We start from the raw sequence: 57,671 nt of genomic DNA on the forward strand, positions 1-57,671 counted from the left end.
ATGTAGGCCAGGCGGTCCGCCGGGTAGGCGGGATCCAGGGGCACGTAGGCGCAGCCCGCCTGCAGGATGCCCATGAGGCCCACCACCAAGCGCTCGGAACGCTGGACGCACAGCCCCACCAGGGTGCCGGGAGTGGCGCCGGCGGCGACGATCTTGCGGGCGAGGGCCGCCGAAGCCGCCGCCAGCTCGCCATGAGAAAGCGTGACCTCGCCGCAGAGCACCGCCGGGGCCTGGGGATCTTTTTCGCCGGCTCCGAAGACCAAGCTGTGGACCGTGTCCTGATCCGGATAGGAGCCGAGCTCGCCGCTCCACTCCTCCAGCAGCTGCCTGCGCTCCGCCGCGGTGAGCAGGGAGAGCTCGCTCAGCCGGCGCTCCGGCTCCCGGGCCATCTCCAGCAGGAGGGTCTCCAGATGTCCCAGCAGGCGGTGGATGGTGGCGTCGTCGAAGCGGCTGCGCTGGTATTCGACGATGAGGGGCAGCTGCGGCCCGGGCATGGAGCCCAGGAGCAGCGGGAAGCTCGCTTCCTCGCCGATGTGGAAGCCGGAGACCGAGAGGCCCTCGGCGCCGTCCGCCAGGGATTCGTCCAGGGGATAGTTCTGGAAGGAGACGGAGCTCTCGAAGAGGGGCTGGCCGCCGCCGATACCGCTCCACTGCTGGATCTTGGCCAGCGGCGTGTACTCGTATTGGCGAGCGGTGAGGCGCTGGCCCTGGAGCCGGCGCAGCCAGGGCACCAGCTCTTCGTCCTCCTCCAGCCAGGCGCGCACCGGCAGGGTGTTGAGGAAGAGCCCGATCATGCCCTCGACGCCGGCCAGATCCGCCGGACGGCCGGAGCCGATGGCGCCGAAGACCACGCTGTCCTCGCCGCTGTAGCGAGCCAGAAGCAGCGCCCAGGCGCCCTCCACCAGGGTGTTGACGGTGAGGCGATGGCGCACCGCCACCGCCGACAAGGACTCCGTGTCGGCGGTGGAGAGCAGGCGCCTCTCCTCGTGGCTGCCGGTGGCGTCACCGCGCCGGCGATCGACCCCCAGGGGCGTCGGGCCGGTGACGTCGGAGAGCAGACGGCGCCAGAAGCCTTCCGCCTCGTCCAGATCCTGCTGGGCCAGCCAGCGGATGTAATCCCGGAAGAGAGGATGGTGAATCTCCACCAAGGGGGAATCGTCCACCAGCGCCTGGTAGCGCTGGAGCACATCCTGGAGTACCAGCGGATAGGACCAGCCGTCGAGGATGATGTGGCTGAGGGTCCACAGGAAGAAGATCTCGTCGTCGCCCCTGCGCACCAGGGTCAGGCGCATCAGCGGCGCGGCGTCGAGCTCCACGGGCCGACGGCGATCTTCCCGCCGAAGCTCTTCGAGCCGGCGATCCTGCTCGTCCCGATCCAGCTCGGTCCAATCCTCCACCGCCACCGGTAGCTCCGCGGCGCTGTGTACCACCTGCAGCGGCTCGGCGGTGTCGCGCCAGCGGAAGGAGGTGCGCAGCATGGGAATGCCCGCCACCACATCGGCCCAGGACCGACGGAAGGCATCGACGTCGAGGGCGCCGTGGAGGGTGCAGGTGATCTGCACCAGGTAGGCCCCGGGCTCGTCCACCTCGTGAAAGAGCATCCCCTGCTGCAGCGGCGACAGGGCGTAGATGTCGTCGACCCCGGCGCCGCCCGGCGCCAGGCGGTCGAGCTCCTCCTGGGTGACCTGGGCCCAGGGGAAGTCGGAGGGCGTGAAGGCCCCCGCCGCCGGATCCAGGCAATGCTCGACAATGCGCTCCAGATGCCCTTCGAAAGAGGATTCCAGGGCCTCCAGCTCTGCCGCCTCGAGGAAGCCTTCGCGGACGATCCAATGCACCTCCAGCACCCCGTCCACCGTCGCCGCCTCCACCAGCAGACCGACGCCGCGGTCCAGAGGCGGATCGGAATCCAGGGCCTGATCGAAGCTCAGGGCGGCGCTGGAGACCAGGGGATCGAGGACCTTCCACTGCAGGCAAACCTGGGGCGGAGTCCCGGCGGCGTCCTCGAGCCCGTGATGGCGCAGCAGGCCGTAGAACAGGCCGTCCCGGGGCGCTCCGCGATGGGCTTCTTTGGCTTCCTTGAGCAGCTCGCCCAAAGCTTCCACCGGGGACTGGCCCGAGGCATCCTCCGGCGGTACCTCCAAAGTCAGCGGGAAGAAGATGTCGAAATGGCCCACGGAGCGGGTGAAGTCGGTCTCCAGGCTGAGGGCTTTGCGGCCGTCCACGTCCAGCCCCAGGCGCAGCCGGCGCTCCTCGCCGTGCTCCGCCAGCGCCGCCGCCAGAGCCGCCACCAGTAGTTCCACCGGTTGCAGACGGTAGGGCTCCAGAGCCGGACCGAGAAGGCGCTCGGTGAGCTCCCGGCTGAGGCTCTGAGCTCCCGCCCGCCGCACCGCGCCGGTCACCGGCCGCTGCGGGAAGAGGGGCACTACGTCCGCCCGGGCGCGCCACCACGGCGCCTCCTGGCGAAGCTCGTCGGAGCCGCCGCGGGCCATCAACACCTCGCTCCACTGTTTGAAGGAGCCGCTCTTGGCCGGCAGCTGCACCGCGGTGGTGTCGCGGTAGTGGCGGTAGAGAGTGTCCAGATCGGCGATGAGGAAGCGCCACGACGTGACGTCCATCCCCAGGCGGTGGGCCAGTAGCAAGAGCCGCCCGCCGCCGCTGCCATCGAGGAAAAGCAGGGCGCGGAAACCGTAGGGCCAGGCGGCGGCGACCCGCGAACGGGCGTCCTCCGCCACCTCTCCTTCGCGCTCGGAGCGCTCGGCGTCGGAGAAATCCCCAAGGTCCAGCACCTCCAGCGGGGTCACCACATCCTCGCCGCCGAAGACCAGCTCGCCCTCGGGATTGCGGCGCAGGCGCAGGGCGTCGTGGTGCAGCTGCAGCCGCGCTACCGCCGAGGTCAGGGCCTGGGTGTCCACCGGTGCTTCCAGCCGCAACCAGCGGCCCACCACCAAGGCCTCCGGCGGGTGCTCCCCCTCCAGCAGCTCTCGCTGCACAGGCACCGGCGCCATGGTGCCGGTGACCAGCCCCTGATCCGGACCGAGGCTGGGGCTGGGCGCGTCCAGCCCCGCCAGCTCCGCCACCGTCGGATGCTCGAAGATCTGCCGCGGGCTCAGCGTGACGCCCTGGGCCTTGGCTCGGGAGACGATCTGGATCGACAGAATGGAGTCGCCACCGAGATCGAAGAAGCTGTCGTGGACGCCCACCCGCTGGGTCTTGAGTACCGCGGCGAAGATCTCCGCCAGCAGGGTCTCGCGGCGGTTGCGGGGAGCCACGTAATCAACCCCCAGGTCACCGCGGGCGATCTCCGGCGCCGGCAGCGCCCGCCGATCCACCTTGCCGGTGGGCGACAGGGGCAGCTCCTCCAAAGGAATGAAGAGGGCCGGCACCATGTAATCCGGCAGCCGCTCCTCGGCGTAGGCCCGCAGCTCGGCGGTGGAGGGTGCCTCCTCGCCGCGCTCGGCCACGGTGTAGGCCACCAGTCGGCGGTCGCCGGGGCTGTCCTCCCGCGCCATGACCACCGCTACGCCGACCTGGGGATGGCCACCGAGGACTGCTTCGATCTCCCCCACCTCGATACGGAAACCGCGGATCTTCACCTGCTGATCGATGCGGCCGCGGAATTCCAGCACCCCGGACGGCAGCCAGCGGGCCAGGTCGCCGGTGCGGTACCAGCGCACGCCGTCCACCTCGACGAATTTCTCCTCCGTCAGCTGGGTGCGGTTGCGGTAGCCGCGGGTGACCCCGGGGCCACTGATCCACACTTCGCCGGGGACCCCCACCGGCACCGGCACACCGAAGGCTCCCACCAGCCGCAGACCCACCCCCGGCAACGGCCGGCCGATGAGGGCCTGGTCGCCGAGATAGGGCCGGGGCACGGCGTAGCTGGCGCACACGATGGTGGCCTCGGTAGGACCGTAGAGGATCACCACCCGGGCGGCGGGGAAGACCTCCTGGGTGTCGCGGATGAGCTCCGCCGGCACCCGGTCGCCGCCGAGGAAGATGCGCCGCACGCCGGCGGTGCGGCGCTCGAAGCCGCCGGCGGCGCGCAGATCGTCCACCAGCTGGCGCATCAGCGTCGGCACGGCGTGGATCAGCGTCGCCCGCTCCAGCCGCTGCTCCAGCTGCGCCAGGTCGAGAACGTCCTGGCGGGTCTGGATCAGCACCGTACCGCCGTTGAGCAACGGCGCGAAGCATTCGAAGAGGGAGATGTCGAAGGCGAAGGAAGCCATGTAGAGCATGGCGTCGCCGGCGTGGAAGCCGAACTCCCGCCCCACCTGGGTGAGGGTGTGGGCCAGGTTGCCGTGCTCCACCTCCACCGCCTTGGGCCGGCCGGTGGTGCCGGAGGTGTAGATCAGGTAGGCCAGGTCCTCGAGACCCGGGCTATCCGGCCAGTCTTCCGACGGCAGGTCCTCCGACGGCAGGTCCCGCCACTGGGCCGCATCCGCCTCCAGATCCACCCGCACCACGCCCTCCGGCAGTGCCCGGGCGCGGTTGGGCCCGGCCAGGACCACCGGCGGCGCGCTGTCCTCGACGATGAAGTTGAGGCGGTCCTCCGGATAGGACGGATCCAGCGGCACGAAGACCCCTCCGGCCTTCCAGATCGCCAGGGTGCCCACCACCATGTCCAGAGAGCGGCGCACGCACAGGCCGACGGTGACCCCGGGAGCCACTCCCAGACTGCGCAGATGGCGGGCCAGGCGGTTGGCGGCGCGGTCGAGGTCGGCGTAGCTCAAGCGCTGGTTGCCCAGCTCCAACGCCAAGGCCGCCGGCCGCTGGGCCGCCTGCTGCTCGAAGAGGCGATGCACCGGCTGGGTAACGGGGCGGCCCATGGCGGTGTCGTTCCACTCCACCAGCAGCTGCTGGGCCTCCACCTCGCTCAGCGGCGAGAGATCCCGCAGCCGCGCCCAGGGATCCTCCGCCATGGCGGTGAGCCAGCGGTCCAGCAGACCGAGCAGGCGGCGAACGCTCACCGCCTCCAGCCGCCGGGCGTCGTAGGCCAACTCCAGCCGCAGCTGATCCAGGGGATGGACCACCAGGGTCAGGCCGTAGTGGGGGCGCTCCTCGGTCCGGTAATCCTCCACCTTGATCAGCGGCGAGGCTTCCAGGGCCTTGGCCACGGGGTAGTTCTGGAACACCAGGAAGCTGTCGAAGAGGCTCTCGCCGGCGGCGAGCTGGCTCCAGCGCTGGATATCCGCCAACGCCGTGTGCTGGAACTGACGCTGCTCCGCCTGCCGCTCCTGAATCTCCCGCAACCAGCCCAGGACCGGGCGGTTGGGGGCCACCTCCACCCGCACCGGCAGGGTGTTGATGAACAGGCCGACGATGGCTTCCACCCCCGGCAGATCCGCCGGACGGCCGGCGACGGTGCCGCCGAAGACGACGTCGTCCTCGCGACTGTAGAGGCTGAGGAGCAGCGCCCAAGCACCCTGCACCAGGGTGTTGATGGTGAGCTGGCTGCGCCGGGCCAAGGCTCCCAGAGCGGCGGTGGCCTCGGCAGAGAGCTCCGCCGTCTGCTCGCCGTGGACCGGCGGTCCCGGCGGTGCCGGGCGGTCCTCCGGCAGCGGCGTCGGATCGGTGAAATCCGCCAGCTGGCGGGTCCAATAATCCCGCGCCGCGGCGGGGTCCTGCTGCTGGAGCCAGGCGATGTAGTCGCGGTAGGGCTTGGCGGCGGGCAGCTCGACGGTCTCGCCGGTGACCCGCGCGCCGTAGCTGGCGAAGAGATCCTGGAAGAGCAGCGGCAAGCTCCAGCCGTCGAAGATGCTCTGGTGGAAGCTCCACACCAGCTGCCAGCGGTCATCGTCCAGCCGCGCCAGCAGCAGCCGCTGGAGCGGCGCCCGGTCGAGCTCGAAGCTGCTCTGACGGTCCTCCTGGAGGTATTCCTGCACCTTTTGCTCCACCGCCGGCGCCGATTCCTCGCGCCAATCCTCGATGGCGGCGGGCAGCTCGGCGCGGCGCTGTACCAGTTGTAGCGCAGCCTCCAGGCCGTCCCAGCGGAAGCTGGTGCGCAGCACCGCACGGCGCTCCATGACGTCCTGCCAGGCGCCCAGGAAGGCGTCGAGGTCCAGGTCGCCTTGGAGGCGGCAGAGCACCTGCGCCATGTAGAGGCCCGCCTGGGGAGAGTAGAGGGCGTGGAAGAGCATCCCCTTCTGCAGCGGCGAGAGGGGATAGAGATCCTCCACCTCGAAGCCCTCTTCGTCCCCTGCCCCCTCCGCCAGCAGCGCCTCCAGCTGCGGCTGGGTGAGATCGGCGCCGCCGCGAGAGATGGGGGCCTTGGCCAGGGGGAAGTCGGACGGGGTCCAGGCGCCAGCCTCGGGGCTCTTGCAGTGGTCCACCAGCTCCGCCAGGGCGTCCAGCAGCTGCTGCGCCAGCCCCTCCACGGTGCCGCGGTCATAGACCTGGGAACCGAAGGTCCAGGCCACCTCGAGCTCGTCGTCCCGGACTCCGGCATTGATCACCAGGCGATGGCTGCGCCGCTCGCCGGGGGCCACCGGAGCGCCGATGGGAGTCTCCACCAGGCGCAGCGGCGGCTCGCCGCCCTCACCAGTCCCTGCCGCAACACGGCCGACGTAGTTGAAAAGCACCTCCGGGTGCGGCAGCTCGGCGAGGCTGCGGGCGAGGTCGGAACCTTCGTTCTCGGCGGCGGGCGGCAGAGAGCTCAACAAGCCGTGCCCCAGGCCGGCCCCGGGGATGGAGCGCAGCTGCTCCTTCACCGCCATCAGCCGCTGCCCCGGCCCCTCTGCACCGCGCAGATCCAGCAGCACCGGTACCAGAGCAGTAAACCAGCCGACGGTGCGGGAGAGGTCCAGCCCCTCCCCCATCTGCTCCTCGCGGCCGTGGGCCTCCAGCTCCACCAGCTGCAGCTCCTCGCCGGTCCAGCGGGCGAGGACTGCGCCCAGGGCGCTGAGGAGGGCGTCGTTGATGCGGGTGCGGTAGGGCTTGGGAACCTCCTGGAGCAGCGCCGTGGTGGTCTCGGCATCGAGGCGCACGGTGACGGTCTCGGCATCACCCTCCAGATCCTCGGCGTCGTCATGATCCACCGGCAGCGTCTGCACCGCGGCGCGCTCCGGCGCCAGCCAGTAGTCCGCCTCCAGAGCCAGCGCCGGCGACGCCGCGCCCTCCGCCAGGACCTCCGCCCAGGTTTGCCAGGAGGTGGTTTTGGGCGGCAGGGCGGGTTCCTCCCCCGCCGCCAGCTTGCCGCCCGCCTCCACCAGATCCTCCAACAGGATGCGCCAGGAGACGGCGTCCACCGCCAGGTGATGGCAGGCCAGCACCAGCAGCTCGCCCGCCATCGGGTCACCGGCGCTCCGGCGGAACAGCACCGCCGAAAGCAGGCGCCCGGCGGCGATGTCCAGCCCGGCCTGCAGGCCCTGGCCCTGGCGCTCCAGGGCTGCGGCCTGATCCGCCTCCGAGAGGGCCGTCAAATCCACCACCACCGGCCCCGGCGAGGGCACCTGTCCCGGTGCCGCCAGCTCCATCTGCCAGCGGCCTTCGGCGCTGCGAAGATAGCGGCCGCGGAGGGCGTCATGGTGCTCCAGCAGCCGCTCCAGGGCACCATCCAGCACCGCCGGCGACAGCGCCTCGGCGAGCTCCACCGCCACCGGCAGGGTGAAATGGTCGTAGCCATTGCGCTCGCCGTCCAAGAACCAGCGCTGGATCGGCGTCAGCGGCGTCGCTCCGGTCACCGGTCCCTGCTCGGCGCGGGCTCCTTCGCCCCCGGCCACCGCCGCCAGACCGGCGATGGTGGGATGCTCGAAGAGCTGGCGGGCGGTGATGCCCAAGCCCTCGCGGTTGGCCCGGGCGGTGATCTGAATGCTCAGGATGGAGTCACCACCGAGCTCGAAAAAGTCGTCGTGGACGCCGACCTCCTCGAGCCCCAGCACCTGGCGCCAGATCTCCGCCAGCTGGCCTTCCAGCTCGCTGCGCGGCGCCACCCGCTCCCCGGCCACCAGCTGCGGCACCACGTCCACCTCCGGCAGCGCCCGGCGGTCGACCTTGCCGTTGGGGGAGAGGGGCAGTGCCTTGAGGGCCACGAAGCGGCTCGGCACCATGTAGTCCGGCAGCTGCCCCGCCAGGTCCTGGCGCAGCGACGGGAAGCCGGCGTCGGCGTCCTCCTCGCCCTCGTCGCTGAGGGTGAGGAAGGCCACCAGGCGGGCATCGCCGGCGGGGCCGGGACGGGCCACCACCACCGACGAGCGCACCGCCGGATGCTCCTCCAACGCCGCCTCCACCTCTCCCGGCTCGACCCGGTAGCCGCGGATCTTGAGCTGGAAGTCGGCGCGGCCGAGGAAGTCCAGCTCGCCGCCGGCGCGGTAGCGGGCGCGGTCGCCGGTGCGGTACATGCGGGCGCCGGGCTCGGCGGCGAAGGGATCCGGCACGAAGCGCTCGGCGGTGAGGTCCGGCCGCCCCAAATAGCCCCGACCGACGCCGTCGCCGGCGATGTAGAGCTGCCCCACCACCCGCGCCGCCACCGGCTGCAGATCGCTGTCGAGAACATAAAGACGGGTGTTGGCCACCGGCCGGCCGATGGGCAGCTCGTAGGCCGGAGCGTCGGCGGAGCTCAGGCGGTGCAAGCTGGAGGTGACGGTGGTCTCGGTGAGGCCGAAGACGTAGAGCAGGTCGATGCCCCAGCGCTGCCAGGCCGCCAGCCGCTCCGCCTTCGGCCGCTCGCAGCCCAGGAGCAGGAAACGCAGAGACTCCGGCGGCGTCTCGCCCCGGGCCTCGAGGTCGTGGACCCATTGATGCCAGAAGGCCGCCGGCAGCTCCAGGCCGGTGATGCGGTTGTCCGCCACCACCCGCTCCAGCTCCTGCAGCGAGAGCAGCAGATCCTCCCGGTGGAGCACCACCGCGGCCCCCGCCAGCAGGGTCGGGAAGACCTCCTCCACCACCACGTTGAAGCCCAGGGAGGCGAATTGCAGCACCCGGTCCTCGGGCTCGAGGCGGAAACGGTGCACCATGTCCAGGCTGTAGTTGACCACCGCGCGGTGGGGGATCAACACGCCCTTGGGAGCTCCGGTGGAGCCGGAGGTGTAGATGGCATAAGCGAGGTTGTCGGGCCCCGCCAAGGGCTCCGGATCCTCCTCCGAGAGCTCTGCGCCGGACTCCTCGGCAACCTGGGGGGAGATCTGCGGCAGCTGCGCCGCGGCGAGGGCCGGCAGGCGCTCCAGGACCTCGTCCCGGGCCACCAGGAGCGCCGCACCGGAAGCCTGCACCAGCCCCGCCAGACGGTCGTCGGGGTGCTCCGAGTCCAGCGGCAGGTAGGCGCCGCCGGCCTTGAGGATGCCCAACATGCCCACCAGCAGGTCCGGCGAGCGCTCGACGCACAGCCCCACCACCACCTCCGGTCCGACACCGGCGCGGCGCAGGGCGTGGGCCAGGCGGTTGGCCCGGCGGTTGAGCTCGGCGTAGGTGAGCTCGTCGGCACCGTCCACCGCCGCCGTCGCCTGCGGCGTCGAGCGCACCTGCCGCTCCACCAGCTGGTGCAGGTTGAGGTCCCGGGGGTACTCGGTGACGCTGGCGTTCCACTCCACCTCCAGCTGGTGGCGCTCGCCGTCGGTGAGATGACTCCACTCCCGCACCGGCCGGTGGGGATCCACCACCGCCTGCTGCAGCAGATGTTCCAGGTGCCGGAGCAACCGGCGGGCGGCGTCGGCGGAGACCCGGCGCAGATCGTGCTCCACCTTCAGGGCCATGGCCGGACCGGGGATGGCCACCACCATGATGGGGAAGCCGGGATCCTCGTGAATCTGGAAGCCCTGGAAGCCGAGGCTGCCGGTGTGCTCCGCCAGGGCTTCGTCGAGGGGATAGTTCTGGAAGCTGAGGCAGGTCTCGAAGAGCGGCTGGCCGGCGGTGACGTCGCTCCAGCGCTGGATCTCCACCAGCGGTGTGTACTCGTATTGGCGCGCGTCCAGCTGCTCCCCCTGGAGCTTCTGCAGCCAGGTTACCAGCGGCGTGTCGGGCTCCACCGCCACCCGTACCGGCAGGGTGCTGACGAACATGCCGATCATCCCCTCGACCCCCGGAAGAGCGGCGGGGCGGCCGGATCCGATGCTGCCGAAGACCACCTCCCGGCGGCCGCTGTAGCGCGCCAGCAGCAGGCCCCAGACCCCCTCCACCACCGCCGCCGCGGTGAGGTTGTGGCTCGCCGCCAGTGCGTTGATGCGACTGGAGAGCTCGGTGCCGAGATCCAGGTGCACCTCGGCGTAGGGCTCATCATCCTCCGCCGGGGCCTCGGCGACGCCGTCGATGCCCAGGGGCGTGGGCTCTTCGATGCCCTGCAGGCGGCGGCGCCAATATTCTTTGGCGCGGTCCAGATCCTGGCGGCGCAGCCAGGCGATGTAGTCGCGGAACGGCCGGCGCTCTGGAAGCTGGGGTTGGGGAAGCTGGGGTTGGGGAAGCTGGGGTTGGGGAAGCTGGGGTTGGGGAAGCTGGGGTTGGGGAAGCTCCGGCTCGGGAGCGCCCGCCACCGCCGTCTCGTAGAGGGCGATGACCTCCTCCAGCACCAGCGGATAGGACCATCCGTCGAGCAGCAGATGATGCAGGCTCCACAGGAAGCGGTACTCCTCCTCCGCCACTCGCACCAGGGTCAGCCGCATCAGCGGCGGACGACTCAGGTCGACGCCCTGACGGCGATCCTCCTCGAGGAGGAAATGCCAGCGCAGCTCCCGGGTCTCGGCGTCGAGATCGCTCCAATCCTCCAGCCGAAAGGGCACCGCGACCCGACGCCCCACCACCTGCAGCGGCGTCGGGGTGTTCTTCCAGGCGAAGGCCGAGCGCAGCACCGGGTGACGATCCGCGACCCCCTGCCAGGCGGCCTCGAAGGCCGACGCATCCAGCGCCCCCAGGAGGGTGCAGGTGACCTGCACAAAATAGGCTCCCGGTTGCTGGATGTCGTGAAACAGCATCCCCTGCTGGATCGGCGACAGGGGATAGGCGTCTTCGATTTTTTTCTTGGCCACGGTATCGCTTCCTCACCGGCCCCGAGGCCGGTCTTTCCGTCGAGCGGTCTGCCGCCGGTGCGCTCCCTCGAGGAAGCCGCCGGGCAACGAAAGATGCGGGTCGCCGGCTACTCCGTGCGCAGGGCGACCAGGGGGTCGAGGCGTGCCGCGCGGCGGGCCGGCAACAGGCTGGCGATGGCCGCCGCGAGCAGGAAGAGCAGCGCCACGCCAAAGAAGGTCAGCGGGTCGGTGGCGTCGATGCCGTAGAGCACGCTGCTCATGAAGCGCGTCAGGAAGAACGCCGCCACCACACCGATGGCCACGCCCACGCCGGCAAGCTCCAGGCCCCGCTTGAGGATCAAGGTCAGCACGTCCTGCTGCTGCGCCCCCAGCGCCACCCGCAGACCGATCTCCCGGCGCCGCTGGGAAACGAAGTAAGCCAGCACGCCGTGGATGCCGAGCACCGCCAAGACCAGCGCCAGCCCGGCGGCCAGCGAGATCAGCAGAGTGTTGAAACGCCGCTGGGAGGTGGAGTCGGCGAAGCGCTCCGCCATGGTGGTGATGCCGGCGATGGCCTGAGTGCCGTCCACCGCCCACACCGCCTGGCGCAACTCGTCGGTGAGGCCCAGGGGGTCAGCCCCGGCCTCGGTGCGCAGGACGAAGCTCACCTGGCGGTCGAAGGAGTGCTGGGCGTAGGGTACGTAGACTTCTTCCCGCGCTTCCGCCTGCAGGCCATAACGCTTGATGTCCGCCACCACGCCGACGATCTCGCGATACTCCTCGGAGACTCCCGGCACCATCACCCGCTTGCCCAAGGCCTCGTCCCCGGGGAAGTAGTGACGGGCGAAGGCCTCGTTGACGATCAGCACCGGCAGACTGTCGGCGCGATCCTGGGGCCCGAAGGTACGGCCGGCCTTGAGGTCGATGCCCATGGCCTGGAAATAGCCCGGGCTCACCGAGTCCATGCCGGCACCGTCGGGCACTCCCGGCGTCGGCGGCCGGCCCTCGATGATCACCCCCTGCTGCTCCTCCCGCCCGCTCAGCGGCAGGGAGGTGATGTAGGCCACGTCCTGGACCTTGGGAATGCGTTCCATCTCCTGCTTTAGGCGATCGAAGAAGTTCAGCTGCTGAGGCCCCGAAGGGTAGGAGCCGTCGGGTAGGGCGATGTCGGCGGTGAGGGTACCGGCGGGGCGGAAGCCCGGATCCACCTTCTGCAGCTGTTGAAAGCTGCGCACCGTCAGGCCGGCGCCGATGAGTAGCACCAGCGCCAGGGCGATCTCGACGATGACGAAGGCGGAGCGCAGATTCTTCAACCCGCCGCCGCCGCTTCCCATCCCCTCCTTCATCACCTCGCTGAGCTTGGCGTTGGGGGTTTGGAGCGCCGGCAGCAGCCCGAAGATCAGGCCCGTAGCCACCGCCACAAGGAGGGTGAAAACGAGCACCACCGGATCCATCTGGATCTCGTCGATGCGCGGGATACCGGCGGGCCGCAGGCTCTTCAAGGCGGCGATGGAAGCCGCCGCCAGCAACAGACCGGAGACGCCGCCCACCAGCGCCAGCACGATGCTCTCGGTGAGGGTCTGACGGACCAGACGCCAGCGGCCGGCCCCCAGAGCCTGGCGCATGGCGAATTCCTTCTCCCGCTCCGCCGCCCGCGCCAGCAACAGGCTGGCGACGTTGGTGCAGGCCACCAGGAGCACGAAGGCGACGACTCCGAAGAGCACCCACAGGGAGCCCCCGACGTCACCGACCACATAGTCCCGCAGCGGAATCACCCGAATCCCCCACTGCCCTTGCATGCCGAAATCCGCCGCCATGCGCTGGGCGATGCCCTCCATGTTGGAGCGCGCCTGCTGGACGCTGACGCCGTCCCGCACCCGCGCCACCACCAGCTGCGACAGATCCATGCGCTCCAGGAGCTCCTGGGGCTGGAAGACCCGCGGCACCCAAAGGTCCGCATCGATGAGGAATTCGAAGCCCGGCGGCGCCACTCCTACGACTTCGTAGCTCTTGTCGTCGAGCTGGATGGTCTTGCCCACGAGCCCCGGATCGGAGCCGAAGCGGCTCTGCCACAGGGGATAGCTCACCACCACCTCGTTGGCCGCCCCGGCCTCCTCCGCCGAGGCCCGCAGCACCCGCCCCTGGGACGCCTGGATCCCCAGCACCTGGAAGAAACCCGGGGTCACCCAACCGGCGCGAACGGAGCGCGGGTCGCCGGTGCCCTGGAGCGTGAAGGAAGCGACGCTAAAGGCCGCCATCTCCTCGAAGACCTGATTCTGCTCGCGCCAGTCGGTGAAGTTCAGCGGCGACACCGGTGCCTCGTCCACCCCCGCCTCCGGCAGGCTCTGCCAGAGCATCACCAGCTGCTCGGATTGGGGATAGGGCAAGGGGCTCAGGAGCACCCCGTGGATCACCGAAAACACCGCGCTGTTGGCCCCGATACCCAGGGCCAGAGTGACCACCGCGGCGATGGTGAAGACAGGGCGCTTCCAAAGCACTTTGAGCGAGAATTTGAGATCTTGAATCAAGGATTCCATGACGCTACCTCAGGGCAAACAACGAACGATCAATCGACGGCGAATCCGAGCCTCACTCCGTGGGCATCTCGAAGATCTCGTCGGAGAGCTCCGGATTGACCGTGATCTCCTCCCAGACGATGGACTGGCGATAGCCCGCCTGGGCGATCTCGGTGGAGCGCTTGAACGGCCACAGGCGGCCGCCCACCTCGCGGTAGTCATCGAATTGGCGCCGCTGCTTGACCGTCTCCCCCATGATCAGGCGATCCTCGAGGGTCTGGGTGATGAGGAAGGTCTCGGGATCGAGGATGAAATCCTTCTCGTCACCGTTGTCGAAGGCGGCGTGGAGCTTGTATCCCTTGTCGGTCTTGCCCACCACCTCGACCTGATAGCCATCCTCCTCATAGCCCACCAGCACGCCGGAGATGTCGGCGTCACGGCGGAAGGACGGCAGCTCCGCCTCGTCCATGGGGGTCGGATCGGTCTTGCCCATGGCGGCGGCGATCTCCCACGCCATGGAGCCGTTGAAGCCGAAGACGGTGCGCGAGCCCTGCTTGTCGATCTCAAGCTTGTAACGCTCGCCGTCGCGAATGGAGACGGTGATGGGCACGCCGGAGTAATCCGGCGAGGTGATGGCGCCCTGCATCTGCACCGACTGAACCGCGTCCAGGGCCTCCTGGCCGCCGAGAGCTTCGACGTGCTTGGCGAGAATCTCTTCGAGGCTCAGATCCGACGGCTGGACCTGTTCCTGCACCGGCTCCGGCGCCGCTGCCTCCGGGCCGGGGGGCTGACAGGCGACAAGACCAATGGACAGGACGAGACACAGGGGTAGCAAGGACTTCATAGTACTCTCCGAAGAAATATCTACAGGTAGCCTGCCGACGGCGGAACACCGGCCGTCGGCGAGGAGTGTGTGCTGATCGAGACCGAGGCGGGCCTTGAGCGCCACCTCAAGATGTTTTACGGATTTTCGGCCTTCTGGACGCCACGCCCTCCAGCGGGATGACCACCGAGAACGCAGTTGATTCTATGAACGGGCCTCATCATCGCAGGTTCCAATTCCGCGAATTCGCTGTCACGTCCTCGCCAAAAACCCTAACGGCGCTCCGTATCGAAACGCTATACAACGGCTGGCCAGCCATGGGCCGAGCCACATCATGAGACTGGCTGAGCGGCGCCGGGGGAACCGGAAATCGGGACCGGGAGCTCGGCGGATGAGGATCGAATGAGCCTGGCCGGAATTCAAACCGCCCGGCCGGAACAGAGCGCGTTGAACGTGAACGCGCCCAGCAAAAGCGAGCCGAGCCCCTTCGAAGCGAGCCCGACCTAAGCTCAGGAGTATGGTACCGGCGGGCTGTACCGAGGAACGAGACGCCAAGCGGCCCCACCCCTCTCGGCCGCGCATGGTAACAGAACCCTGACCGGGAATCATCGCCGAAGAGCACCCTCAGCCTGCGGAAGGCGCAAAAACCTCCCCACGTTCCTGTAGGTGCGCCCCGCCGGGCAGGGCGGGACAGACAAATGGGGACCTCCGGCGGATCCGCTGGGGCGTTTCCGGCCCCAGGCCCTCGACGTTCCTATGGCGCCTCGGCCCCCGCACCATTCAGGGCCCCGTCCAGGGCCTCATCCAGAGCGTGTCCCCGGCGCTGGGGTGGCAGACAGCGCTGGTGGTCGCAGGGCTGGAAGACCAGCACCAGCCGCGGCTCGTCCCCGCCCCTCGCCCCCTCTCCGGCGGCCGGGCGCAACCGGCCGGTGATCTCAACCGAGCCGCGGTAGACCGTCACCGGTGTTTCGCTGAAGCCGGTCCTCGAGCTCTCCCCCGGCGGATAGCGCACCGCCCCCAGCTCGACCCCCTCGCCCTCGACGGTGGTGGCCACCAGGAACTCGGCGGAGGCGGGATGGGCATTGATATGCCAGCCATCGGCGGTCTCCACCCGCAGAGTGAAGGGACGCCAGCCGTCCTCCTCCTCCGCCACCGACAAGGTCGAGGACACCGCCCGCCGGGCCTCCGCCTCGATCTCGGTGCCGGCGCTCCAGCGTCCCGCCCGAGTGACCTCCTCCGAGGGCTCGCCCCCCACCCGCTTCGCCGCGATGGCCATCATCCCCAAGGCCTGGGGCGCCGCCTCCAGCAGACCGGAGAAGGCCCGGAGGGAAGCCTCCGCCTCCCGCCGCCAGCGCTCCTCGCCGGTGAGCTCGGCGAGATCCACCAGGTTGAGGGTGGCGACGGCGTTGGCGGAGGGCACCGCCCCGTCGGTGGCGTCCTTGGAGCGGAAGAGGAGTTGGGGATCCGCGGCGGCGACGAAGAAGCCGCCCCGGGGATCCCGCAGCCGGCGCACCTGCTCCTCCGTCAGCTCCATCGCCGCCGTCAGCCAGCGCTGCTCGCCGGCATCCCCGTCTCCAGTGACGCGGTGCAGCGCCAGCAGGCCCCGCACCAGGAAGGCGTAATCCGCCAGATACGCCTCGGGGCCGCTGCGCCCCGCCCGCCAGCTGTGCAGCAGCGTGCCGCCGGCGGGGCGCAAGGTATCGAGGACAAAGGCCGCCGCCCGTTCCGCCTGGGCGACGAGCTCGGGTTCCTCCAGGGCGTCCCCGGCCACCGCCAGGCCGGCGATGGCCATGCCGTTCCAGTCGGCGAGGATCTTGTCGTCGGTGAGGGGACGCCGGCGTTGCGAACGAGCCTCGAAGAGCTTCGTCTTCGCTGCCTCCAGGGTAGCTCGCTCCTCCTCCTTCAGCGCCGCCGCCAGCGGCTGGGGCAGGTGTAGCACGTAGCGCCCGCTCTCGGAGTGGGGCCCTGCTTCGAAGTTGGGCCTGCCGTCAGCACCGTAGATCCGCTGCACCAACTCCAGCTCTTTCGAGGTCAGCGCCGCCGCCAGCTCGTCGGCGGTCCAGACGTAGAAGGCGCCCTCGTCCCCTTCGGTTTCGGCATCGATGGCGCTCCACAGGCCGCCGCCGTCGCCGGTCATCTCCCGGGCCAAGAACGCCGCCGTCTCGCGCACCACCCGCGCCGCCGGGGCATCGCCGGTGCGCCGGTGGTGGCGGGCGTAGAGCTCGAGGAGGAAACCGTTGTCGTAGAGCATCTTCTCGAAATGGGGCACCAACCACTGGCGATCCGTGGAATAGCGGTGGAAGCCGCCCCCCAGCTGATCGTAGATGCCGCCCCGGGCCATGGCGTCGAGGGTGGCGGCGAACATGCTCTCCGCCTGCGGATGCTCCTCCGCCATCTCCAACAGCAAGAAGAGATTGGACGGGGTGGGGAATTTGGGCGCGCCGCCGAATCCGCCCCAGGTGGCGTCGAAGCGATCCTCCAGCTCCTCCAGCGCCCGCTGCGCGGGACGCTCCCCCGGCAAGCCCGCCGCCGGCTCTCCGTCCCCCCCGGAAGCCTGCGGGCCGAGGCTCTGCTCCAACGCCTGCTCCATGGCCTGGGCCACCTGCTGCGCCGACGCCCGCACCTGCTCCTCCCGCTGCTCCCAAGCCTCCGCCACCGAGCGCAGCACCGTGGGGAATCCGGGCCGGCCCATAGCGTCCGCCGGCGGGAAGTAGGTGCCGGCGTAGAACGGCTCCAGCTGCGGCGTCAGGAAGACCGAGTTGGGCCAGCCTCCCTGGCGGGTGAGCAGCTGGGTGGCGGTCATGTAGACCTCGTCCAGATCCGGGCGCTCCTCCCGATCCACCTTGATATTGATGAACAAGCGGTTCATCACCTCGGCGATGGCCGGGTCGGAGAACGACTCCCGCTCCATCACATGGCACCAATAACAGGTGGAGTAGCCGACGGAGAGAAAGATGGGCTTGTTCTCCTCCCGCGCCCGCTCCAGCGCCTCGTCCCCCCAGGGATACCAATCCACCGGGTTGTCCTGGTGCAACAGAAGGTAGGGGCTACTCTCCCCCGCCAGCCGATTCTTGCCGTTCTCGCGGGCTGAGCTCATGGTTTGGGAGTCCTCTCTCTTGGTGGAATCGTCGCAAGCGATGACCAGGCCGAGGCCAAGACTCATCGCTAGCCCCAGCCCTAGGAACGAAGTCCGTAGCGGTCGGAGCTTGCTGCGGGGATGGGAACGGAGTGAATGCATCGTGGCCGAGGGCCTTGCCGGCGGAGATTCACTCTAACAGGCCGAGGATCTTCCGGCGGAGAGGGCGTCTCGTAGGATGTTTTGCCGGTGGGGCCGGTGGCATTGGCAGACCCCTCACCCCCTCGGTCCCCCTCTCCCAGCCGCCCACCCAACCTGCCGGTAGAGGGGGAAGCTCGTTGATCACCACTGTGCTGTCAAACCATTAGGGCAGGGGGGGCGGCCCTCTCAGACCCCTGGGAGCGCCGGCTTCCTAGCCGGCTCTGGGGCGGTGGCGTCCCTCTACCGGGTGGGGGTGGGGAGGGCTGGGTGAGGGATCGAGGGTGAGGGCCAGTTCCCAAACAACAACGCTCATCTAAGGCAACCACCTCTCAACTCAGTCTCCCAACAGCCGCCGCAACCTCTCCACCAGCACCGGCAGGTTCTCCTCCGCCAGCAGCCCGAAGTGGTCGCCGGGGAGCTCCTCGACGCGAAGATCGAGCCCCGGCAAGCGCCGCCAGCTGTGCTCCGCCGGCGCATCCACTGGCTCCGAGGCCTGCAGCAGGTACACGGTTCCGCGGTGAGAGCCATCGAGGGATCCCGGGTCGTAGCTCGCCAGCGCATCGAGGCAGGCCCGATAGACGGCGAAGAGGCGCTCCAGGGTCGGTCGAGGGAACAGACCGCCCGCCTCGGCGTCCTGGAGAAGGGCCTCCAGCGGATCACCCACCCAAGACTTGGGCGCCGGCAGGCCCAGGTGGGCGGCGAAGGAGCTGACCATCAGAGCTTCGTCGGCCAGCTCCTCCCGGCTCACCGCGCCGAGCACCGAATCCAGTAGCACCAGCGGCTCCACCGTCTCCCCGGCAGCGCGGAGCTGGCGGGCCATCTCGAAGGCCACGACCCCGCCCAAGGACCAGCCCACAAGCCGGTAAGGCCCGATGGGCTGCGCCCGGCGGATCTCCTCCAGGTAGGCGGTGGCCATCTGCGGGATGCTGCGGGCCGGCTGCTCGCCGTCGAGGCCCCGGGCCTGGACGCCCCAATGGGCTCCGACATCTTCCAGCGCCCGCGCCACGGGACGATAGGCCTGGGCCAGGCCGGTGGCGGCGTGGATCCAGAACACCGGCGGCGCCTTGTCCTCAGGCCCCGTCTGCAGAGGCCCGGAGCTGAGCGCTACCAAGGAGGTGCCGGGAGGCTGGTCCTCGCCGGACAAGCGCCGCGCCAGAGCGGCGACGGTAGGCGTCTCGAAGAAGGCCTGGAGCGAGAGCTCGAGGCCCAACCGCCGGCGAACCTCGGCCGTGACCTGGGCCGCCAGCAGAGAGTGACCGCCGAGAGCGAAGAAATCGTCCTCGGCCCCCACCTCGTCGAGCCCCAAAAGCTCGCCCCAGATCTCCGCCAGAGCCTCCTCGACCGGTCCCTGGGGCGGGCGGGCGATGCTCCCCTGGCGCTGCGGCGCTGGCAGTGCCCGACGGTCCACCTTGCCGTTGGCAGTGAGGGGCAGCTCCGACAATCGCACCCACAGCGACGGCAGCATGTAGGCCGGCAGCCGCTCCTCGAGCCAGCGCTGGGGGCGTAGCTCTTCCCCCGTTTCCTCATCCACCGGAACCCAATAGGCCACCAGCTCCGGTCCGGCTCCCGCCACCATCCGGACCACCACCGCCGCCGCGGCCACCTCAGGACAGGCGGCAAGGACCGATTCGGTCTCCAAAGGCTCGATGCGGTGGCCGCGGATCTTCACCTGTTGGTCCCGCCGGCCGAAGAACTCCATCTCCCCGGAGACCGTCCACCGCGCCCGGTCGCCGGTTCGGTAGAGCCGCGCCCCCGCCGCTACCGGACCCTCACCGGCCCGCGGGTGAGGGACGAAGCGCTCGCCTGTGAGGGCCGGTCGGTGCCGATAGCTGCGGGCCAGACCGGCGCCGCCGACGAAGAGCTCTCCCACCACACCGGTGGGCACCGCAGCCCCACGGGCATCAAGCACCCAAGCCGAGCTGTGAGCAATGGGATGGCCGATGGGAACAGTAGCTGCCTTGGGAGCCAACTCATGAACGGAGAAGGCCGTGCTGCAAGTGGTGTTTTCCGTCGGGCCATAGGCGTTGACCAGCCGCTCCGGCGCTCCCGCCGCCAGGATCGACCGCAGGCGACGAAGATCCGCCGCCTCGCCGCCGAAAACGACCTGCTGGAGCCCCGCCAAGGAACCCGGTGCCAGCTGCGCCACCTGGTGCAAGAGAGCGGTGGTGAGAAAGGCGGAGGTAACCCCGCGGTGGCGGAGATGGTCCCCCAACCCCTCCACGTCGAGCACCGACGATCGCGGGATCACCGCCAGGCTGCCGCCGTGAAGCAGCGCCCCCCAAAGCTCGAAGGTGGAGGCGTCGAAGGCGAGGTTGGACATCAGCGACCAACGCTGCTCCGACCCACAGTGCAAGTAGTCCGTCTCCAACACCAGCCGCGTCACCCCCCGGCGCTCGATCTCCACTCCTTTGGGCCGGCCGGTGGAGCCGGAGGTGTACATGATGTAGGCCAGACCGCCGGGATTCTCCGGTGGATCCTGGAAGCGCTCTCCGAGATCGCCGGCATCCCCGGTATGGCTGCGACCGGCGGGCGGCCGCGGCGCCAGGCCGATCACCGCCAATCGCGCGGAGGCGAGCCACGGTGACGCCGCCTCTTCGAGCTCTTCGGCCACCAGGACCTTGGTCGCCCCGGCGTCCTCCACCATCGCCGCCAGCCGCCGGGGCGGGTAGGAGGGGTCCAGCGGCAAATAGGCACCGCCGCCGCGGAGAATGCCCAGGATTCCCGCCACCGCCGCGGCGCTGCCCTCGGCGAGCAGGGCCACCGGCTCTTCCGCAGCCACCCCCAGATCCCGCAGCCGCCGGGCCAGCGCTCCGGACCAGGTCTCCAGCTCGGCATAGGTGAGGACGCCACCGTCTTCCGAGACCACCGCCGGGGCCGCCGGCGCCTTGCGGACCCAGGCCAGGAAGGCAGACACCGGCCCCGGCGCCAACCCCGGCTTGGGCCAGGCCGGCGTCTCGCCACTGGTCTCGACGAGTAGCTGGTGCCGCTCCTCCGGGGTCAGCAGCGGGAGGCTCCAGACGTCGGTCTCCGGCGCCGCCAGCGCTCCGGCCAGCAGGGTCTCCAGGCTACGCCCCCAGCTGCGCAGGGTCTCGTCTTGCCACAAGGCCTTGCGATATTGCACGTCAATCCGCAGACCGTCTGCCCGCTCCCGCACCTCGATCATGAGATCGAATTTCGCCGCCGCAGCAGCAGCCTCGGCCTCGGAATCGGCTCCGGACGGCTCCGGCCTGGAAGCCAGAGAACTGGGATCCCGCGGATGGAAGGTGAGCGAAACCTGGAAGAGCGGCGTGTGCTCCAGGCTGCGATCCGGCGCCAGCTCCTCCACCAGGCGCTCGAAGGGCAGCTCCTGGTGGCTCTGGGCCTCCAACAGCCGATGCTGGGTACGCCGCACCAGCTCATCGAAGCCCGGACCGTCCGCCAGATCGCTGCGCAGCACCAGGGTGTTGACGAAGAAGCCCAGCAGGTCCGCCACCTCGCCGCGCTGGCGATTGGCCACCGGCGCACCGACGGCCACCACCGGCTGGCCCGAGAGCCGCGCCAACCACAGGTGGGTAAGGGCCACCAGAGAGCCGAAGAGGGTGCCGTGATGACGGCGGGCGACGGTCCTCAGACCCTGGAGCGCTTCCTCCCCCAGCCGGCGGGAAACTACCGCCGCCTCCGGCGACGGCAGGCCGGAGGACGAGCGGTCATGGGGCAGTTCGAGGACCGGCGGCACCTCCGCCAGCTCCCGGCGCCAGAAGTCCAGCTCCGCCTCTAGCCGCTCTCCGCGCAGCAGATTCCGCTGCCACACCGCGTAATCGCCATATTGCACCGGCAGGTCCGGCAACTGGGGCTGCCGCCGCTGCAGGGCAGCAGAGTAGAGCTCCCGCAGGTCCCGCTCCAGGATCTCCAGTGACCAGGCGTCGCCGGCGATGTGATGGAGGTTGAAGAGGCCCAGCCAAGAGCTCTCTCCGCCTCTCGCACCCAAGCGTACGAGGCAGGCCCGGAACGGCGGATCCGCAGCGAGGTCGAAGGGGCGCTCCGCCTCCGCCGCGGCGAGCTGCCGGGCCGTGGCCTCTCCGGCACCGGCGAGCCGCCGCAGATCCACCACCGGCAGCGGCAAGGCGCTGGAGTGCCCAAAGCGGGAGCTCGCCGGCTCCACCACTTGCCGCGGTTCTCCGTCCATGACGACGAAGCGGGTGCGCAGCACCTCGTGGCGGCGCACCAGGCCGTCCAGCGCCCGGTGCAAGGCCTCCGGCACCAATTCCTCGTCCAGCGGCATCGGCAGCGGCATGTTGTAGGTACTGCCACCGCCCTCCAGCCGGTCCAGGAACCACAGCCGCTGCTGGGCGAAGGAGAGAGGCAGTGGGCGGTCCCGACGAACGGGAACTATGGGGGGAGCAGAGCTCTCGGTCCCCACCTCCCGGATGCGCACGGCGAGACTCGCCACGGTGGGAGCTTCGAAAGCCGCCCGCAGAGGCAGGTCCACCCCCAGCTCGCGGCCGATGCGACCGATCAAGCGCACCGCGAGCAAAGAGTGGCCGCCGAGGGTGAAGAAGTCATCGTGGCGGCCCAGCCGCGCCGACTCCGAAGCTGCCGGAGCCAGCACGTCTCGCCAAAGCGTCGCCAAGCGTTCTTCCAGCTCCCCCTGGGGCGGTCCGCCGGAGCCGCTGGATCGGCGATCCTCCTCCGGCGGCCGCAGGGCGCCGCGGTCGAGCTTGCCGCTGGCGGTGAGGGGCAACGCCGCCACCGGCCACAGCCGCTGGGGCACCAGATGGGAGGGCAAGCGCTCCGCCAGCCAGCGGCGCAGCTCCTCCGCCAGTGACTCTTCCGCCGGCGACTCCTCGCCGGAGGCCTCTACCGACGCGACCTTGAACCAGGCTCCCAGGATGCGATCCGCGCCACCCGGCGTGGCATCCACCGCCGCCACCGCCGCATCCGCCACCTGCGGATGGGCGCGCAGAGCCGCCTCCACTTCTCCCACCTCGATGCGGAAGCCCCGCAGCTTGATCTGATCGTCCAGGCGGCCGAGATATTCCAGCGCCCCGTCGCGGCGCCAGCGCACCCGGTCCCCGGTGCGGTAGAGGCGAGCGCCGGCGGCGGCGGTGACCCCCGCCGCAGGATCCGGGAGGAAGCGCTGGGCGGTGAGACCCGGCCGCCGCCAATAGCCACGGGCGAGGCCGGCGCCGCCCAGATAGAGCTCGCCGGCGGCTCCCAGGGGAACTTCGGCGCCAGCGCCACCGACCAGGGCTCCGCCGACCGGCAGCACCCGCGCCCGCTTGCCCGTCACCGAGCGGCCGATGGACGGTGGGGCACTATCCCCCAACACCTCCGCGGCGGTGGAATAGGTGGTGTCCTCCGACGGACCGTAGAGGTTGAGCACCCGCCGCACCCCGGGCTCGCCCCGCAGCCGCGCCACCAGATCCGCCGGCAGCGCCTCACCGGCGAGGTTGACGGTGGCCACCGACGCCGGAAGCCCGCCACCGGCCCTCGAAACCTGCGCCAGCACCTCTCCCAGCACTGACGGCACGGTATTGATCAGGGTTGGGTTGACCAGGTTCGGGTTGATCGGGGTCGGCGGCGCTTCCGAGGATAGCTGCCCGAGAGCCAGAGCGTCGTCCACCAGCAGCACCGAGCCCCCCGCCGCCAGCGGTGCGAAGAGCTCGAAAACCGAGAGGTCGAAGCACACCGAGGTCGCCGCCAGGGTCACCGCCAGCTCCTCTCGGGAGAAGGTTTCCACCGCCCAGGCCAGCAGCGCCGCCGCGCTGCCGTGCTCAATGGCCACGCCCTTGGGCCGGCCGGTGGAACCGGAGGTGTAGATCAGGTAGGCCAGCTGCTCGGGGCGCGGCAACCGCAGATACAAACCCTCGCCCTCCTCTATCGGAGCGAGCCAGTCGAGCTCTCGGTCGAGGAGCAAGCGCCGGCCTGAGAAATCCCGCGGCAGGCAAGCCTCGATGGCGCTCTCCGTGAGCACCAGCGCCGCCTGCGAGTCTTCCAACATGAAGCGCAGCCGCGCCTCGGGGTACTCCGGATCCAGCGGCACATAGGCGCCACCGGCGCGCCACACCGCCAGCAGCGCCATGGGTAGCCGCGGGGTGCGCCGCAGGCACACCGCCACCGGCACCTCCGGCCCCACCCCCAGCCGCCGTAGCTGCACGGCCAGGGCGCGGGACCGTTCCTCCAGGGTGCGGTAGCGAATCAGGGTCTCGCCCCAGCGTAGCGCCGGCGCCTCCGGCTGGCGCCGGGCCTGCTCCAGGAACGGTTCCACCGGCGAGAACCAGTCTCGGCGGACGGACGGCGCCGAGGGCCATTCCACCGTCAGCTGCTGGCTCTGCGCCGGGCTCAACAGCGGCAGCTCCGCCAGCGGTGTCTCGGGGCGGTCGAGGGCGGCGGTGATCCAACGCTCCAGTTGCCCGCCCCAGCGGCCGGCGGTGGTGGCGTCGAAGAGCTCCGCGGTGAGCTCCAGAGTGGCCTCTGGACCACCGTCGCCACCGCCGAGATAGAGGCTGAGATCAAATTTCGCCGGCGCCGTCGAGGCGTCCATCAGCGGTTCGAGGCCGAGCTCGCCGAGACCCCGGAAACCGTCGCCGGAAGACGCCTCTCCCTGCCCTCCGCGGCCCTGGTAGAAGGCGCAGAAGGCCTGGAAGAGGGGCGTGTGGCTCAGGCTGCGCTCCGGCACCAGCTCCTCCACCAAGCGCTCGAAGGGCACCTCGGCGTGCTCCTGGGCGTCGAGCATCGCTCCCTGCACCGCCGTCACCAGCCGCCGGAAGCTGTCCTCGGCGGGCGCCTCGACGCTGATCACCAGGGTGTTGACGAAAAAGCCCACCAGGGGCTCCAGCTCCAGCCGGCTGCGCCCCGCCACCGGCGTGCCGACGCTCACCCGCCGCTGCCCCGCAAGCCGCGCCAAGAAGCCGATCCACGCCGCCAGCAACACCGTGAAGGGGGTCGCCTCCAGCTCCCGCGCCAGCTGTTCCAGCCGCGCCTCGGAGCCCTCCCCAAAGCTCAGTTCCACCGACCGCGCCCGGCGCTCCGGCAGCGGCCGGCGGGGGTGATCCGTGGGCACCTCCAGCAGCGGCGGCGCATCCGCCAGGCGCCGGCGCCAATGCTCCAGCTCCGCCTCCAGCACCTCCCCCTGCAGCCAGCTCCGCTGCCACACCGCGTAATCGCCGTATTGCACCGGCAGATCCGGCAGCGAGGGACGCCGGCCGGCGAGGGCGGCAGCGTAGAACTCGGTCATTTCCGTGGTCAACACCTCCAGGGACCAACCGTCGCCAGCAATGTGGTGCAGCGTCAGCAGGAGCACGTGCTCCTCCGGCGCCAGCCGCAGCAGGCGCGTGCGCAGCACCGGCCCCCGCCGCAGATCGAAGGGCCGCGCCGCTTCCGCCGACGCCAAGGCCTGCACCGCATCCTCGGCGTCGGCGCCCGGGCTGGAGCCCGAGTACCGGGAAAGACCCGACTGCCGGGAAAGAGTAGAAAGGTCCACCACCGGCAGAGCCACCGGCGCCGGCGCCAGCACCCGCTGGACGGGTTCTTCCTCGCCTGCCTCAAGGGCCTCAGATTCGAACGCCGTGCGCAGCACCTCGTGGCGCCGGGCGACCTCGCTCAGGGCAGCGTGCAGGCTCTCCACCGCCAGCGGCCCCCGTAGGCGGAGACCGAAGGGCATGTTGTAGGCGATGCTGCCGGGATCCAGCTGGTCGAGGAACCACAGACGCTGCTGAGCGAAGGAGAGCGGCAGGGGGCGATCCCGAGGCGCCGGTTCCAGCGGCGGAGCGCTGCCGAGGCGGCCGCTCTCCAGCTCGGCGATGACCGCCGCCTGCTCCGCCACCGTCGGTGCCTCGAAGACGGCGCGCAGCGGCAGCTCCACTCCCAACCGAGAACGCAGGCGGGAGACTACCTGGGTCGCCAGCAGGGAGTGGCCGCCGAGAGCGAAGAAGTCGTCCGCCACCCCCACCGCCTCGACTCCCAGCACCTCCCGCCACACCGCCGCCACCGATTCTTCCAACGGCGTCCGGGGCGCGACGAGGGCGGCCTCCGACGGATGATCCGGAGCAGGCAGCGCTCGGCGGTCTACCTTGCCGTTGGCGGTGAGGGGCAGCTCGTCCAGACGCACCCACGCCGACGGCACCATGTAGGCCGGCAGCTGCTCCTGGGCCCAGCGCTGCAGGGCCGTTTCCTCGTCGCGGTGGTCGCCGTCGGTGGTGCCCTCGGCACCGGCGGGCACCCAATAGGCCACTAGCCGCCGCCCCCGGGTGCCGTCCTCCGCAACTTCCACCACCGCCGAGGCTGCCGCCGGGCAGGCCGCCAGCACCGACTCCACCTCCCCGGGCTCGATGCGGAAGCCGCGGATCTTCACCTGGCGGTCGGCACGGCCCTGGAAGTCGATCTCTCCGGCGGCGAGCCAGCGCGCCCGGTCACCGGTGCGATAGAGCCGCGCTCCCGGCGGTACCGGCCCACGGCCGGCCATGGGATGGGGCACGAAGCATTCGGCGGTGAGAGCCGGGCGGCGGCGATAGCCTCGAGCCAGGCCGGCACCGCCGACGCAAAGCTCCCCCAGGACGCCCGCAACGACGAGCTCGCCAAAGCGGTCAAGCACCCATACCGAGCTGTGGTCCAGCGCGCGGCCGATGGGTACGGTGTCGGCCTCCGGCGGGATTTCCTGGATCTTCGACCAGGTGCTGAAGGTGGTGTTCTCCGTCGGGCCGTAGACGTGGAGGAAGCGCTCCGGCTGTGCCGCCCGGAGGATCTCCCGCACCCGCCGGGGATCCGCCGTCTCGCCGCCGAAGGCCACTTGCCGAATCCCCGCCAGGGACGCCGGAGCCAGAGACGCCACCTGGTGCAGCAGGGCGGTGGTCATGAAGACGGTGGTCACTCCCCGGGCCGCGAGGTTGGCGCCCAGCCCCTCGGCGTCGAGCACCACCTCCCGCGGCACCACCGCCAGGCTCGCTCCGTGGAGCAGGGCGCCCCAAATCTCCAGGGTGGAGGCGTCAAAGGAGAGGTTGGAGGCGAAGGCCAGCCGCTCCTCCGGCCCGAAGCGCAGGTAGCCAGTATCGAGGACCAGCCGCGCCACCGCCCGCCGGGGGATGTCGATGCCCTTGGGCCGGCCGGTGGAGCCGGAGGTGTACATGGTGTAGGCCAGGGCGTCGCCGGATTCCAGGGCGCCCGTCGGCTGGGCACCGGCGTCGAGCTCCGGCGCCCGCTCCGGCCCTGCATCGAGGGCTCGAAGGGGTAGCCATCGCAGCGAGCCGAGCTCCTCCTGGAGCCCGTTGCCGCTGACCAGACCCGCATCGAAGAACCCCAGGCGGGCACCGGCGTCCTCGGCCATGAAGGCCCGCCGCGGCGCCGGCTGCTCCGGATCCAGGGGCAGGTAGGCACCGCCGGCGCGCAGGATCGCCAGAATCCCCGCCACCGCCGCCGGCGAGCGCTCCGCCAGCAAGGCCACCGGCTCCTCCGGCGCCAGGCCCTGGGCCAGAAGCTCCGCCGCCAAGGCGCCGGACCAGAGCTCCAGCTCGCCGTAGGTGAGTACCGCACCGTCCGCCGCCACCACCGCCGGAGCCTCAGGACCCCGCCGCGCCCAATACAGGAAACGGCCGACCAACCCGTCCTTCCCCCAAACGCCCTCAGCCTGCCACGACGGCGCCTCCCCGGACCACTCCAGCGCCAGCTGGTGGCACTCCGCGGCGCTCAGCAGGGGCAGGCGCCAAACATCCTGTTCCGGCTCCTCCAGAGCGTGATGCAGGAGCACCGCCCAGCTGCCGAGCCAGCGGCTCACGGTCGTGAGGTCGAGCAGCGAGCGGCGGTACTCGAAGGTCACCCGGAGTCCCTGGGGCTCCTCCGAGATCTCTACCGAGAGATCGAACTTCACCGCTCCTACGCGTCCCTCCGACGATCGCCGGGTGGCACCGTCGGGATCTCCGGGAGTCTCGGCATCCGGCTCCGAGGCGCCGTGCTCGACGGTGAACATAACCTGGAAGAGCGGCGATTGCTGCAGCGAGCGCTCCGGAGCCAGCTCCTCCACCAGCTTCTCGAAGGGAAGGTCTTGATGATCTTGGGCCTTCACCACCCGGCGGCGGGTGCGCTGCACCAGCTCGGAAAAGCCGGGACCGTCGGCGAGCTCGCTGCGCAGCACGAGAGTGTTGACGAAGAAGCCCACCAGATGCTCTACCTCGGGCCGGTCCCGGTTGGCGGAGGGAATCCCGACGCACACATTCCGCTGGCCGGAGAGCCGTGCCAGCAGCAGGTGAAAAGCCGCCAGCAGGGTGTGAAAAAGGGTGGCATGCAGACCACTTCCCAGCTGCCGCAGACCTTCGCTCACCGACCGCGGCAGGTCCGCTGCCAAGATCCGGCCTTCGGGGGCGGGCTCGGCCCGGCGGGGACGATCGAAGGGCAGCTCGAGCATCGCCGGCAGCCCCTCCAGCTGCCGGCGCCAGAAGCCGAGCTCCCGTTCCAGTCGCTCTCCGGAGAGCTCCCGCCGTTGCCAGCGGGCAAAGTCGCTGTATTGGACCGGCAGCTCCGGGAGGTCCGCCGGCCCCCCGGTCAGCTCCGACCGGTACAGCGCCTGCAGCTCCCGAGCCAGCACCTCCATGGACCAGCCGTCGCCAGCGATGTGATGCAGATTGAAGGCGAAGACCCAGCTGTCGGAGCCTCGGCGCAGCAGCCAGGTGCGCAGCGGTAGATCCGCCTCCAAATCGAAGGGCCGCTCCGCTTCCCGGCCCAGCAGCCGCCGAGCTTCTTCCTCCTCCGCCGCCCCCAAGCCCGCCAAATCCACCACCGGCAGCGCCTGCCGAGACACCTCTTCGACCATCTGCCGAGGCTCTCCGTCCACCTCGACAAATCGGGTGCGCAGCACTTGCTGGCGCTCCATCAGCCGCTCCACCGCCTGCGAAAACGCCGCCGGCACCAGTGCCTCGCCAATCTCGATGGGCATGGGCATGTTGTAGGCGGCGCTGTCCGGATCCAAGCGTTGGATGAACCACAGCCGCTGCTGAGCGAAGGAGAGGGGGTGGTCGCGCTCCCCGACCGACAACGCTTTCAGCGGAGCCGCCGGTACCGCTTCGCCGGAGAGCAGGACCTGCACCGCAGCTGCCTGACCCGCCACCGTCGGCGCCTCGAAGACCGTCCGCAGCGGCAGGTCCACGCCCAGGCTCCCGCGCAGCCCGATCACCAGACGAGTGGCCAGCAAGGAGTGGCCACCGAGGTGGAAGAAGTCGTCCTCCACTCCCAGCTCCTGGATCCCCAACACCTGTCGCCAAACATCCGCCACCGCCACCTCGGTCTCGGTGCGCGGAGGTATGCGGGCCGCGACACCGCCGGCTGCCGTCAACGCCTCCGGAACCGGCAGTGCCCGCCGGTCCACCTTGCCGTTGGCGGTGAGGGGGAACTCCTCCAGCGGCACCCAGGCCGCTGGCACCATGAAGGCCGGCAGCCGCTCCTCGGCCCAGGAGCGCAAGGCCTCTTCGTCGGCCTCCTCCTGCGCCGGCACCCAATAAGCCACCAATCGCCGCCCCTGGGCCTCGTCCTCCACCACTTCCACCAGCGCCGATGCCGCCGCCGGACAGGCCACCAGCACCGACTCCACCTCCCCCGGCTCAATGCGGAAGCCGCGGATCTTCACCTGGCGGTCGGCCCGGCCCTGGAAATCGATTGTTCCAGCGGCGAGCCAACGCCCCCGGTCGCCGGTGCGATAGAGCCGCGCCCCCGGCGGCACCGGCCAGCGGCCGGCCTGCGGATGGGGCACGAAGCGCTCGGCGGTGAGGGCCGGGCGGCGCCTGTAGCCGCGGGCCAGGCCGGTACCGCCGACGCACAGCTCGCCTGCACAGCCCACAGGGGCCGGTTCTCCCCAACCGTCCAGCACCAGCAATGAGCTGTGGGCGAGGGCGCTGCCGATGGGAATGCTGGCGGCATCCGGCGCGATCTCGTGGGCCCCGTCCCCGAGAGGGAAGAAGGTGCTGAAGGTGGTGTTCTCCGTCGGGCCGTAGACGTGAAGGAAACGCTCCGGAGGCCCCGCCTTGATAATCGCCCGTACCCGCCCGGGATCTGCCGTCTCGCCGCCGAAGGCCACCTGTCGGACGCCCGCCAGGGACGCGGGCGAGAGGGCCGCGAGCTGGTGCAGCAGAGCGGTGGTCATGAAGACGGTGGTCACCCCGTGAGCTTCGAGCCGCCCCCCCAGGCCCTCGGCGTCGAGCACCACTTCCCGAGGCACCACCACCAGGCTCGCTCCGTGCAGCAGCGCGCCCCAGATCTCCAGGGTGGAGGCGTCGAAGGAGAGGTTGGAAGCGAAGGCCAGGCGCTCTTCTGGCCCGAAGCCCAGATAGCCGGTGTCGACCACCAGCCGCGCCACCGCTCGCTGCGGAATGTCGATGCCCTTGGGCTGCCCCGTCGAGCCGGAGGTGTACATGGTGTAAGCCAGGACATCGCCGGCAGCCGACTCACGGGTAGCCAACTCAGCGGCGAGCTCCATCGTCGTGCCCCCCAGCTCCGGCTCCACCCCAGAGCCGGAGGCAAGCAGCGGTATCCAGCTCACCGCTCCAAGCTCCGCCTGCGCCAGGTCCACGAGCTCCGGCGCCGCCAGTCCCAGACGGGCCTCCGCGTCTTCCGCCATGAAGGCCCGGCGCGCCGCGGGCTGTTCCGGATCCAGCGGCAGATAGGAACCACCGGAGCGCAGGATCGCCACGATCCCCGCTACCGCCCCGGGTGAGCGCTCCGCCAGCAGGGCCACCGGCTCTTCGGTACCGACACCCCGAGCCCGCAGCAACGCCGCCAGATTCCGCGACCAGCTTTCCAGCTCGCCGTAGGTGAGCACCGTACCGTCCGCCGCCACCACCGCCGGGGCCTCGGGACGCCGCCGTGCCCAGGCCAGGAAGCGGGGCACCAAGGCCTCGCCATCCCTAGGCGGCGCTTCCCCGGACCACTCCCAGACCAGCTGGTGACGCTCCGGCGAGCTCAACAGGGGGAGCTGCCAGACGTCGCTACGAGGAGCGGCGAGGCCCGCCCGCAGAAAATTCTCGAAGTACCCCAGCCAACGCTTCGCGGTGGTCTGATCGAGCAGTGAGCGCCGGTACTCGAGCTGCAGTTGCAGGACCCGCGGCAGTTCCGCCACCTCGAGAGAGAGATCGAATTTGGCCTCCCCCGCGGCCTCCCCCGGGGCCACCGGCCGCAGCCGGGCCGGGCCTCCTGCACGTGACCTTGCCACCTCCTGTGGACGGTACGCCAGAGTGAACATCACCTGGAACAGGGGTGATTGCTGCAACGAGCGCTCCGGAGCCAGCTCCAAGACCAGCTTCTCGAACGGCAGCCCCTGATGCTCCTGGGCCGCCATCACCCGCCGGCGGGTGCGCCGCACCAACTCTTCGAAGCTCGGACCGCCGGCGAGATCGCTGCGCAAGACCAAGGTATTGACGAACAAGCCCACCAGGTGCTCCACCTCCGGCCGCTCCCGATTGGCCACGGGAGTTCCGACACACAGCTCGCGCTGCCCCGAGAGCCGGGCGAGGAGGAGGTGGAAGGCCGCCAGCAGGGTGTGGAAGAGAGTCGCTCGCTGCCGCAAGCTGAAGTCCCGCAGCACTTGAGCCAGGGCGGGGGATAGATCGCGGCTGGCGACGCCCGCCGTAACGGAAGGCACCGGTTCCCGAGGGCGATCAAAGGGCAGGTCGAGGGTGTGGGACACCTCCGCCAGCTCCCGCCGCCAGAATTCGAGCTCCCGCTCCAACCGGTCTCCGGACAGCTCCCGCCGCTGACGAGCGGCATAGTCGGCATATTGCTCGGGAAGCTCCGGCAGCCCCGCGGGCTCCCCGGTGACCGCCTGCTGATAGAGCGCCAGTAGCTCGCGGGGCAAGATTTCCATGGACCAGCCGTCGCCAGCGATATGGTGCAGGTTGAAGGCGACGATCCAGCGATCCTCGGCGGTCCGTAGGAGCCGCACCCGTAGCGGCGGCTCGTCCTGCAGGTCGAAGGGCCGAGCCGCTTCCCGGCCTAGAAGCTCCTCGGCTTCGCCCTCGGGGTTGCCCAGCCCGCGCAGGTCCACCACCGGCAGCAGACCGCCAGGTGCGGGGTCCACCACCTGCCAAAGTTGACCGTCGATCTCCACGAAGCGGGTGCGCAACACCTGCTGGCGCTTGATCAACTGCTCGACGGCTTGGGAGAGGGCCACCGGATCCAAGCCCTCGTCCACCGCCATGGGCATGGGCAGGTTGTAGGCGGCACTCCCTGGATCCAGTCGCTGGATGAACCACATTCGCTGCTGAGAGAACGACAGCGGGCCGCCTCCGCCATGGGCCTCACCCTCATGCTCATCGGAGCCGGGGCCCGTCCCGCCGCCGGGAGGATCCTCGGGACCCTCGGCGTCAGCGACCGTCAGAAGACGGAGAAAATCTTCCAGCACGGACTCCATCCGCGCCCTCGAGAAGCGGTCCGACGGATAGTGAAGAGCGATCCGGGCACCCCCCTCCTCGAGCTCCAGATCCCATAGCCAGTGGAATTCCTGCCGGCGGCGAATTGCCTCGCCGAGGCTCACCTCCAGGTCGCCGATCTTCGCCCGGCGCTGGCTCCAACGCCGGATCCGGAACGCCACCGGCAGCAGAGGTCCCAGGTCCAGAGAACGGGTGGGAAAGAGCATATCCACCAGCTGCTCGAAGGGCAGCTGCCGGTGCTCGTAGTCTTCCATCAGACGAGCCCTGGCCTGATCGCAGATTTCCTGCAGCGAGCTCTCCGGTTTCAGCTCCAGGCGCAGCGGAAGCGTCTGCTCCACTGGACCGATGAAGGGCTTCGGAACAGCTTCTTCCTGTTCCCCCTCGCGCCAATCCACCAGTAGACCCAGAACCAGATCCCCGGTGGCGCCGTGGCGTTGCAGCACCCGGCCCAGCACCCCCGCAACCAGGGAAGCCAATCCCATCGAACCGCGCCTTGGGCTCGGGAACAGCGTTTCTAGATGCACCCGATCGAGCTCCCGCCGAAGCACCCGGACACCCTCGTCTGTCGGGGAAGCCGAAGGATCGTCGGGGAGCGACCAAGATCCCGTCCAGCCGGCGAGCCGCTGCTGCCAGTAGGCCTGCTCTCTGCCCAGGGCACTGCTGGTGGCCATGGAGTGCTGCTCGGCCGCCTGCTCGGCAAAGAAGAAGCGGCGCCGCTCGAAAAACTCCTCGCCGAGGCCAATGCGGTTGTAGTGCCGGATCAACTCCCGCATCCAGACAGCGGCCGAGGGATCATCGGCCACGGTGCCATGAAGCGTGACCAGCAGGGAATGGCGTTGCCGGGACAGACGGAATAGCCGCACTCGCTGCGGTGGGCCTTGCTCGAGGTCCAAGCTAGCCAGACTCTGGATCCTCCCGAGGCGGAGTCGCTCTTCCTCGGCAATCTCCGGGGGCAGCCCTCCGAGATCGAGGACGGGCAAGGTCGCCCGCTGAGCCTCCGCCAGATCGCGCACCGCTCCGGCGGCGGCGGCCTGCTGAACGGGCCCCGCCGACCCCATGAAGAAGACCGTCGCCAACAACGGCTGGGAGAAGATCAGCCTTCCCAGGGCCCGATGTAGCGTCTGCACGTCCAAGGGGCCTTCCAAGGTGATCGGCCAGGTTCCCTGGAAGAGCGCCCCACCGGGCTGCAGGCGCTCCTTCAGCCACAGCCTCTGCTGGACGAAGGACAGAGGTCCTCTGAGCATCTTCTCGCCCCTCTCCTCCTCCGTGGCCGGTCCCTCCCTAGCGTTCTTCGCCTTCTCTTCGTCGATGAAAGCGGCGAGCTCGGCCACCGTCGGCCGGTTGAAGATCTCAAATAGAGGAACCGAGACCTCGAGAGCCTGGTGCAACCAGGCCACCAGACGGATGGCCAGGATGGAATTGCCCCCCAGCGCGAAGAAATTGTCCGTCACGCCGAGATCCTCGATCTCCAGGGACTTGCTCACCGCGGCCGCCACTACCTCCTCGGTTTTCGTTCGGGGCGCCACCCTCTCACCCTCCCGAATCGCCTCCAAGAGGGGCAGCGCCCGCCGATCCAATTTGCCGTGGGGTGTCAGGGGAAGCTCGGGAAGTTGAAGGATGGCCGAAGGCACCAGGGCAGGGGGTAGCCGCTCTCCCAGGTACAGGCGCAGATCTTCCGCTTGCAGATCCTGGTCCGTGGCCGGAACCGCGTAAGCCACGAGCCGAGCCTTCTCGGTGCCGGCCCGTTGAACTACCGCCGCTCCCCGGGCCACCTTCGGATGCGAAGCCAGCATCGCCTCGACCTCTCCGAGCTCGATGCGATGTCCCCGCAGCTGTACCTGATCATCCCGGCGCCCCAGGTATTGCAGCTCTCCGTGGGAAAGCCAGCGGGCCAGATCGCCGGAACGGTATAGCCGGAGACCGGGCTCGGTGCTGAAGCCGTGAGGCACGAAGCGCTCCGCCGTCAGCGCCGGCCGCCCGAGATAGCCGCGGGCCAAACCCGCTCCACCGACGTAAACCTCTCCCGGGGCTCCCTCCGGCACCGGGCGTCCCGCTGCGTCGAGGAGGAAGACCTGGAGGTGAGGCAGGGGCCGGCCAATAGGGCTGCCTCCGGCCTCTGCGGAATCTTCGCGGGTCAGCCACCGATGGGTGACATGCACGGTGGTCTCGGTGATCCCGTACATGTTGATCAACCGTGGCTGCTCATCCCCACGCTGCTCGAACCAGGGACCGAGGGCCGCAACGTCGAGAGCCTCGCCTCCGAAGACCACGTAGCGCAGCGCCGGCTCCCGCCGGGCATCGGATGACTCGCCGGAGATCGCCGCCTGAGCCTCCACCAGCGGATAGAAAGCGGAGGGCGTCTGACTGAGCACCGTCACCCCCTCCTCTATCAGCAGGCGGCCGAAGTCCTCCGGGCTCCTCGCGGTCCAATACGGCACCATCACCGCCCGGCCGCCGTGGAGCAGCGCCCCCCACAGCTCCCACACCGAGAAATCGAAGGCATAGGAATGAAAAACAGTCCAGACATCGTCGGGGCCGAAGCGGCAGATCTCCTCACAGCCGCGAAACAGGCTCGAGACCTGCCGGTGGGTCACCGCCACACCCTTGGGCCGGCCGGTGGAGCCGGAGGTGTAGATGAGGTAGGCCAACGCGTCGACAGATCCGCCTGCCGGCAGCGGACCCGGCGGGATCGCCGGCTCCTCGTCGGCCTCGGAATCCGCCCGCAGAATCTCCCCCGAGAAGGGAGGCAGATTCCCTTGGGTAGCCTGATCGGTGATCAAGACCTCCACTCCGGCATCCTTCAAGCAGAAGCGCAGGCGCTCGTCGGGATAGTCCGGATCCAGGGGCAGATAAGCACCTCCGGCGCGCAGCACCCCGAGGATCGCCACCACGATCCAGCGGCTGCGCTGCAGGCACAGCGCCACCAACACCTCCGGTTCCACCCCCCTCCGGGCCAGGGCGCAAGCCAGGCGGGTAGCCAACCCATCGAGCTCACCGTAGGTGACGGTGCCGTACTCGTCGCTCAGGGCAACCGCCTCGGGACGCCTACGGGCCCACCGAGCGAAGACCTGATCCAAGGTCTCCGCCGGGGACATCGCTCGCCGGCCCATCGGTGTCCCCGAGGACCACTCCACGGCCAGCTGGTGCCGTTCCGCTGGCGTCAGCTGCTGCAGCTGGCTCAGCTTCCGCCCTCCGCTCTCCGCCAGCTCCAGCATCAGGGTCTCCACCTGGCCCAGCAATCGCTGCACGGTGGCGGTGGTGTGCCGGGCCTGATCGAATTCCATCTCCAAACCGAGTTCGGGCCCTGGATGGGCCACCAGATTGAGCGGGTAGTGAGATCGCTCGTCAGAGGTTTCGCTCTCCGGCTCGTCCACCGTCAGACCGTCGGCCGGCGCCACCTTCGAAAGATCCAAGGCCTCATTCTGGAAGACCAGGAAGCTATCGAAGAGGGAGGTGTCGTTGGGGACCTCGCTCCAGCGCTGAACATCCGCCAGGGCAGCGTATTGGTATTGCTGCATCTCCATCTGGCGCTCCAGGAGGTCCAGCAGCCACTCTCCGACGGGGGCTTCCGGACGCACCGTCGCGCGCATGGGGAGGGTGTTGATAAACAGGCCGATCATCTCCTCCACCCCCTCGAGCTCCGGCGGCCGGCCGGAGAAGGTGACGCCGAAGACCACGTCCCGTTCACCGCTGTGGGTGGCCAGCACCAGCGCCCAGGCTCCTTGGAGGAGGGTGTTGAGGGTCACCTGCTGACGGCGGGCTCCCGCCACCAATCGCGCCTTGACGTCGGCCGGCAGGAGGCGGTGGGTGGCGGCGTGGATGCGCCGAGAGGAGCCGCCGGCATCTCCCCGGGGCAGCGGCGTCGGCGCGCGGAAACCGGCCAGGGAGCTCTGCCAATACGCCTGCGCTGCCTCGCGGTCCTGGCGCTGAAGCCACGCGATGTAGTCGCGGTACGGACGCCGTTCGGTGAGGTCCGGGGCCTGGCCCGCAGAGAGGGCTGAATACACCCCCAGGAACTCGCTGAAGAGCTCGGGAATGCTCCAACCGTCGGCCATGCTCTGGTGCAGGGTGTACACCATCCGGTGCTCGGTGTCGGTCTCGCGCACCAGCAGAAAGCGCAGCAGCGGCGCCATGGAAAGATCGAACCCCTCGAAGCGATCTTCCTCCAGGTATTGGGCCAGGGCGTCGGCGCGGCCGTCGGCGTCCAGATGCCGCCAATCCTCCACTCGCACTGGAATCTCGGCGGTGGCGTGGACCACCTGCAGCGGCCCCTGCAGGGCCTCCCAATGGTAGGAAGTCCGGAGCACGGCATTGCGGCGGGCCACCAGCTGCCAGGCCTGCCGGAACCGCTCGATGTCCAGCCCCGAAGTGAAACGATAGCTGGATTGGGCGACGTAGTCTCCTCCCTGGGGCTCGTAGAGGGCATGGAAGAGCATTCCCTCCTGGGTGGGAGAGAGAGGATAGACATCCTCGATCTCGTCCTCTTCCGGCAGCGCCGCCACCAGCCCCTCCAACTCCCCCCGCGTGAGCCGGGCGAGCGGGAAATCCACCGGTGACCAACGCTTCCCGTCCAGGGCCCGCGCTTCGGCGACCAGACGCTCCACCGCCCGGGTGAAACCCGCGGCCATCTTCTCGATGGTCTGCCGGCGGTGCAGTTGCCGGCTGTAGCGCCAAGAGACCTCGATCCGGCCCTCGAAGGAAGCCGCCTCGACGATCAACAGGTGGGTGCGAAGAGCCCCGGCGCCGAACTCGTCGCCGATATCTTCCTGCACCACCTCGAGGGTCCTGCCGGGCTCCTGCTCCCCGGCCTCCCCATCGGCTTCCGCCGCGGGTCCGGCGGTCGTCCCCAGGTGTCCGAGGTTGTTGAACAGGAGCGGCGGGGACGGCATGTCCGTCAGTCGTGATCGCACCTCCTCCGGCCCATAATCCCGCAACCAGCCAAAGCCGAGACCGCGAGATGGGATGGTCCGCATCGTCTCCTTGACGGTGGTCAGCGCATCCAACGGCTCAGACCACGCCTCCAGATCCAGGAGCACCGGGCAGAGGGTGGCGAACCAGCCGATGGAACGCGATAGATCGAGCTCGGCTAAGGGACTCTCTCGACCATGGCCTTCGACCTCGACCCACAGCCGACGGCCCAGGGGCTCTGCTCCCGCCGGCATGGCCCCGATGGCCTCGACCACAGCGGTGAGCAAGACCTCGTCCAAGCGCGTGCGCACAACCGCCGGGATGTCCGTCAGCACGCCCGCGGTGAGCTCCTCGTCGAGAGTGACCACCACCGCGTCCTCGGAGATCTGAGTGTTGAGGCCATCCTCGAAGTCCAGCGGAACCGGGCTCGGCGCCTCCGCGGCCCAGGATCGCCAGTGGGGGATCTCCGCCTCGAAGCCCCCCGCCCCGGTGAATTCCTGCAGCCGCCGGCTCCAATCCAGGAAGGACGTGGTGAGAGGCGGCAACTCGGCGGGTTCCGCGTCTTCCTGCTGCCGCAGAGCGAGCTCCAAGTCTTCCGCCAACACCTGCCAGGAGACATTGTCGACGATCAAATGATGAGCGATGAGCACCAGCCGCTGCTCCCCACCAGACGGCTCGGCTTGGTCGCCGGCATCCTCGCCGGGCACCTCGAAGAGCACCGCCCGTAGCAGCGGCGGGCGGTGCAGGCGGAAGCTCTCCTGCAGCGCCGAGGCGGCATCCTCCAGGCCCCTGCGCCAGCCTTCGGCCAAAGCTCGCAGATCCACCGTCGCCCACGGGATCGCCAGCTCCGGTGGCAGCACTTCCTGATGCCAGCCCCCTTCGGCTCCTTTCCCGGTCTCGCGACGAAACGCCAACCGCAGGGCGTCGTGGCGCCGCACCAGGCGCTCCAGGACCTGCCCCAGCCGGCGCCCCTCGATGCGCCGCCGGGGGCGCAGACAGACCGATGCGTTGGTGTGGGTCGGCGACTCCAATCCCGCTTCCAAGAACCAGCGCTGAATCGGCAGCAGCGGCACCGCGCCCGATTGCGGCCCACGCTGCAATGGCTGCTCTTCCGCCACCGTGGCCGCCGCCGCCAGCTCCGCCACCGTCGGGTGCTCGAAGACCTGCCGAGGAGTGATGCGCAACCCGTCCCGCCGCAGCCGCGAGACAATCTGCAAACTGAGGATGGAATCTCCGCCGAGGGCGAAGAAGTCGTCCTCCCGGGCAACCTCCTCGACTCCCAGCACCTGGCACCAGATCTTCGCCACCGCCATCTCGGCGCCGGGCCGGGGAGCCTCGGCCTCTCCCGTGCCGTCGGCCCTGGGTTCCGGCAGGGCCGCGCGATCGATCTTGCCGTTGGCGGTGACCGGCAGCTCCCTCAGCAGCTGGAGAGAGGAGGGGACCAGATGGTCCGGCAATCGGGATCGCAGCTGCCGGCGCAACGCCTCCGCGTCCAGATCGCGACCGGGAGACACCACGGCGTAGGCCGCCAGCCGGGCACCGGCAGGGCCTGAAACCGCCTTCACTGCAGCGCCTTCGACACCCTCCAAGGCGCCCAAGACCGTCTCCACCTCACCGGGCTCAACGCGGAAGCCCCGCACTTTCAGCTGTTGATCGACGCGCCCCAGGAAAGCCAACCGGCCGTCGTCGAGCCACCGCCCCAGATCTCCGGTGCGGTACATGCGGTGACCCCCGGCAGCGGAGCCATCGCCGGCCACCGCCGCCAGCGGGCAGGGCAGGAAACGTTCGGCGGTCCATCGGGGGCGACGGAAGTAGCCCCTGGCCAGGCACTCCCCGGCGATGTAGAGCTCACCGGGCACCCCTGCCGGAACGGGTTCCTCCCCCGGCCCCAGAACCAGCAACCGGGATCCGGCGACGGGCCGGCCTATGGGCAGATCCTCTAGCTCCCGAGGTGGCAGCTCGCGTGCCCCTGGCGGCACGACCTGCAGGGCGTTGGTGACCGCCGTTTCCGTCAGGCCGAAGACGTATGCCAAGGGCACGCCGAAACGGCGCCAGCGGGCCAGCGGTCCCGGAGCTGGCTTGTCGCAGCCCACCAGCAGCCATCGCAGGCTCGCCGGCGGCCGGGCATCGGAGGCGCCCAAGGACTCGACCCAGATTTGCCACACCGCCGCCGGCAACTCCATCACCGTCACTCCCCACGCCTCCACCAGCTCCGCCAGCCGCTCCACCGAGGGCAGCAGATCCTCCCCCGGCAGCACCACCGCCCCCCCCGCTGCCAGCACCGGGAAGACCTCCTCCACCACCACGTCGAAGGCCGGGGAAGCAAATTGCAGCACCCGGTCGTCCGGTCCGAGCCCAAGACGGCGGACCATCATCGCGACGTAGGAATCCAGCGCCCCCCGCGGGATCCCCACGCCCTTCGGCTCGCCGGTGGATCCGGAGGTGTAGATCAAATACGCCAGGCTGCTGGACTCAGAACCTGCCGGCGGGACCGGCACCGCCGGGGCCGTGCCGATGCTGGAGGAGCCTTCCAGAAGGCTGCCGTCCGGCGCCAAGAACAACGCCGGCACCCTCGGAGCGACCTCTTCGCCATCCTCTCCCACCACCACCTGGAGCCCCGCCCCGCTGCGCTCCAGCAGGCCTCGGCGATGAGCCGGAGGATGGGCCGGATCCAGGGGCAGGAAAGCAGCCTCCGCCCGCAGTGCGGCGAGCAGCGCCACCACCAAAGCGGGCTCCCGTCCCGCGGTCACCGCCACCACCGTCTCCGGGCCGGCGCCTCGGCTCCTGAGCTCCGACGCCAGCGATTCGACCCGCTTGGACAGCTGGGAGAAATTGATCTCCAGAGTCCCGCCAGCGACCTCGACCACCAGCGCCGGATGATCCGGAGACCGCCGCCCCCAAGCCAGGATCTCTTCCAGGGCAGAGGCCGGCGCCTCCCCTCCGTGCCCCTCCCGGGCCGGCGGCCGGGACCACTCCACCCGCAGTTGATGACGCTCGGGGGCGGAGAGCAGCGACAACTCCCGCAGCAGGCCCCCGGACGCCGCCGTCAATCCGCCCAGGAGACGCTCGAGATGCCCCAGAAGACGCTCCACCCTCGGCTCGCCGATGCGACCGGCATCGTGCTCGATTTCCAGCAACAGGTCCCTTCCAGGGTGCACCGCCAGCCCCAGCGGCAGATGGGAACGCTCCTCCACCTCCGCCGCATCCCCGTCGGCGGAAGGATCCTCCTGGCTCGGGGTGTGAACCGCATCGGAGGGCAGGTTCTGGAACACGGTGTAGCTCTCGAACAGCGTTCGGCCCGCTCCCAGAGGGCTCCAGGACTGGATCTTCTGCAGCGGCACTGACGCATGGCTCTGCAGCGCCAGCAGATCCCCCTGCACTCGCTGCAGCCAGGCGCTGGAGCTCTCCCGAGGCTCCACCTCGACCCGCAGCGGCAGGGTGTTGATGAACAGACCGACCATCTCCTCCACGTCCGGGATCTCCGGCGGCCGACCGGCTACCGTGACCCCGAAGAGCACGTCCCGGCGACCGCTGTAACGGCTCAAGAGGAGGGCCCAAGCGCCGTTGAAGACCGCCGCCGGAGTCAGCCGCTGCTGCTGGCTGAAGGCCTGAATCCGGTCCCAGAAGTCAGCCGGCAGCCGCCGGGAGCGCTTGCCGTAGCGGGGCTCGGCGACGGGACGATCCACCGCCAGGGGCGTAGGCCCGGTGAGGCCCGCCAGACGCTCGCGCCAATACGCTTCGTCCGCCGTCCGGTCCCGGGCCTCCAACCAGGCGATGTACCGGCCGTAGGGCGGCGCCGGAGCGAGCTCCGGCGGCCGGTGGACGGCGACCAGCTCTCCGTAGCAACGCTCCAGATCCGACGTCACCAGAGGCATGCTCCAGCCATCGAAGAAGCCCTGGTAGTAGCTCCAGACCACCGTCCACCGGTCGCCGCCGCGGCGGGCCAACAGGAAGCGCAGAGGCGGCGGCACGGAGAGGTCGAATCCCCTGCGCCGATCCTGCTCCCGATAACGCCTCAGCTCCACCTCGGCATCCGCGGAGCGCAACGAGCTCCAATCCACGACCCGCACTTCGGGCGTGGCGGATCGATACACGGTCTGTAGCGGCCTTTCCAAGCCCTGCCAGTGAAAACCACTGCGCAACGCCTCGTGCCGGCGGATGACCCACTCCCAGGCGCGGACGAAGGTGCCGGGATCCAGAGAGTCGGTCTGCTCGGTGAGCTGAGCCATGTACAGGCCGTCGTCCGGCTCCGCCAAGCTGTGAAAGAGCATTCCCTGCTGCATCGGGGACAGGGGATAGATATCCTCGATCTCCTGCCCTGCTTCCAAACCCTCCAGGAGCCCCTCCAGCTCGCCTTGGTCGAGGCCCGCCAGGGGGAAGTCCGAGGGCGTGAGAACCGGCTTCTCCAAGCCTTGGCAATGCTCCACCAGCTGGCGGAGAGAGGTCTCGAAGGCGTCTGCCAGAGCCCGGATGGTGGACTCGTCGTGAAGGTTCTCGCTGAAGCTCCAGTCGACGCTCAGGGCACCATCGGTCACCGAAGCGCCAAGCTCCAGGACATAGGGCCGGGGGCCGTCGGTCTGCGGCGGCTCACCGGCTTCTCCCAGGAGCAGCCGGAAGGGCAGGTCGGAGTCCAGGCCGCGGTCGAGCTGACCGACATAGTTGAACAGGATCTGCGCCGGTGGCTGTTCTGCCAGGGCCTGGCGGAGCGGCTCCGGCCCATAGCTCCGCAGCAGCCCCCAGCCCAATCCCCCGCGGCCGGGCACCGACCGGAGCTGCTCCTTGACCGCCGGCAGCAGCTCTCCGGGTTCTTCGCCTCCTTCGGCCTCCAAGAGCACCGGGTAGATGGCCGCCAGCCAACCGACGGTGCGCGACAGGTCCGCTCCGTCGAGGATCTCCTCCCGACCGTGCCCTTCCAGATCCACCACCAGAGGCCCAGCGCCGGCCCACTGGCTCACCGCCCGGGCGAGGGCCGCCAAGAGCACCTCGGCAACGTTCATGCGATAGACCCGCGCCGGCTCCGAGAGCAACGCCGCGGTGACCGCCGGATCCAGCCGGCTGCTCACCGTACGATCGCTGCTTTCGACATTCGCACCGTCCGGATGGTCCAACGGCACCGACCTCGCCGCCCGCCGCCGAGCCGACGACCAATAGGCTTCCTCTCCTTCCAACCCTCCCTCCTCGACGAAGCGCCGCAGATCTTCAGCCCACTGGAGCACGGAGGTAGACCTTGGAAGCAGGGCCGGCTCGGCAGTGCCGTCCCCGAGCACTTCGGCCTCGGCTTGCCGGTATGCCTCGACCAGATCCATCACCAAGATCTGCCACGACACCGTATCTACGACCAGATGGTGGGCCACCATCAGCAACCGCTGTGACTCCTCGGGACCGAAGTCGAAGAGCACCCCCCGGAACACGATCCCGGCTCCCAGGTCGAGGCCGCGCTTCAAGCGCCCGCCGATCTCGATCAACACCGTCTCGCGATCCTCCGGCTGCAGGCTGGAAAGATCGTAGACCTCGAGCAACCGGGGACCGTGAGGCTGGAGTACCGGCGTCTCGGCGGAACGCAGAATCTCCTGGCTCCATCCCTCGTCTCCCCGGCGAAAGCGGGTCCGCAAGGCATCGTGATGCTCGACCAGGACCCGCAACGCGGTTTCCAGAGCGCCCGGCCGCCAGCGCTCGGTCAGAGCCAGCAGCACCGGCAGCTGGAAGAGCTCTAGCTCGTCGGGAGCCTGATCGAGATACCACCGCTGAATCGGCAACAGGGGAACCTCACCGAAGATCTCTCGGCGCTCCGCCACCTCCTCCGAGACCCGGGCCGCCGCTTGTGCCAGCTGCGCGACGGTGGGGTGCTCGAAGATCTGACGGGGAGTGATCTCCAACCCTTCCCGTCGAGCCCGGGCGGTCACCTGAATCGACAGGATGGAGTCGCCGCCGAGCTGGAAGAAGTCATCGTGGATGCCGACGGCGGGAACTCCCAACACTTTCGACCACACTTGCGCCAGCTTCGCTTCGGCCTCGTTGCGCGGCGCCTCGGCGCCTTGCTCGACGAGCTCGCCGCTACCGGCATCCGGAGAACCGGCGGAATCCCCAAGCTCGGCGAGAGCCTTGCGATCGATCTTGCCGCTGGGAGTCAGGGGGAGCGAGGTCAGACGCACGAAGCGTCCGGGAATCATGTACGCCGGCAGCGTCGAGGCCAGCGCCGGCCCCAGTTCCAGCTCCTCCTCGGTGGCCGGGACGACGTAAGCCGTCAGCCGCAGGCTGCGGTTGCGCGATGAAGCCAACACAGCAGCGGCGCGCACCTCCGGCAGAGCGAGCAGGGCGTGCTCGATCTCCCCCAGCTCCACCCGGTACCCTCGCACCTTGACCTGCTGATCTTTGCGCCCTAAAAACTCCAGCTCGCCGTCGTCTCTCCAGCGACCGAGATCTCCGGTTCGGTACCGTCGAGCCCCAACCTCGGCGGCCAACGGATCCGGCTGGAAGCGGTCAGCGGTCAGCGCCGGCCGCCGGTGGTATCCCCGGGCGACACCGGTCCCTCCGATGAAGAGCTCACCCTGAATACCCACCGGCGCCAGGTCTCCGCGGACATCGAGAAGGTAGACCCGGCTGCCACCGACCGGCCGGCCGATGGGCAAGTCGAGGGATCCGTCGGCGCTCAGACGGTAGATCGTCGAGGTCACCGTCGTCTCGGTCAGGCCGAAGACGTAGAGCAGGGGTATCTCCCAGCCACGCCAGATGGCGAGCTGCTCCGGGGCGGGCCGCTCGCAGCCCACCAGGACCCTGCGAAGATCCGGCGGTGGGCTCTCGCCGGACTCCGCCAGCGCCATCACCCACTGCTGCCAGTAGGCCGCCGGCAGCTCCATCCCGCTGACTCGATGCGCCGCGAGCACCTGGTCCAGCTCCGTGGTGGACAGCAAGAGGTCACGACCGGGCACCACCACCGCGGCACCGGCTGCGAGAGCCGGGAACACCTCCTCCACCACCACGTCGAAGCCCGGAGAAGCGAATTGCAGCATCCGGTCGCCGGGTCCGAGCTGCAACTGACGGGACATCTCGACGGTGTAGGCCGCCGCTGCGGCATGGTCCACCACCACCGCTTTGGGCTCCCCGGTTGAGCCCGAGGTATAGATGGCGTAGGCCGCCGCGCGGGGATGGCAGAGAGCCGCGGGCCCGAGACCGGCAGCTCCGGATCGCGGGGCTTCTCCGTGGACACCCGGGGCGGCGAGCTCCAGCCGGGGCACATCCGGGGGCAGCCGGGGAGCGGCCGCCGGCTGGGTCACCACCAGCGACACAGCGGCGTCTCCGATCATCCACGCCAGGCGCTGCCGGGGATAGGCGGGGTCGAGGGGCAGGAAGGCGCAGCCGGCCTCCAGAATTCCGAGCATCCCCACGATCAAGGACGAAGACCGCTCCGCGCACAGGCCGATCATCTCGCCGGGGATCACCGCTCGATCGCGGAGATCCTGCGCCAAGGTCCGCGCCTCCTCCGCCAGCTCTCGGAAGCTCCAGCGGCGCTCGTCATCGATCAGCGCCAACGCTGCGGGAGCTTCTCGGGCCTGCGCCCAGACCAGCCCGTGAAGGCTCGACTCGGGATCCGCCACGGGCGGCCCCACAGATGCCTGCAACAGGTCTGCCCGCTCGGCGGGAGTGAGCAGCGGCAGCTCGCCCACCGGTCTATCCCCAGCTTCGGCCAAGGACGACAGAAAGGTCGTCAAGAGGCCTGCGAGGCGCTCCACCGACGCCGGAGCGAAGCGCGGCCGCTGGTATTGCAGCTCGAAGCCGAGACGGTCGCCGGGCTCGACCAACCAGATCAGTGGAAAGACCGCATCCTCGAAGAGCTCACTGCTGCGAATCTCCAAGCCTTGATCGGCCCCCATCTCTCCGCCCTCGTCGCTCGGCGCATTCTGGAAGGCGATGGCGGACAGGAAGAGAGGCTGGTCCGGCGCGAGATCGATCTGCCTGCGAATGGAAGAGAGGGATAGGCTTTCGTGCTGGCGGCCGAGGGAGGTACGTTGTTGCAGCTCTACCGCCAGCGCCGGGAGAGAGCATCGTGGATCGATCTCGACGCGTATGGGCAGCGTGCTGATGAATAGACCGACGATGGAGTCGACGCCCGACAGAGTGGCCGGTCGGCCGGAGCCGATGGCGCCAAAGACCACCCTGCGGCGGCCACCGAGGTGCCAGAGCACCACCGCCCAAACGGTCTCCATCAAGCTGTTGAGAGTGATGCCGTGACGCCGAGCCAGCTCTTGCAGGCTCGAGGAAGCAGCGGACTCCAGTCGCCAGCGAAAGGCGCCGGATCTCGAGGCAGCGTCGGCCGCCTCCCCGGGCAGCCGGACGGGGGTGGGCAACTCGACCCCGGCGAGCTCCCGGCGCCAATAGTCCATCGCTTGCTGCGGATCCTGACGCGCTAGCCAGGCAATGTAGTCTCGATAGGGAACTGCAGGCGGCAGCTGCACTGGGACGCCGTTGGACTCGGCGTGGTAGAAGGCCATCAGATCTTCCAGGATCATCGGCATCGACCATCCATCCGAGACGATGTGGTGAACGGTCCAGACCAGCACATGCCGCTCCGGCGCCAGCCGTACCAAGGCGCAGCGCAGAAGCGGTGGCCACGTCAGGTCGAAGCCCCGGCGACGCTCCGCGGCGAGGAGCTCCTCGAGACCGGCGCTTTGTTCCCGAGCAGATCGATGACGCCAATCCTCCCGGGACAGCTCGAAGGACACATTCCTCAGCACGACCTGCAGTGGCCGATCCAGCTCGCTGTAGAGAAAGGCCGTGCGCAGCACCGCATGCCGGCGGATCACCGACTGCCAAGCGGCTTCCAGGGCTGCGTCGTCGATCTCACCCCCGAGCTCTGTACTGCTCTGCAGGATGTATGGATCCGACTCGGCGGCGAGATGCTCGAAGAGCATGCCTTCCTGGATGGGAGCCAGGGGATAGACATCGGCGATCTGCGCTACCGAGCCCCCTGGGTCCTCCGAGAAACGGTCCCTCACCGCGCCGGCCAGCTGATCGGCCTCGTCCTCGGAGAGACGCGCCAGGGGAAAGTCCTCGGGTTGGATCGACTCCGGGCCGAGGGGCCCCTCGGGGAGACCGCCGACCAGCTCCCGTAGGGTCTCCAAGCAGCGCTCAGCCAATGCCTCCACCGCACCTCGGGGGAATCGCTCTGTGCTGAACTCCCAATCCAGCGCCAGACGGACACCCTTGTCGGCACCACCGGCCTCCCCCGGCACCGGTTCCAGTCGGGCCACCACCGTCAGCGCGTGCTCCATGGGCTGACGGGGGCTGGTCTCGTCTCCGACGGATTCTGGCGCCACGGAGAGAACCTCGCCGCTGCCCTCATCCGGGTCCTCTGCATCCGGCCCTGGCGAATCCAGCAGGCGCCCGGCGTAGGTGAAGGAGACCTCCGGCTGGGGCAGTGCCCGGAACGCCCGGCGCAGCTCCGGATCCGGGCTCGCGTAGCGCAGCAGACCGAAGGCCGCTCCTCCCGCCGGCACCCGGGCCAGCTGCCGGTGCACCTCGGTCACCGCCGACACCGCCCCCTGATCCTCCTCCAGCTGCAGCAGCGCCGGGTAATGGCCCACTTTCCACGCCACGGTTCGGGAGAGATCCAGGTCGTCCAGGGCCTCGCCGCCGAGAGGGCTCTCCAACTCCACCAACAACGCCAACGCGGCCCGGCCGCCGTCCGGCAGGGGGCGCTGGAAGGCCCGCGCCACCGCCGCCAACACCGCCTCTTCCGGTAGCACCCGAAGCGCCGGCAGTGCCTCCTCGAGGAGCTCTGTGGTGATCTCCGGCTCCAGGCAGACGCTCAGGTCGTCTCGGGATGCCGCCGGCGGCAGTCCCTCGCCCCAGGTCAGCGGCGGCACCCGCCGCCGCTCCTCGCTGAGCCAATAGTCCCGCTGCGACCGCACCTCGGGATGCTCGGCGAGCTCTTCCAGACGGCGGCCCAGCTCGCGCACGGAAGCGCTCTTGAGGGGCAGCCGAGGCTCCTCTCCCGCCACCAGGGCGGCGTAGACCTGCAGCAAATCCCGCAGCACCAACTGCACCATCAAGCCGTCCACCACCAAGTGGTGGAAGACCAGCAGCAGCCGGGGGGTGGGCAAGCCGCCGCGGAAGAGCACCGTGCGCACCAGCGGGGGGCGACCAAGCCGCAGACTGCGCTGGACTCCACCGGCGCAATGGGTCAGCGCCGACGCCGCGGCCTGCTCCCCGAGGCGTGAGAGATCCACCACCGGCAGCCGGCCCCGGGCCGCTTCCTCACCGGCGAGGGTCTGGTGCCAAACTCCACCCGGACCCTGGGAGCCCCCCCGCTCGAAGAATGCCCGCAGGCCGTCGTGATGCAGCAGAACCCGGCCGACGGCGGCTTCCAAGAGCCGGGCCTCGAAGGGCTCGGACGAAGTGAGCAGCAGCGAGAGGTTGAAGTGGTGGGGATCGGTCTCGCCGAAGAGCTGGAAAAAGCGCTGCTGCACCGGCGTCATGGGCACCGGGCCCACCACCAAGCCCTGCTCCCCGGCGCCGCCGCTGCCGGCCACCGCCGCCAGTGCCGCGATGGTGGGGTGCTCGAAGAGCTGCTTGGGAATCAGCCGCAATCCCTGCTCCGCCGCTCGGGCGATGATCTGGATGTTGAGTACCGAGTCGCCGCCGAGCTCGAAGAAGTTGTCGTGAATCCCCACGTCGTCCCGTCCCAGCGCCTCCCGCCAGATCTCCACCAGCAAGCGCTCGGCGTCGGTGCGGGGGGCGGCCGGCTCCGCCGTCGCAGCCAGCTCCGGCGGTGCCGGCAGGGCCCGGCGGTCGATCTTGCCGGTGGAGGTCAGGGGCATGCGCTCCACCGGCACCACCGCCGCCGGCACCAGGTACGCCGGCAGACTGGCTCTGAGCTCGGCCCGCAGCTGCTCCGCCAGATGCTCGGTGCGCTCCTCCGTGGGCTTCTCGAAGGGCTCTGCCGGCGGCTCACCGGCGCCGACCTCCGCCCAGGCCACCAGCTGCCGGGCATCCCCCTCTCCGAGCACCGCCACCACCGCCGCCGACACCGCCGGATGCTGCCTCAGCGCCGCTTCGATCTCCCCCGGCTCGATGCGGTAGCCGCGCAGCTGGATCTGCTGATCCACCCGGCCGAGGAAGTCGAGGCGGCCGTCGGGGCGCCAGCGGACTCGGTCACCGGTGCGGTAGAAGCGCTCGCCATCCGCGGCAACAAAACGATCGGCGGTGAGGTCGGGACGGTGGTGATAGCCCCGGGCAACTCCGCCGCCACCGATCCACAGCTCCCCCGGCACTCCCGCCGGCACCTGCCGGCCCGTCGGATCCACGACCCACAGGCGCACCCCCGGCAGCGAACGGCCAAGGACGTACCAGGGCTGCGCCCAACCCGCCGGCACCTGGAACGCGGTGGCCACCACCGTCGCCTCGGTGGGTCCGTAGAGCACTTCCACCACCGCTTCGGGAAAGGCCTTCGCCATCTCTCGCAACAGCTCCGGCGGCACCGCTTCGCCGCCCACGAAGACCCGCCTCAAGGACCGCAACGGACCGGCGTCTCGACGCAGCACGTGGGCCACCAGCTGGCCCATGAGGGTCGGCACCGCGTGCAGGTGGGTAGCGGTTTCGGCGATCGCCGCCAGGGCCACCACGTCGGCGGTCTGGTGGCGATCCAGCAGCCGCACCCGTCCCCCGGCCACCAGCGGGGTCAGAAGCTCGAATAGCGAGATGTCGAAGGCAAAGGAGGCGAGGGCGGGCAGGACGCAGGCGGCACCGGCGTCGTCCGATCCGTCGGCGGCGAAACCCAGCCGGTGGAAAGCGGCGCTCAGGGTGTGAGCCAACTGCCGATGCTCCACCGCCACCGCCTTGGGCTCGCCGGTGGAACCGGAGGTGTAGATCAGGTAGGCCAGATGTTCGCTCAAGCTCTCCGGCGCCGGCAGCGGCGGTGGAGACGCCCACTGGTCCACCGTCCGGCCGAGCACCATGACCCGAGGCCGGTGGCCCTCCTCCCGGCGGGCCAGGAGCTCCTCCAGCCGCCCCTCCAGGGAGCCCTCGGTGAGCACGACGGCCAGACCGGAATCGCCCAGGATGAAGTCGATGCGGGGGTCGGGCAAGTCCGGATCCAGCGGCACGAAGGCGGTACCGGAACGGGCTACGGCGAGGAGCGCCACCGGATAGCGGGCGGTGCGCTCCAAAAACAGCCCGACCCGATCCTCTGCGCCCAAGCCCCCCTCCACCAGGGCCTCCGCCAGCCCCCGGCTGGCCTGCTCCAGGCGGCCGTAGGTCCAGCTCTCCCCGGCGCCCTCCACCGCCACTGCCTCGGGATGGGCAGCAGCGCGCGCGGCGAAGAGCGCCGGCAAGGTGGGCAGCGCCGGCACCGATGCGCTCACCGGCCATTCCCAACACAGCTGGTGACGCTCGGCGGGGAGCAGCATGGAGAGATGGGAAAGGGGGACGTCCGGCGTTTCGATGGCCGCGGCGGTCAAGGCTCGCAGCTGCTGCCCCATGCGTGCAGCGGTGGTGGCGTCGAAGAGGTCCGTATTGTAGTCGAACCAACCGAAGTAGCCGTCGGCGCCGTCCCAGAAGAAGAGCGCCAGATCCAGCCGCGCCGACCGGTCCTCCGGATCCAAATACCGCGGATCGTCCACCGCCAGATCGTCGTCGAACTCGAGGATGAAGAAGCTCGCCTGCACCAGCGGCGAACGGCTCGGATCCCGCCGCGGCTGGACTTCCTCCAGCAGCTGGTAGAAAGGCACCTCGTTGGCGTAGGCGTCGAGGGCCACCCGCCGCTCCCGCTGCACCAGCCGGCGGAAGGTGGGATCCCCGGAAAGGTCGGTGTAGAGCACCAGCTGGGTGAGGAAGAAGCCCAGCATGGTCTCCAGCTCCGGGCGGTTGCGGTTGGCGCTGGGGGTGCCGACGATGATGCGCTCCTGGTTGCAGTAGCGCATCAGGAGCAGCTTGAATAGAGCCATCAGGGTCATGAACGGCGTCGCCCGCTCGTGGCGGCTGAGCTCCCGCAGGCGCTCCGCCAGCTGTGGATCCAAGGAGACCAGGGAGCGCCGGCCGTTGGGGGTTTGCAGCTTCGGCCGGGGATGATCCGTGGGCAGCTCCAGCACCTGCGGCGCCTGCGCCAGATGCCGCCGCCAATACTCGAAGTGGGGCTCCAGCCAGCCCTCCTCCAGGAGCCGCCGCTGCCAAACGGCGAAGTCGGCGAATTGCAGGGTGTTCTCCGGCGGCGCCGGCGTACCGTGGAGCAGTGCGGAATAGGTCTGGCGCAGCTCCCGGAAGAAGACCTCGAGGGTGATCCAGTCGGTGACGATGTGATGCACCGTGAGCAGGAAGACAAACTCTTCCTCGCCGAGCCAGAGGATGCCGAAGCGCACCACCGGACCCTTCTCCAGATCGAAGGGAATCCAGCCCTCCCGGGCCGTCAGCTCCCGAGCCATGGGCTGCAGCTCCGGCGTGTAGACCCGGCGCAAATCGACCACCGGCAGCGGCACCTTCGACGCCGGCTGGACCACCTGCACCGGCCGGCCGTCCACCGCCGGGAAGACGGTACGCCAGCTCTCGTTGCGCCGCAGCATCTCGCTCAGACTGCGTTGCAGGATCTCAAAGCTCAGAGGCTCCTCGTGCCACAGGGGGTGGATGATGTTGTAGGCCGGGCTCAGCGGCTCCATCTGGTGCAGCAACCACAGCCGCTCCTGATCCGGCGACACCGGCCACACCTCCCCCGGTCCCCGGGGAGGAACGGGGTGGTCGAGGGGGGACCGGGAGGGTTCCGGCTCCGCCGGCTCCTGGTTTGCCCGCTGCCGCTCGAGCCGCCGTTCGAGCAACACCCGCTGCTCCGGGGTCAGCGAGTCGAGAAGATTGGGGTCCAAGGTCATGAGTCTGGCCCTCCCGATTCCGTCAGTTGCTGCTCCACCTCCTCCGGGGACAGGCCCCGGATCTCCTCCAGCAGCCGGGCTACCTCTTGCTCTCGTTCCCCCTCCACTCCCTGCAGCTGCTCCTTGAGGATGCGACCCGCCAGATCCTCCACCGTCGGGTGGTCGAAGAGCACCGTCATGGGCAGGTCGACCCCACAGAGATCGCGCATGCGGGTCACCGCCTGGATCGCCAACAGCGAGTGCCCGCCGAGCTCGAAGAAGCTGTCCTGCACCCCGATGGGCGAGAAGCCGAAGAGCTGTTGGAGCAGCTCCACCAGCTTCGTCTCCAGCTCGCTACGGGGCTCCACCCAGGGGCTCGACAGGGTCTGCCGGTCGAGGCTCGCCGGTGCGGAAGTGGACTCTCCATCCTGCGCCGCTCCCAGCAACGCCTCGGCGGTGACCTGCCGGGCGCGCCGCATCTGGCGCAGCAGGTGTTGGGGCGAGACCGCAATGCGCGGTAGGTCCGCCGCCAGCACCCGGTCGAAGGCCTCTCCGGTCTCCGTCTCCGAGATGCCGTAGCGTTCGATTTCCCGGCGGCGGCTGAGCTCCAGCTCCGAGCCGCCCCGAGGCGCCGTAGCCTCACCGACGGCCCACAGGAACGGTCCCCACTCCACCGCCGTCGCCGCCACTCCGGCAGCGGAGAGGGACTCCGCCAGCGCCGCCACGAAGGTCGCCGTGGCGCACAGATCCAGCTGTCCGAAGCCCCCCACCAGAGCCCCGGTGGAGGAGCACAGGGCCAGGAAGTCGAGCTCCTCCCCTTCCAAGGCTCTTTCCAGCGCCAAGGTCAACGCCAGGGCCCCGCGTCCCTGAGCTCCGTAGACTCCCGGCAGACGATCCGGCGGCCGCAGCTGGAGCAAACCGTCCCGAGCCGTCTCGACGCCGTGGACCACGCCGTCGAGTCGTCCCAGATGCCGGCAGCTGGCCCGCACCAGAGTCTCCAGGGAGTCGCCGTCCCAGCTTTCCATCGCCTCCACCCACAGCTCCGCTTGTTGCGCCAAGGCCGAGAGACGCTCCAGATCCGGCGTCAGAGGGTGCTGCTCCGCCATCCGCTGGGGCCACTCTTCTCGAGGCGGGAAATCCGGCGGGGCGGTGAGCACCAGCCGCGTCGCACCGCGCCGCACGAAATGCTCCGCGTGGGCCAACCCGACCCCGGCGACGCCGCCGGTGATCAAATAGCCGCCGCCCCGCCGGATCGGCAGCTCCGAGCGACCTTCCGCAGGAGCCTCGCCGGAGAGCTCCCCGGGAAGCTCCAGGGCGCGGTACCCTCGGGTCCAGCGCTGGCGCCCGCGATAAGCGACCTCCTCGTCGCCGCTCCCCGAGGCCAGCTCCGCCAGGATCTGGCGCACGCTGCGTGAGAGTTGACGAGATTTCTCTGCATCGACGGGGCCGGGATCGATGAGCGCCGTCTCCAGTCCCGGAATCTCCCGACCCAGCACCCGCGCAGCCCCCACCAGGGTGGCTTTTTCCGGCGTCGCCGCCTCCTGAGCGGTGACCGGCAGGAGCCCGTCCGCCACCACCGTCAGCCGCAGATCCTCGGGACCCTGGCGGGCGGCGAGATCTCCGAGAACCTGACCGAGACGTCCCAGGGAGCCCAAACCGAGACGTTGCCAGTGATCGAAGCTTTCGAGACCAGGGGGTGCCGTGACGTCTCCACCCCGGGCCCACAGGTGAACGATGCGCTGGGGCGGACCGCCGGCGGCGACCAGATCCGCCAGCAGGCTGCGATAGTCCTCGAGCACCTCGGGACGCAGGGAGTAGCGATGCACTCCCTCCATCCCATCGTCCGGATAGCTGCCGTATTCATCTCCGGGAACCACCACCGACACTTCGGCACCGGCCGTCGCCAACTGCTGGACCAGATCCTCCCCGAGCCGATCTTCGGCGGCGAAGACGAGCCACCTCCGGGCCGCCGAAGAGACCGCCTCGCCATCGGCGGCGGGGATCGGCGGCGAAGCGTCCCACACCGGAACCCAGAACCACTGCTCTAGAGGCAGCCGCGCCTCCTCCCGAGCCTCGTCGGCGAAGGCGTCGTCGCCCACCAGCTGGGCACCGGTGCCGGTACCGGTTGCGGGCTCGGTCCGGTCCGGGGCGTCCGCCGGCGCCGGGATCCAGAAGCTCTCGCGGTCGAAAACGTAGGTAGGCAGCCGCAGCCGGCGCCGCGGGCCGTCGTGCATGGCCGGCCAATGCACCTCGTGGCCGTCCACCCACAGGCGTCCGACGGCTTCTAGCAGACTCTGCACCTCCCCCGGCCCGGGGGCGACACCGAGCAGCGGGTGCACCCGATGGCGGTCGTCCCGGCTCGGATGCTGCTGCACCAGGGCACTGAGGGTCCGGCCCGGACCGACCTCCAAAAAGGTCCGGGGAGGACCGGTGAGGAGCTGCTCCAGCCCTTCCGAGAAGCGCACCGTGGAACGCAGGTGGCGGGCCCAATAGGCCGGATCCGTGGCCTCTTCGTCGGTGATCCAGCCGCCGGTGACGTTGGACAGGAAGGGAATCGACGGTGCCCGCAGGGGCACCTCCCGCAGCAGCGCTTCGAGAGGCTCCACCGCCGGCGCCATCATCGCCGAGTGGAAGGCGTGGGCAGCGGCCAGGGGCAGGCACTGGACCCCCTCCTCCTCCAGCTGCCGGCGAAGCTCCGCCACCGCCTCCTTCGGCCCCGCCACCACCGAGAGATGGGGACCGTTGGCGGCGGCCAGGGAAAGCTCGCCCCCCAGATACGGCAGCACCGCCTCCTCCGGCCGGGGAATCGCCAGCATCGCTCCCGCTGGCAAAGCCTCGATGAGCCGGGCCCGCGCCGCCACCAGCTCCAGGGCACGCTCCTCGGGGAACACCCCGGCCAGGCACGCCGCGGTCAGCTCGCCGACGCTGTAGCCGATCATCGCCGCGGGCTTCAGTCCCCAGCTCATCAGTAGCTTGGCCAGAGCCAGCTCGACCGCGAAGATCAGCGGCTGGGCGATGGCGGTGCGGCCGAGATCGCCGAGGTCGACCTGCCCTTCTCCGAGCCGTGGATCCCGCCAGAGCAGATCTCGCAGACCGTTCTCCGGCGCCGCCCCGGTGGCGAAGAGGAGGCCGGTGATGGAGACCCCGAGGAGCGGCTGGAGTAGCTGGTCGGCGCGGTCCAGCTCCCGCCGCAGCACCGGCTCCCGTTGGTAGAGGGCGCGTAGCTGCCCGGGCCGCTGGTCACCGATGCCCGGGAAGAGGAAAACCAGCTCCCCCGGTTCCCGGGTGCTCCCCTCCAGCCACGAGCCCGGCGACAATCGGCGGCCCGGCTCCTCATCGCCCGCAACCTCTCCGTCCCAAACCCGGGCTCGGCGGCGGGGCAAAGCCTGCCGCCCCACTTGCAGCGTATAAGCCACATCCGCCGGCGACAGATCCGGATGGGCCACCAGATGGGCTTCCAGGGCCTCACCGGCGGCGGCCAGGGAGTCGGCGGTGCGCGCTGAAAGCACCAACAAGTGCGGTCCTTCCGCAGACTCCGAAGGCCTCGGGAGGGGAGCCTCCTCGAGCACCACGTGGACATCGGTGCCGCCGAGACCGAAGGAGCTGACACCGGCCCGGCGGGCACTCCCCGCGGGGCGCGGCCAAGGCGTCAGCTCGCGGTTGACGTAGAACGGCCCGGCGCCGAAGTCGATGCGTGGATTGGGCTGCTCGAAATGCAGGCTGGGCGGGATCTCACCGTGCTCGAGGGCCAGGACGGTCTTGATCAGGCCGGCGATGCCCGCCGCCTCGTCGAGATGACCGAGGTTGGTCTTCACCGACCCCAGGGCGCAGGTCCCAGGGCCGGCGCCGGCGCCGAAGGCCTGGTTGAGAGCCGCCACCTCGATGGGATCGCCCAGGGGCGTGCCGCTGCCGTGGGCTTCCACATAACCCACCGTCGCCGCCTCCACCTGGGCCACCGCCAGCGCCTCCGCCACGGTGTGCTGCTGCCCCTCCACCCCCGGCGCGGTGTAACCGGCACGGGCGGCGCCGTCGTTGCCCGCCGCCGACCCGAGCACCACCGCCCGGATGGGGTCGCCGTCCTCCAAGGCGTCCGCCAACCGCTTGAGCACCACCACTCCCACGCCGTTGCCGCTCAGGGATCCACCAGCGGCCGCATCGAAGGCCCGGCAGTGGCCGTCCGGGGAAACCACCCCGCCCTCTTCCCACCAATACCCCTGGTCCTGGGGCAGGCTCACCGCCACCCCACCGGCCAGGGCCAGGTCGCACTCGCCGGTGAGCAGGCTCTGGCAGGCCAGATGCACTGCCAGCAACGAGGTGGAGCAGGCGCTCTGCACCACCGCCGCCACCCCCCGCAGATCCATCCGGTAGGCGGTCTGCATGGCGAGGAGATCGCGCTCGTTGAGCAGGGTCGCCTGCAGCTCGCCGATGCGTTGGGCCAGCTCGGGGTGGGCCTTCACGTGCTCGGCATAGCCGCTCTCGGCGGCGCCGGCGAAGACCGCCACCCGCTGCAGCCCGTCCCGCGCGCCATAGCCGGCGTCCTCAAAGGCCTCCCAGGCGCATTCGAGGAAGAGCCGCAGCTGAGGATCCATCACCGCCGCCTCGTTGGGGGTGAGCCCGAAGAGGGAAGGCTCGAAGCGGTCCACGCCTTCGAGAACGCCGAGGGCTGGCACATAGGCGGGATCCGTCCAGGCCTCCTCCTCGACCCCAGCAGCGCGGAGCTCCTCGGCGTCGAAGCGGTGAATCGATTCGACCCCGGCGCGCAGATTGCGCCAGAAGGCAGCCAGATCGCGAGCGCCGGGAAAGCGCCCGGACATGCCGATGACGGCGAAGCCTTCGAGCTCCGCGGAGGGGTGGGTGGTCATGATGGGTCTCCCGCAGGGATTGAATCGGTGTCGGCCGCCCGGCGGCGGCGGCGGGCTCGTTGCCGGGCCTGCTGGCGGGCGCCCTGACGGATCTCCGCCCGTTGCCGAGCCTGATCCTGGACTTCCTCGCCGCCACCGCCCTCGAGATTGCGCGCCAGCGCGGCGATGGAGGGATAGGTGAAGAGGTCCACCAGGGGGATGTCCCGCTCCAGGGTCTGGGAGAGCTGGGAAGCGAGACGGATGAGCGACAGGGAGTCCCCGCCGCTGTCGAAGAAATTGTCCTCGGCGCCCACGGCGGCGACGCCCAGCACCGCGCACCAGGGCTCCGCCAGGCGCTTCTCCAGCGCCGTGCGGGGCGGCCGGGAGGCGGCCTCGGGCCGGCCGTGGTGCGCCTGACCCAGAGCCCGGCGGTCGACCTTGCCGTGACGGGTCAGGGGCAACGCCGGCCAGGAGACGAAGTGGGCCGGCACCAGGGCCTCCGGCAGCCGCTGCCGCAGCTGCCCAGCCAGGTTCGCTGTCAGCTCCATCGGCGGCACCTCGTCGCCATCGAAGACCACGTGAGCCACCAGCCGCCGATCGCCGGCGCTCTCCCCCTGGGGCACCACCGCCGCCGCCACCACCGACGGCAGACGCCGCAGCTGGGCTTCGATCTCCCCGCACTCGATGCGCACTCCGCGCACCTTCACCTGGTCGTCCAGGCGGCCGAGGAAGTCCAGCAAGCCACCGGCGCGCCAGCAGGCGACATCGCCGGTGCGGTAGAGCCGGGCGCCGGGAGCGGCGGCGAAAGGATCCGGCAGAAAGCGGTGAGCGGTCTCGGCGGGGCGGCCTCCGTAGCCCCGGGCAAGGCCTTCCCCACCGATGAAGAGCTCGCCAGGGGCGCCCTCCGGCAGCGGCTCCAGCTCCGCTCCGAGGACGTAGACCCGGCTGCCCGCCAGCGGCCGGCCCACCGGCAGCCTGGCAGCTTCGGTCGGGGCTCGACCGGAAGAGCTTCCCCATCCCTTCGGCACCGGGTAGAGGGTCGAAGTACAGCCGGTCTCGGTGAGACCGAAGACCTGCGTCACCGGCACACCCCAATCGAGCCAGCGCTGCAAAGCTGCGAGATCCGGCGGCTCCGCCCCCAGCACCAGCCGCCGCAGGGTCGCCGGCGGCCGGCGGCCGGCGGCGGCCATCTCGTCGACCCAGACCTGCCAATAGGCCGCCGGCAGCTCCACCAGCGAAGCCCGGTGCTCGCTCATCTGCCGCTCCAGCTCGGCGGGGGCCAGCGGCCCCTGAGCTTCCGGCTGAATCACCGCCGCCCCGACGGTCCACGCGGGTAGGAGCTCCTCCAAGACGACGTCGAAAGTAGGAGCGGCGAATTGCAACCACCGATCCTCCGGCTGCAGCTCCAGAGCCTGCGCCATCTCCACGGCGAAGCGGGTGAGGGCGGCGTGGGACAGCAGCACCGCCTTGGGTTCACCGGTGGAGCCGGAGGTGAAGAAGCAGCAGGCGGCGGCCTCGGGATGGGGAGCTGCGGCGGGTCTCGGCGGCACAGTGGCGGATCCCGCGTCTCCCTCTGAGACTCCATCCTGCTCCGACAGGCTGCAGAGCACCACCGGTACGGATGCCTCGAGGCGATCGGCTATGGAATTCAACCCCAGGCCTTCCCCCATCAGGATCACCTCGACCCCCGCCCCCGACGCCAGGGCCGACAAGCGAGACGGCGGATCCCGGGGGTCGAGGGGAACGGCGACTCCTCCGGCGGCCAGGATCCCCAGCAGCCCCAGCACCATCTCGGGGCTGCGTCCGGTGATCAGGCCCACCCGGCCCTCGGCCCCGACGCCCGAGCGGTTCAGCCTGCCGGCGAGAGCTTCCGCCGCCACCGCCAAACTGCGATAGCTCCAGCGTCGATCCCCGCTGATCAGCGCAGGAGCCTCCGGAGCCGCCACGGCGCTGGTGGCGAAGAGCTGATAGAGGTCCGCCGGCGGCAGGTCCGCCCCCCCACCGGAGCTCCATTCGCCGAGCAGCTGGTGGCGCTCGGAAGCGGTGAGAAGGGGCAATCGCCAGAGGCGCTGGCGGCCATCCGTCACCATCCCCGTCAGCAGCTCTTGGAGATGCCCGAGCATGCGACCTACGGTGGCGTCGTCGAAGCGGGCCGCTTC

General features: G+C 69.9%; 7 protein-coding genes (1 of these 7 running past the window's edge). All 7 read right to left on the minus strand.

Going from position 1 to position 57,671, the window contains the following annotated elements:
- Nucleotides 1-10,952: amino acid adenylation domain-containing protein (locus tag SX243_05465; GenBank protein MDY7092408.1), on the minus strand; the 10,952-nt coding region annotated here is incomplete at its 3' end.
- A 107-nt stretch (nucleotides 10,953-11,059) separates the two neighbouring features.
- Nucleotides 11,060-13,468: an ABC transporter permease gene (locus SX243_05470; protein MDY7092409.1), complete on the minus strand. Its 2,409-nt coding sequence runs from the start codon at nucleotides 13,466-13,468 to the stop codon at nucleotides 11,060-11,062.
- 52 nt (nucleotides 13,469-13,520) lie between these two features.
- Nucleotides 13,521-14,291 (minus strand): hypothetical protein, encoded by a 771-nt coding sequence (locus tag SX243_05475; protein MDY7092410.1) that lies wholly within the window; start codon nucleotides 14,289-14,291, stop codon nucleotides 13,521-13,523.
- A gap of 733 nt (nucleotides 14,292-15,024) precedes the next feature.
- Entirely contained in the window at nucleotides 15,025-17,367 is a 2,343-nt protein-coding gene (locus SX243_05480; GenBank protein ID MDY7092411.1) for a DUF255 domain-containing protein, read from the minus strand.
- 514 nt (nucleotides 17,368-17,881) lie between these two features.
- Complete coding sequence (locus SX243_05485) at nucleotides 17,882-50,692, minus strand: non-ribosomal peptide synthase/polyketide synthase (protein MDY7092412.1); 32,811 nt, start codon at nucleotides 50,690-50,692, stop codon at nucleotides 17,882-17,884.
- The gene (locus SX243_05490) at nucleotides 50,689-55,533 is read right to left on the minus strand and encodes a beta-ketoacyl synthase N-terminal-like domain-containing protein (protein MDY7092413.1); all 4,845 of its coding nucleotides are present in this window, start codon (nucleotides 55,531-55,533) and stop codon (nucleotides 50,689-50,691) included. Before SX243_05490 ends, SX243_05485 begins: the two co-directional genes overlap by 4 nt.
- Nucleotides 55,530-57,671: part of an amino acid adenylation domain-containing protein coding region (locus SX243_05495; protein ID MDY7092414.1), annotated on the minus strand (this coding region is incomplete at its 5' end). The annotated region continues 1,832 nt past the right edge of the window; the window shows 2,142 of its 3,974 annotated nt. The genes SX243_05490 and SX243_05495, both read right to left, overlap by 4 nt.

It is taken from the genome of Acidobacteriota bacterium (assembly GCA_034211275.1).
Taxonomy (GTDB): domain Bacteria; phylum Acidobacteriota; class Thermoanaerobaculia; order Multivoradales; family JAHZIX01; genus JAGQSE01.

Coding starts and splice junctions, on each gene's coding strand:
- SX243_05470 (MDY7092409.1), bottom strand. CDS start 13,468: ATGGAATCCTTGATTCAAGATCTCAAATTCTCGCTCAAAGTGCTTTGG.
- SX243_05475 (MDY7092410.1), bottom strand. CDS start 14,291: ATGAAGTCCTTGCTACCCCTGTGTCTCGTCCTGTCCATTGGTCTTGTC.
- SX243_05480 (MDY7092411.1), bottom strand. CDS start 17,367: ATGAGCTCAGCCCGCGAGAACGGCAAGAATCGGCTGGCGGGGGAGAGT.
- SX243_05485 (MDY7092412.1), bottom strand. CDS start 50,692: ATGACCTTGGACCCCAATCTTCTCGACTCGCTGACCCCGGAGCAGCGG.
- SX243_05490 (MDY7092413.1), bottom strand. CDS start 55,533: ATGACCACCCACCCCTCCGCGGAGCTCGAAGGCTTCGCCGTCATCGGC.